At 44.2% G+C, this 57,671-nt stretch carries 52 protein-coding genes and 2 pseudogenes (1 of these 54 running past the window's edge); 10 read left to right on the plus strand and 44 right to left on the minus strand.

All coding sequences use genetic code 11. The features are described from left to right. Nucleotides 1-1,274 precede the first annotated feature (1,274 nt). The 17 genes and pseudogenes from rplT to C233_RS0111750 form a co-directional block, all read right to left on the minus strand. Nucleotides 1,275-1,625: a 50S ribosomal protein L20 gene (rplT, locus tag C233_RS0111675; protein WP_007214085.1), complete on the minus strand. Its 351-nt coding sequence runs from the start codon at nt 1,623-1,625 to the stop codon at nt 1,275-1,277. 101 nt (nt 1,626-1,726) lie between these two features. After that, nucleotides 1,727-1,924, minus strand: coding sequence for a 50S ribosomal protein L35 (rpmI, locus tag C233_RS0111680; protein WP_018667769.1), 198 nt, complete (start codon nt 1,922-1,924; stop codon nt 1,727-1,729). 65 nt (nt 1,925-1,989) lie between these two features. Then, nucleotides 1,990-2,592 carry a translation initiation factor IF-3 gene (gene infC, locus C233_RS0111685; RefSeq protein WP_018667770.1) on the minus strand — a complete coding sequence of 201 codons (603 nt, stop codon included), beginning with the start codon at nt 2,590-2,592 and terminating at the stop codon, nt 1,990-1,992. A 118-nt stretch (nt 2,593-2,710) separates the two neighbouring features. Then, nucleotides 2,711-4,651 (minus strand): threonine--tRNA ligase, encoded by a 1,941-nt coding sequence (gene thrS / locus C233_RS0111690; RefSeq protein WP_018667771.1) that lies wholly within the window; start codon nt 4,649-4,651, stop codon nt 2,711-2,713. Nucleotides 4,652-4,730: 79 nt separating this feature from the next. Next, nucleotides 4,731-6,776 carry a tetratricopeptide repeat protein gene (locus C233_RS0111695; RefSeq protein WP_018667772.1) on the minus strand — a complete coding sequence of 682 codons (2,046 nt, stop codon included), beginning with the start codon at nt 6,774-6,776 and terminating at the stop codon, nt 4,731-4,733. A 117-nt stretch (nt 6,777-6,893) separates the two neighbouring features. After that, nucleotides 6,894-7,448 (minus strand): peptide deformylase, encoded by a 555-nt coding sequence (def, locus tag C233_RS0111700; RefSeq protein ID WP_018667773.1) that lies wholly within the window; start codon nt 7,446-7,448, stop codon nt 6,894-6,896. A 42-nt stretch (nt 7,449-7,490) separates the two neighbouring features. Continuing rightward, on the minus strand, nt 7,491-7,916 hold the full coding sequence (gene ruvX, locus C233_RS0111705) for a Holliday junction resolvase RuvX (protein ID WP_018667774.1): 426 nt from the start codon (nt 7,914-7,916) through the stop codon (nt 7,491-7,493). 144 nt (nt 7,917-8,060) lie between these two features. Further along, complete coding sequence (locus C233_RS0111710; RefSeq protein WP_026314843.1) at nt 8,061-9,026, minus strand: PCMD domain-containing protein; 966 nt, start codon at nt 9,024-9,026, stop codon at nt 8,061-8,063. Between the two features lie 22 nt (nt 9,027-9,048). Continuing rightward, nucleotides 9,049-10,155 (minus strand): cholesterol-responsive sulfotransferase, encoded by a 1,107-nt coding sequence (locus tag C233_RS0111715; protein WP_018667776.1) that lies wholly within the window; start codon nt 10,153-10,155, stop codon nt 9,049-9,051. A 111-nt stretch (nt 10,156-10,266) separates the two neighbouring features. Beyond that, entirely contained in the window at nt 10,267-11,727 is a 1,461-nt protein-coding gene (cysN, locus tag C233_RS0111720) for a sulfate adenylyltransferase subunit CysN (protein WP_018667777.1), read from the minus strand. Between the two features lie 31 nt (nt 11,728-11,758). Then, nucleotides 11,759-12,670, minus strand: coding sequence for a sulfate adenylyltransferase subunit CysD (gene cysD / locus C233_RS0111725; RefSeq protein WP_018667778.1), 912 nt, complete (start codon nt 12,668-12,670; stop codon nt 11,759-11,761). A 6-nt stretch (nt 12,671-12,676) separates the two neighbouring features. Next, the gene (gene cysC / locus C233_RS0111730) at nt 12,677-13,243 is read right to left on the minus strand and encodes an adenylyl-sulfate kinase (protein ID WP_018667779.1); all 567 of its coding nucleotides are present in this window, start codon (nt 13,241-13,243) and stop codon (nt 12,677-12,679) included. Nucleotides 13,244-13,328: 85 nt separating this feature from the next. Further along, nucleotides 13,329-13,637 (minus strand): annotated as a pseudogene (locus tag C233_RS23645) (four helix bundle protein). Between the two features lie 111 nt (nt 13,638-13,748). Then, entirely contained in the window at nt 13,749-15,302 is a 1,554-nt protein-coding gene (locus C233_RS0111735; RefSeq protein ID WP_018667780.1) for an SLC13 family permease, read from the minus strand. A gap of 12 nt (nt 15,303-15,314) precedes the next feature. Further along, complete coding sequence (gene cysQ / locus C233_RS0111740) at nt 15,315-16,142, minus strand: 3'(2'),5'-bisphosphate nucleotidase CysQ (protein ID WP_018667781.1); 828 nt, start codon at nt 16,140-16,142, stop codon at nt 15,315-15,317. Between the two features lie 244 nt (nt 16,143-16,386). After that, nucleotides 16,387-16,890: an SPOR domain-containing protein gene (locus C233_RS0111745; RefSeq protein WP_018667782.1), complete on the minus strand. Its 504-nt coding sequence runs from the start codon at nt 16,888-16,890 to the stop codon at nt 16,387-16,389. A gap of 47 nt (nt 16,891-16,937) precedes the next feature. Next, entirely contained in the window at nt 16,938-17,390 is a 453-nt protein-coding gene (locus tag C233_RS0111750; protein ID WP_018667783.1) for a lipocalin-like domain-containing protein, read from the minus strand. 202 nt (nt 17,391-17,592) lie between these two features. Here C233_RS0111750 and C233_RS0111755 point away from each other — a divergent pair, with 202 nt between their 5' ends. Genes C233_RS0111755 through C233_RS0111765 form a run of 3 tightly spaced genes read left to right on the plus strand, consistent with a single transcriptional unit; the run spans nt 17,593 to nt 18,461 of the window. Continuing rightward, nucleotides 17,593-17,802 (plus strand): YtxH domain-containing protein, encoded by a 210-nt coding sequence (locus C233_RS0111755; protein WP_018667784.1) that lies wholly within the window; start codon nt 17,593-17,595, stop codon nt 17,800-17,802. A gap of 29 nt (nt 17,803-17,831) precedes the next feature. Beyond that, complete coding sequence (locus C233_RS0111760; RefSeq protein ID WP_018667785.1) at nt 17,832-18,194, plus strand: phage holin family protein; 363 nt, start codon at nt 17,832-17,834, stop codon at nt 18,192-18,194. Nucleotides 18,195-18,200: 6 nt separating this feature from the next. Then, nucleotides 18,201-18,461, plus strand: a complete 261-nt coding sequence (locus tag C233_RS0111765; protein WP_018667786.1) for a hypothetical protein — start codon at nt 18,201-18,203, stop codon at nt 18,459-18,461. A 289-nt stretch (nt 18,462-18,750) separates the two neighbouring features. On the opposite strand, the gene C233_RS24135 is transcribed toward C233_RS0111765, so the two are convergent. The 23 genes and pseudogenes from C233_RS24135 to C233_RS0111880 form a co-directional block, all read right to left on the minus strand. Next, nucleotides 18,751-18,852, minus strand: coding sequence for a smalltalk protein (locus C233_RS24135; protein ID WP_373278737.1), 102 nt, complete (start codon nt 18,850-18,852; stop codon nt 18,751-18,753). Between the two features lie 46 nt (nt 18,853-18,898). Continuing rightward, entirely contained in the window at nt 18,899-19,387 is a 489-nt protein-coding gene (locus tag C233_RS0111775; RefSeq protein ID WP_018667787.1) for an HU family DNA-binding protein, read from the minus strand. 177 nt (nt 19,388-19,564) lie between these two features. Further along, nucleotides 19,565-20,457: pseudogene (locus C233_RS23655) on the minus strand (AAA family ATPase); the annotation flags it as partial. Nucleotides 20,458-20,570: 113 nt separating this feature from the next. After that, nucleotides 20,571-20,792: a hypothetical protein gene (locus C233_RS0111785; RefSeq protein ID WP_018667789.1), complete on the minus strand. Its 222-nt coding sequence runs from the start codon at nt 20,790-20,792 to the stop codon at nt 20,571-20,573. 18 nt (nt 20,793-20,810) lie between these two features. Further along, nucleotides 20,811-21,569: a glycosyltransferase family 2 protein gene (locus C233_RS0111790; RefSeq protein WP_018667790.1), complete on the minus strand. Its 759-nt coding sequence runs from the start codon at nt 21,567-21,569 to the stop codon at nt 20,811-20,813. A 25-nt stretch (nt 21,570-21,594) separates the two neighbouring features. Next, nucleotides 21,595-22,701, minus strand: coding sequence for a UDP-galactopyranose mutase (gene glf, locus C233_RS0111795; RefSeq protein ID WP_018667791.1), 1,107 nt, complete (start codon nt 22,699-22,701; stop codon nt 21,595-21,597). Then, the gene (locus C233_RS0111800) at nt 22,688-23,854 is read right to left on the minus strand and encodes an O-antigen ligase family protein (RefSeq protein ID WP_018667792.1); all 1,167 of its coding nucleotides are present in this window, start codon (nt 23,852-23,854) and stop codon (nt 22,688-22,690) included. Before C233_RS0111800 ends, glf begins: the two co-directional genes overlap by 14 nt. Before the next feature lie 22 nt (nt 23,855-23,876). Beyond that, entirely contained in the window at nt 23,877-24,869 is a 993-nt protein-coding gene (locus C233_RS0111805; protein ID WP_018667793.1) for a glycosyltransferase family 52, read from the minus strand. Nucleotides 24,870-24,877: 8 nt separating this feature from the next. Then, nucleotides 24,878-26,407: a lipopolysaccharide biosynthesis protein gene (locus tag C233_RS22680; RefSeq protein WP_018667794.1), complete on the minus strand. Its 1,530-nt coding sequence runs from the start codon at nt 26,405-26,407 to the stop codon at nt 24,878-24,880. Next, nucleotides 26,407-27,564, minus strand: a complete 1,158-nt coding sequence (locus C233_RS23255; protein WP_082247923.1) for a glycosyltransferase — start codon at nt 27,562-27,564, stop codon at nt 26,407-26,409. The genes C233_RS22680 and C233_RS23255 overlap by 1 nt, the downstream gene beginning before the upstream one ends. A 5-nt stretch (nt 27,565-27,569) precedes the next feature. Continuing rightward, nucleotides 27,570-28,679 carry an N-acetyl sugar amidotransferase gene (locus tag C233_RS0111820; RefSeq protein ID WP_025068765.1) on the minus strand — a complete coding sequence of 370 codons (1,110 nt, stop codon included), beginning with the start codon at nt 28,677-28,679 and terminating at the stop codon, nt 27,570-27,572. A gap of 33 nt (nt 28,680-28,712) precedes the next feature. Beyond that, the gene (locus tag C233_RS0111825) at nt 28,713-29,765 is read right to left on the minus strand and encodes a nucleotidyltransferase family protein (protein ID WP_018667797.1); all 1,053 of its coding nucleotides are present in this window, start codon (nt 29,763-29,765) and stop codon (nt 28,713-28,715) included. A 6-nt stretch (nt 29,766-29,771) separates the two neighbouring features. Continuing rightward, nucleotides 29,772-30,509, minus strand: coding sequence for an SDR family oxidoreductase (locus tag C233_RS0111830; RefSeq protein ID WP_018667798.1), 738 nt, complete (start codon nt 30,507-30,509; stop codon nt 29,772-29,774). Continuing rightward, nucleotides 30,506-31,417, minus strand: coding sequence for a Gfo/Idh/MocA family protein (locus C233_RS0111835; RefSeq protein ID WP_018667799.1), 912 nt, complete (start codon nt 31,415-31,417; stop codon nt 30,506-30,508). The genes C233_RS0111830 and C233_RS0111835 overlap by 4 nt, the downstream gene beginning before the upstream one ends. Beyond that, nucleotides 31,414-32,136, minus strand: a complete 723-nt coding sequence (locus tag C233_RS0111840) for an acylneuraminate cytidylyltransferase family protein (protein ID WP_018667800.1) — start codon at nt 32,134-32,136, stop codon at nt 31,414-31,416. The genes C233_RS0111835 and C233_RS0111840 overlap by 4 nt, the downstream gene beginning before the upstream one ends. 2 nt (nt 32,137-32,138) lie before the next feature. Beyond that, complete coding sequence (gene neuC, locus C233_RS0111845) at nt 32,139-33,296, minus strand: UDP-N-acetylglucosamine 2-epimerase (RefSeq protein WP_018667801.1); 1,158 nt, start codon at nt 33,294-33,296, stop codon at nt 32,139-32,141. Then, a complete protein-coding gene (gene neuB, locus C233_RS0111850; protein WP_018667802.1) occupies nt 33,293-34,303 on the minus strand; it encodes an N-acetylneuraminate synthase in 1,011 nt (336 codons plus the stop codon). Before neuB ends, neuC begins: the two co-directional genes overlap by 4 nt. 11 nt (nt 34,304-34,314) lie before the next feature. Beyond that, a complete protein-coding gene (locus C233_RS0111855; protein ID WP_018667803.1) occupies nt 34,315-34,932 on the minus strand; it encodes a NeuD/PglB/VioB family sugar acetyltransferase in 618 nt (205 codons plus the stop codon). Further along, nucleotides 34,929-36,077, minus strand: coding sequence for a LegC family aminotransferase (locus tag C233_RS0111860; RefSeq protein ID WP_018667804.1), 1,149 nt, complete (start codon nt 36,075-36,077; stop codon nt 34,929-34,931). The genes C233_RS0111855 and C233_RS0111860 overlap by 4 nt, the downstream gene beginning before the upstream one ends. An 8-nt stretch (nt 36,078-36,085) precedes the next feature. Next, complete coding sequence (locus tag C233_RS0111865) at nt 36,086-37,294, minus strand: UDP-N-acetylglucosamine 4,6-dehydratase (protein WP_018667805.1); 1,209 nt, start codon at nt 37,292-37,294, stop codon at nt 36,086-36,088. 31 nt (nt 37,295-37,325) lie between these two features. Next, on the minus strand, nt 37,326-37,961 hold the full coding sequence (locus C233_RS0111870) for a sugar transferase (RefSeq protein WP_018667806.1): 636 nt from the start codon (nt 37,959-37,961) through the stop codon (nt 37,326-37,328). Nucleotides 37,962-38,054: 93 nt separating this feature from the next. Next, on the minus strand, nt 38,055-38,516 hold the full coding sequence (locus tag C233_RS0111875; RefSeq protein WP_018667807.1) for a UpxZ family transcription anti-terminator antagonist: 462 nt from the start codon (nt 38,514-38,516) through the stop codon (nt 38,055-38,057). Between the two features lie 55 nt (nt 38,517-38,571). Continuing rightward, a complete protein-coding gene (locus tag C233_RS0111880) occupies nt 38,572-39,144 on the minus strand; it encodes a UpxY family transcription antiterminator (protein ID WP_018667808.1) in 573 nt (190 codons plus the stop codon). Nucleotides 39,145-40,370: 1,226 nt separating this feature from the next. On the opposite strand from C233_RS0111880, the gene C233_RS0111890 reads away from it, so the two are divergent. Then, a complete protein-coding gene (locus C233_RS0111890; protein WP_018667810.1) occupies nt 40,371-40,721 on the plus strand; it encodes an SH3 beta-barrel fold-containing protein in 351 nt (116 codons plus the stop codon). A gap of 29 nt (nt 40,722-40,750) precedes the next feature. Beyond that, on the plus strand, nt 40,751-41,551 hold the full coding sequence (locus tag C233_RS0111895) for a DUF4373 domain-containing protein (RefSeq protein WP_018667811.1): 801 nt from the start codon (nt 40,751-40,753) through the stop codon (nt 41,549-41,551). 134 nt (nt 41,552-41,685) lie between these two features. On the opposite strand, the gene C233_RS0111900 is transcribed toward C233_RS0111895, so the two are convergent. After that, the gene (locus C233_RS0111900; protein ID WP_018667812.1) at nt 41,686-42,660 is read right to left on the minus strand and encodes a type I phosphomannose isomerase catalytic subunit; all 975 of its coding nucleotides are present in this window, start codon (nt 42,658-42,660) and stop codon (nt 41,686-41,688) included. Between the two features lie 200 nt (nt 42,661-42,860). On the opposite strand from C233_RS0111900, the gene C233_RS0111905 reads away from it, so the two are divergent. From C233_RS0111905 to galK, 3 genes are read left to right on the plus strand one after another with little or no spacing between them, the layout of a single operon-like run. Then, nucleotides 42,861-43,958 (plus strand): aldose epimerase family protein, encoded by a 1,098-nt coding sequence (locus tag C233_RS0111905; protein ID WP_025068763.1) that lies wholly within the window; start codon nt 42,861-42,863, stop codon nt 43,956-43,958. A gap of 47 nt (nt 43,959-44,005) precedes the next feature. Beyond that, the gene (locus C233_RS0111910) at nt 44,006-45,316 is read left to right on the plus strand and encodes an MFS transporter (RefSeq protein ID WP_018667814.1); all 1,311 of its coding nucleotides are present in this window, start codon (nt 44,006-44,008) and stop codon (nt 45,314-45,316) included. A gap of 49 nt (nt 45,317-45,365) precedes the next feature. Next, a complete protein-coding gene (gene galK / locus C233_RS0111915; protein WP_018667815.1) occupies nt 45,366-46,520 on the plus strand; it encodes a galactokinase in 1,155 nt (384 codons plus the stop codon). Between the two features lie 152 nt (nt 46,521-46,672). Here the strand turns inward: galK and C233_RS0111920 are convergent, their stop codons facing one another. The 3 genes from C233_RS0111920 to C233_RS0111930 are packed head-to-tail and all read right to left on the minus strand — an operon-like array spanning nt 46,673 to nt 51,164. Beyond that, the gene (locus C233_RS0111920; protein ID WP_018667816.1) at nt 46,673-47,653 is read right to left on the minus strand and encodes a glycoside hydrolase family 43 protein; all 981 of its coding nucleotides are present in this window, start codon (nt 47,651-47,653) and stop codon (nt 46,673-46,675) included. 6 nt (nt 47,654-47,659) lie between these two features. Further along, nucleotides 47,660-49,651 carry an alpha-L-arabinofuranosidase C-terminal domain-containing protein gene (locus C233_RS0111925; RefSeq protein ID WP_018667817.1) on the minus strand — a complete coding sequence of 664 codons (1,992 nt, stop codon included), beginning with the start codon at nt 49,649-49,651 and terminating at the stop codon, nt 47,660-47,662. Nucleotides 49,652-49,676: 25 nt separating this feature from the next. After that, a complete protein-coding gene (locus tag C233_RS0111930; protein ID WP_018667818.1) occupies nt 49,677-51,164 on the minus strand; it encodes an arabinan endo-1,5-alpha-L-arabinosidase in 1,488 nt (495 codons plus the stop codon). A gap of 178 nt (nt 51,165-51,342) precedes the next feature. Between C233_RS0111930 and C233_RS0111935 the strand changes: the two genes are divergently transcribed. Together C233_RS0111935 and C233_RS0111940 are read left to right on the plus strand one after the other, a co-directional pair. Beyond that, nucleotides 51,343-55,611 carry a hybrid sensor histidine kinase/response regulator transcription factor gene (locus tag C233_RS0111935; RefSeq protein ID WP_018667819.1) on the plus strand — a complete coding sequence of 1,423 codons (4,269 nt, stop codon included), beginning with the start codon at nt 51,343-51,345 and terminating at the stop codon, nt 55,609-55,611. A 437-nt stretch (nt 55,612-56,048) separates the two neighbouring features. Beyond that, nucleotides 56,049-57,671, plus strand: the 5' portion of a protein-coding gene (locus C233_RS0111940; RefSeq protein WP_026314845.1) for a SusC/RagA family TonB-linked outer membrane protein. 1,572 nt of this gene lie beyond the right edge of the window; only the first 1,623 of its 3,195 coding nucleotides appear in the window; the start codon lies at nt 56,049-56,051; the stop codon falls past the right edge of the window.

Genomic DNA, 57,671 nt, shown 5'->3' on the forward strand with positions numbered 1-57,671 from the left:
GGTCATCAGACTTCTTCCAGAACTTCATGTCCTACCGGATAGAATTACGTGAGAAAGCACAGAAAAATGACAATAATAATGGCATATGAAGTGGTTATGCTCTATCAGCTTCATATGCCATCTTGTTTTTTTAGGGACATTTACTGAATATCCCTAAATATCATAGACCGGCAATCTTAATACTGTACAGGCAACGGTAAACAGGAGCGTATATCAAATCACCACAGGATTACACGGATTTTCACAGATTATTATGGATAAATAACCGACAAGACCTGATAATGGATAGTCGGAATTCCAATCTGTGTGGACTCGTGTAATTCTGTATCAATTCATGCAGTTCTATACCAATTCGTGCAGCTCTATACCAATCCGTGCAATTCTATACCAATCTGTGCAGTTCTATACCAATCCGTGCAGTTCTATACCAATCCGTACAATTTTGTATCAATCCGTGTAATTCTGTGGTGAAAACTGGTATAGCCGACACTTACCCACGCCTTCCCCCTAACCCTCACAACAGAAATACAAGGACAAACCTCACATTACAGCATGATTTTCCTCCTTATACAGCAGGTAAAATCCCCTTTTCCTGCAAGTATTTCTTCGGCCTGCAGTTGCGGGCTGCACGGTTGGCATATGGGGGCTGTACAGCCCGCAACTGCGAACCGCACAGCCTGTAACTGCAAAACGAGGTTTTATCCGCAGCTTTACTGCATTATACAACGCATTCGGAAAGAAACCGAACATTGTAATGAGAAGAAAAGGAAAGGGAAAAAAGAAAGAAGAACGGTAGTCAACCAAGATTACCGTTCCCCTTTTATAGAAAGCCGCACCGATGATGTGATGAAACTCCGTATGACATGATTTGAGTGCCCGTCCTCTTTGTAATCCACCGACTCAAGAGTTACCCCGAAGGGCGTGGCCCGCCATTAAGAACTGAAGCTTGTCTCGGTATTTCATTAAAATTGATGAGTTTCCCGATCCAATCAATGCGGCTATTTTTTCTACCTCAAAGGTAGCAAGTTTCTACGAAAGAAACAAGAAAAATCAGAAAATTGTTTGCTCTCCCCCTACGTTTTCACACTTGCTCACTATTTCCGAAAACAAAAGGAGGTTGCATCAAAACTCTTTCTTACCATAGTTTACACGTATTTTCACTGATTATCTATCTCGATAATCAATTATTAGTTCAATCTGTGAAACTCGTGTAATCCTAACGGTGAGTCTTGGTACAACCTCCTTGCGGGTTGGGTTATTTCTTTACCCCAGCTTTATGCAGCTTTTGCTTTTGCAACAATAGCCTTGAAAGCTTCCGGGTGATTCATCGCTAAATCAGCCAATACCTTGCGGTTGATTTCGATACCTGCTTTGTGCAGCGCGCCCATCAGTTTAGAATAAGACATACCTTCCAGACGTGCAGCAGCGTTGATACGTTGAATCCACAAAGCGCGGAAGTTTCTTTTCTTGTTCTTACGGTCGCGGAACGCATAAGTCAGACCTTTTTCCCACGTATTCTTGGCAACGGTCCAAACGTTCTTTCTTGCACCAAAGTAACCTCTGGTCAATTTCAAAATTTTCTTTCTTCTTGCTCTAGAAGCAACATGATTTACTGATCTTGGCATAGTTTTACTTGTTTTTGAATGTTAGCGCCGGTGCTTCACGCAGCGGACTTAAAGCTAATGCATCCGGTTAATAACTTTAATAATACTTCGTACGCTTTTGATTACTTCATAGCTAAGAGTTCCTTAACCTGGCTCACATTCGTTACATCAACGAGTGTAGAGTAACACAGATTTCTCTTTTGCTTCTTGGTTTTCTTAGTCAGGATGTGACTGTGAAAAGCGTGCTTTCTCTTGATTTTACCTGTTCCGGTAAGAGTAAATCTCTTTTTAGAACCGGAGTTAGTCTTCATCTTTGGCATCTTACTTATTTTTAAATTATTTAATTATATGGCAACGCACTATACCTACGGCGTTACTCATTTCTTCAATCTTCGCTTTTTCCTTCAGCCGGAGCAACCTTCGAAGTCTCCGCAGGCTTCGGTGCGACAGGCTTCTTGGGGGCAGCGCTTTTCTTGGGAGAGAGCTGGATAGTCATCCGCTTTCCTTCCAGTACCGGCATCTGGTCTACTTTCGCATAGTCTTCCAAATCATTGGCAAAACGCAGCAGTAACACTTCGCCCTGCTCCTTGAACAGGATAGAACGGCCTTTAAAGAATACGTACGCCTTTACCTTGTCGCCGTCTTCCAAAAAGCCTTTGGCATGTTTTAGCTTGAAGTTATAGTCATGGTCGTCTGTCTGAGGTCCGAAACGTATCTCCTTTACATTGACCTTAACCTGCTTTGCCTTTTGTTCCTTCTGACGCTTCTTTAACTGATAAAGAAATTTAGAGTAATCAATAATACGACAAACAGGGGGTTGTGCATTCGGAGAAATCTCCACGAGATCCGCTTCCATTTCCTCAGCCATTTTCAAAGCCTGAGCTATCGGATATACTTTAGGTTCCACTTCGTCGCCCACAATGCGGACTTCTTTGGCACGGATTTGCTCATTAATCCGGTGTTGCCCTTTTAAGTTGTCATTCTTCATTAAATAACGTTTACTTCCAGTTTGTTTCTTGTTTATTACTACCAAATTATTTTTTTGTTAAGTAAAAGCTGTCTTTAGAACATGTATGTATGCTATGCTTCTACAATTGAGCGCAAAGTTACCATTTATTTATCATATTTTGAACTTCTTCGTTCACTTTTTTAGCAAAATCTTCAAATTTCATGGTTCCCTGGTCGCCTTCACCTTGCTTGCGGACAGAAACCTCCTTGTTTTCGGCTTCCTTCTCGCCTACAATCAGCATGTACGGGATACGCTTCATCTCGTTATCGCGAATCTTGCGTCCTATTTTTTCGTTACGCTCGTCTACAACGGCACGCACATCGTATCTCTTCAGATAGTCCTTGACCTCCTGGGCGTACTCATTGAACTTTTCGCTGATAGGCAGGATAGCTACCTGGTCTGGCGTAAGCCACAATGGGAATTTACCGGCGGTATGCTCGATAAGCACAGCCACGAAACGCTCCATAGAACCGAACGGCGCACGGTGAATCATTACCGGGCGGTGCTTCTGGTTGTCGGCTCCCGTATATTCAAGCTGGAAACGTTCGGGCAGGTTGTAATCTACCTGGATAGTGCCCAACTGCCAACGGCGGCCGATAGCGTCTTTCACCATGAAGTCCAGCTTGGGACCGTAGAAAGCGGCTTCGCCGTATTCCACCTTCGCCTTCAGCCCCTTCTCCTCGCAGGCTTCGATAATAGCCTGCTCAGCCTTCTCCCAGTTCTCGTCGCTACCGATGTACTTCTCGCGGTTCACCTTGTCGCGCAAAGAAATCTGCGCCTCGAAGTTCTCGAAGTTCATAGACTGGAATACAATCGAGATGATGTCCATTACACGCAGGAATTCGTCCTTCACCTGGTCCGGACGGCAGAATATATGCGCATCGTCCTGTGTAAAGCTACGTACGCGGGTCAGTCCGTGTAACTCGCCGCTCTGTTCGTAACGGCAAACCGTACCGAACTCGGCAAGGCGCAAAGGCAAATCTTTGTAAGAGCGGGGCGAGTTCTTGTAAATCATACAGTGGTGCGGGCAGTTCATCGGCTTAAGGAAGTACTCCTCGCCTTCTTCCGGCGTATGGATAGGCTGGAAAGAATCTTTGCCGTACTTGGCATAGTGCCCCGAAGTGATATACAGCAGCTTATTGCCGATAGGCGGGCACATTACCTCCTGGTAGTCGTAACGCGACTGGATGCGGCGCAAGAACTCTTGCAAGCGGATGCGTACCGCAGCCCCTTTGGGCAGCCACATCGGAAGCCCCTTGCCTACGGTATCGGAGAACATGAACAAATCCATTTCCTTGCCGATTTTGCGGTGGTCGCGTTTCTTGGCCTCCTCCAGCAGGACAAGGTATTCATCCAGCATCTTTTTCTTGGGGAAGGTAATGCCGTAGATACGGGTCATCATCTTACGGTCTTCCTGTCCGCGCCAGTAAGCGCCGGCAACGGAAGTCAGCTTAATGGCCTTGATAGGCGCGGTAGTCATTAAGTGGGGACCACGGCACAAATCGGTAAACGCACCTTGCGTATAGGTGGTGATGTGGCCGTCTTCCAGCTCGGAAATCAGCTCGCACTTATAAGTTTCGCCGCGGTCGCCGAACATCTTCAGCGCGTCCGTCTTGGAGATACTCTCCCGGACAACCGCTTCTTTCCTGGCTGCCAGTTCCGCCATTTTCTTTTCGATAACGGGCAGGTCGGCTTCCTTGATAGTAGCCTCGCCCGGGTCTACATCGTAGTAGAAACCGTTCTCGATAGCCGGGCCGATACCGAACTGGATGCCCGGATACAGCTCCTGCAAAGCTTCCGCCAGCAAGTGGGCGCTGGTATGCCAGAAGGCATGCTTGCCCTGCTCGTCTTCCCATTTATAGAGAACCACCTCGGCGTCTTTATCGATAGGACGCCCCAAATCATAAATTTCTCCATTCACGCCGCATGCCAGCACATCTTGTGCCAGGCGCGAACTAATGCTTTCTGCTATTTGCAGCCCCGTTACTCCTTCGCTGTATTCGCGGACGGAGCCGTCTGGAAATGTTATCTTTATCATAATGCTATGTATAATTCAATTTTGAGAACGCAAAAATAGCTAATTCTTTATTGATATTCTATTTTTTAGCAAAAAAATGTTATTGCCGCGTATTCGTAAACCGCTTGATAATGTTGTAGGCCGAAACGATACCCAGCTCGCCGGCTTTGCTCAAGTCCGAGATACCCTGTTTGTTGTTACCCAGGAAGATGTTCGTCAAACCGCGGTTGAAGTACGCCTCGGCAAAGTCGGGGTTCAGCTCGATTGCCTTGTCGTAATCGGCCAGCGCCGCCCGGTAGTCTTTCAGCATGGACAGCACATTGCCGCGGTTATAATAACCGTAAACAAAATCGGGAGCCAACCGGATAACATGGTCCAGGTCGTTCTTCACGATGTTGTAATCCACGGCCGTTACTTCCGCCTTCTTCACTTCCTGCGTGCCCGAAACGGCTCCCTCGTTCATACCGGCCTCCGCCTTCTTATATTCCAATTGCTTACAGCGCACCAGGGCACGCATGAAGTAGGCCGGGAAAAAGGTATCGTCCAGCAGAATGCTCTGCGTAAAGTCGTCTATGGAACTTGCGAAGTCCTGCACCAGATAGAAGTCCAACCCGCGCATAAACCGCTTCTTGGCATTCCTGTCGTCTGCTACGATGTCCGACGTATGGGCATCTATCAGGGCAAAGTGGAAACTTACCTGCTCCTCCGTCAGCGGAGACTCCATATTGGTGATGCGCAACGGCTTGGGGAAAAGTTTCGAATGGTTCAGCTCGTCGATGTATCTATGATAGTGCACCATGCGCTTCACATCGCTCAGTTTCTCGTAATAGGTCAGCGCATACATGGGCTCGAGCTTGATAGTCACGTTCCGGTCTTGCACCCGCCCGCGATAAGCGCTCTTGTAACGTTGGTCGGCTTCCGAGTCGTCCGCAATCACGATTTTGCGGTAATTCTCCATATTCTTGTCGGACTTCTTACGGGTTTTGCTGTTGTCCTGTCCGGAACCGTCGCCCGTATTGTCCGCCACATCCTTGTCGTTGCCGCCCGTCGTTGCGCCGTTGCGCCTGTCAATCTGCATCTTCATCACCTTGAACTCGTCCTGCTCGGTGCCCTTACGGTCGCCAATCTTTTTACGGGCTTCGGCGCGATGATAGTACCCTGCCATGAAGTTGGGATATTCGTCTATCACTTTGGAATAGTCGCTGATAGCACCACGGTAATCGCCTGTCTGTGCACGCAGCAGACCGCGGTTGAAGGTTGCCATCATATTGTCGGGCTCTATTTGTAACACGAAGTCGAAATCTTCTATCGCACGGTTATCATCGCCCACCTGCGCGCGCAGCAAACCGCGGTTGTAGTGTCCGAGGAAATTGTTGGGGTCGATATCCAGCGCCAAGTCATAGTCGCTCATGGCTCCCCTGAGGTTGTTCTGGTGAAAACGCGCCAGGGCGCGGTTGATGTAGTTGCCCGCATTCCGCGCGCTCAGGTGTATCGCCTGGTCTAAGTCGCTCTCGGCAGCTTTGTAATCGGCCTGCTGCAAACGGACAATGGCACGCGCCGCCCAGCCGTCCGGGTCGTAGCGGTCCATGCCGATAGCCGTGTCGAAGTCTTTCAGCGCCTGTATCGTATCGTTCTGTTTCAGGTTGACCTCCCCACGCATCAAGTATGCCCGCGTGTACCGGGGAGCTATCGTCAGCAGCTTGCCCAGGTCTTTCTTGGCAGACTCGAAATCTTCCTTCTGCATGTGGCAGAGGGAGAGGTTATGCCAGAGCACGACATTCTCCGGGTCGTATTTTAAGGCAGTCCTGTAATCTTCGATTGCCCCGTCGAACTTATCCTGGCGGATACGTGCCAGACCTCTTATCTGATAAGCGCCCACCACGAAGGGGTTGCGCTGGATAGCCAAATCGCAGTCCGCCTCCGCTCCCTGGAAATCGTCCAGGTTGATTTTAGCCAGCGCCCGGAAGAAATAAGGCTCGTATAAATAAGGTTTCGCATTGATTACCTGATTGAAGTATTGGATAGAAAGCACGTAGTCCTCGAAATACAACGCGTTCCTGGCAATAGTCATTACCCGCTCCGTATTGATTTGCGCATATAACAACGTGGGCAATAACAGAATTGCCAGTAATATCTTTTTTATCATCTTGTTTTATAAATGCTTGTAAACAAAACAAAAGTAGCGTTTATTCATTTATATATCAGGATATGCAGAATACTTTTTATATTTTTTGAGCCTTTTATACCTTATTATATGGTTTCCTTATTTAATGGTCTTTACCTTATAAGTACAGTGCGCTTTCCCTTTCAGCATGGCATTCAGTTTTCCCTTTATCATCTGCTTGCGCAGGGGCGACAAATGGTCGATGAACATCTTGCCGTCCAGGTGGTCGAACTCATGCTGCATGACGCGCGCCAAGTATCCTTCTACAATCTCATCGTGTTCCACCAAATCCTCGTCCAGGTACTTCACACGTATCCTGCTGCCTCTCTTTACGGTTTCGTGGATACCGGGCAGACTCAGGCAACCTTCTTCCATGGCAACTTCCTCGCCCGACACTTCCAGGATATGGGCGTTGATGTATGCCTTGCGGAAATCCTTGTATTCGGGAAAGTCGTCCGACAGCACATCCAGGTCGATAGTAACCACCCGAATCGGCAACCCGATTTGCGGCGCCGCAAGCCCTACTCCGTCGGCATGGCTCATTGTTTCGAACATATTCCGAATCAGCTCTTTCAGGTTCGGATAATCAGGGGCGATATCCTCTGCCACTTTTCTCAATACGGGTTGCCCGTACACATAAACAGGTAAAATCATTTTTTATTATGAATTATCAATTATGAATTATTTTCCATACATTTATAAAGAGGAGAAACGCCTGTTCTCCAAATAGGTTTGCAGAATGATAGTCGCACTGATTTCGTCCACCAACGCCTTGTTCTGCCTGTCTTTCTTCTTCAATCCGGCTTCCAGCATGGTGCGGTGCGCCAGTACCGAAGTAAAACGCTCGTCCACATACTCCACCGGCATGTCCGGCAGCCTCTTCTTCAGGGAACGCACAAACGGTTCGATACGTTTCATGTTCTCGGAAGGCTCGTTGTTCATCTGCTTCGGCAGCCCGATAAGAATCCTCTCCACCGGCTCCTTTGCCACGTAATCCGTGATGAAGGCGAGCAGCTCGTGCGTAGGCACAGTGGTAAGCCCGTTGGCAATCATCTGCAACGTATCGCTGACGGCTATACCCGTGCGCTTCTTACCGTAATCGACAGCTATTATTCTACTCATAATGGGCTACAAAATTACGATTAATATTTGAACTCTTTTTCATACGTATCAAAAAAGATTTTGCCTGCGGTGAAAATCCCATTCGATACATATCGAGCGTTTTTTCACCGCAGGCAAACTTTACAGCTACCGGCAGATACCGAATCAGTACACCAGCCTCACATTGTCCACATAGAACGAATTACCCGGAGAGCCCACATACGCCCCGCCGTGGCTGGAGGTAAACTGCAACTGGATATGGGTGGGAATATCGTCCTCCGTACCCCATGCCACCTCCTTGATAGGCACGCTTTCGCCCTTGCTGTTCACGGCGTAGCGTTCCTGCACCTGCAAGCGCATCATATGCGCCTTATACTCCGGATTGCCCGTTATATCGCCGTACATAATGGAATAGGTGGCATTATTGCGCCAACCGTCCGTAGTGGTGTAGTAACGCACCACCACCGTGCCTACACGCTTGGCGTAGATATTGCCGTCCTCATCTTCCCAGCGCTTCTGCAAAAAGAGATTCATTTCGGGAAAGTCTTTCCCTTCCACATCGGTTATCCTGCTGAAACCGGTGGCGCGGATACGCTTCTCGCGGTCGGACATCTTCACCTTATAGTCGAACTGGACGGCAACGGGTTTCTTGGTGAACGGAATACCAGAGTTCAGTATCTTCTGCGGATTTTTCGTTCCCTTGATAGGCTCGTGCACATCGCCGAGGAATATGGAACCGGCGGCCAGTACCGTTATATCCACGATGCCCAGCACCTTCACGCTCTCCATACGGGTATCCATACGGGCGCAAAAGCCGTCGTCCCTTTTCTCCGGGAACACCGAGGTATTGGTCTTGGTAATGCCCGCCACACGCGCCATTACATTAGAAGTAGCCCAGGGAGAGCCGCCCATGTTCTTGTACGGCTTGTTCTCGCGGATAGTGGCCGTAGGGCCGATAGCATACACATTCTTGGTAGCGCCGCCGATAATTCCCGATTCTTTAATCTGGCGGTCAATCCACTGATTCATATCTCCAAAAGGAATCATCTCGACCTTATGCTGCGCCGATACTGCTACGCTACAAAGTATCACAGACAGCAAACTCAACATACGAAGCTTTTCACGAATCATCTTTCTATTCTCCTGCAATCAATTAAAGTTCATAATTCCACTGTTCCAGTGCAAAGCCCCAGTTGTCCTGAACCAGTTGCACCGTACGGTCGTCATATTTATATTTATTCTTCTTATAGCCTTTCTTGCCGCCTACGTACCGTTCAATGACAGCATGCGCTTCTGCAAAACCGGGTATGGACAATGCGTCGTAAATATGCTCCGTCATTCCCATTGCATCGGCTTCGAAGTCCTCGAACTTCACCTCGATGAGGTTGCCCGCCGGAATACTCGCCTTGTCCGCTTCGTACTTATGATACAGCTTGGCATAAACGGACAGGATGTTCTGTTCCAGCTCGGCAGGCGTGATATCCTGAAGCTTCAACGGCTGGATAGTGTTCGTAAAGAAACTGCGCGTACTCTCGAACACCGTATAAGGATTACGCATCAGGTAGATGAACTTGGCATTGGGGAACATCTTCACCAGCTCCTTCACACGCCCGGTATGGGGCGGGTTCTTGCTGAGGAACTGCGTTCCGTGCGTATTCCACAAGGATATCCGGATAAGCTTGGTAAACGTTTCCTCGAATACCTTCAGCTCCTCGCCGCTTATGCCGTCGAACAGCAGGTATTTATCCGCATACTCCTGCTGGTGCTTGGGCAGGAACCAGAAATTGTAATACGTATACGGCATCATATTAGCCAACGCAAACTCCTCCTCCTGCGGCAAGTCCACCGCCAGCTCCATATTGTCCGTAGGACGTTTGTCGGGCATCAGCCAGCTCATATTCTTCTTGAAGAAAGGCTGCCCCCACATCATCAGATGCGGAAATACGGTCTGGTAAGTGGTATTGTAGCCGAAGTGCTTGTCACAAGAGAACACATTATGCACGAAAGTTGTTCCGCTGCGCCAGTGGCCGAGGATAAATACCGGGTCGTGCTCCAACGGCTTGCCGGCCAACAGCTTCTCGTAGCGTTTGTCCTGCAAAGGGGACAGCGTGGAAAGCATGCGGCACACGGCCTTCGTCAGCCGGTATTTGCCTTTGTATGCAGCATCTATTCCGCGTCCTTTCGTAATGGCGTTAAACGTTTTCCAGTCCGCACCGACAAGTGTATTTATCGGAAGTTTGTTAAATTCTAATAAGCCCATTCTTATTCAGTTGAAAGTTGAAGGGCGAAAGTCGAAAGCCGGGAAATAATCTTTCTCTTTCGCGGCAATACGGCAACTATCGTCCAACCCTTATTGGTTAATGTTTAATTTTCATTTCTTAATTATCACTGCTATCCCCTGGCGTTCCAGCTCTTTCACGGCCTCCGCTATCGCCTCATAATGCTCGGGAGCGATGCCAAGCTTCGGCAAATCCAACACCGGGAGGTCTTCGGAAAGGTGCATATCCTTATCTTCCACCCGGTCTATAATCATACCTACGGCACTGGTGTTGTTGGTTATCGGGTCTATCAGGATGAAAGCGCCGGTAGCTTTGTTAGTCCGGTAAGGGTCGAAAAACAGCTCTTTGGCAGTAGTCAGCACCACACGGGCAATCTGATTCAACTGCATCGGCAGCGTTTCTTTCGTAAGCCGGCCGTTTTCAACGGAAAGTTCTTCCATGGTATTGACATCCACCTTGTATTTGATACTGTCGATACGCGTACGGCTCAGATTGGTAGTCTGCTTGATGAAGAAAGACTTGTTCGCATCCATAGGCTCCTCGTCCATCCACACCAACATCGCTTCGAAATTACGCTCCGTCATCGGCAGGTTGCCGGGATGCACCAGCATCTCTCCGCGCGAGACATCGATTTCGTCCTCCAGCGTCAGTGTTACGGACTGGGGCGGGAAAGCATAGTCCAGCTCTCCGTCGTAGGTCACGATACTCTTGATACGCGATTTCTTTCCGGAGGGCAGCGCCATTACCTCATCTCCCCTGCGGACGATACCCGAAGCCACCTTACCGCAGAAACCGCGGAAATTGAGGTTCGGGCGCAGCACGTACTGTACCGGAAAGCGGAAGTCCTGCAAGTTATGGTCGTTGTCGATAGGCACTGTTTCAAGGAAGTCGAGCAAGGAAACGCCCTTGTACCAGGGGGTACGGCAGGACTTCTCCACTACGTTGTCGCCGTCGAGCGCTGAAAGCGGGATACAAGTCACGTCGGGAATGCCCAGCGGAGCGATAAACGCCTTGTACTCGCCCACGATTTCATTGAAACGTTCTTCGGAGAAATCCACCAAATCCATTTTATTAACGGCAAGCACGATATGCTTGATACCCAGCAAGGATACGAGGAAGGTATGGCGGCGCGTCTGCGTAATGACACCCGTGCGGGCATCCACTAGGATGATTGCCAGGTTAGCAGTGGAACCGCCGGTAATCATGTTGCGGGTATATTGTTCGTGTCCCGGAGTGTCGGCAATGATGAACTTACGGTTGTTCGTGGAGAAATAACGGTAGGCCACGTCGATAGTGATGCCCTGCTCCCGCTCTGCCTTCAAGCCGTCCAGCAGCAGCGCGTAGTCTATGTGGTCGCCGGCATTTCCCATACGCTTGCTGTCGCGCTCCAACGCATCCAACTGGTCTTCGTACAATTTCTTGCTATCGAACAGCAGGCGTCCGATAAGCGTGGACTTTCCGTCGTCTACCGAACCGGCAGTGAGGAAACGAAGCAAATCCTTCTGTTCGTCCTTGTCGAGGAAAGCCTTTATATCAAGTCTTGAATCGTTCATTTTTCAATTTTCAGTTTTAATTCTTTATTTCTTAGAAGTATCCCTCGCGTTTCTTCTGCTCCATGCTCGCCTCCTGGTCGAAATCGATGACGCGGGTAGTACGCTCGCTCTTGGTAGTAGTCATCATCTCTTCCACAATCTTCTCGATAGTATCGGCACTGCTCTCTACGGCGCCGGTCAGCGGCCAGCAGCCCAGCGTACGGAAACGCACCATACGCATTTCAATCTTTTCGCGGTACTGTTCCGGCAAGCGGTCGTCATCCGCCATAATCAGGTTGCCGTCGATTTCCACGCAAGGACGCTCTTTGGCAAAATACAAAGGCACGATAGGAATATTCTCCAGGCGGATGTATTGCCAGATATCCAGCTCCGTCCAGTTGCTCAGCGGAAACACGCGGATGCTTTCCCCCTTATGGACACGGGCATTGTATATGTCCCACAGCTCCGGACGCTGGTTCTTAGGGTCCCATTGGTGAAACTTGTCGCGGAAAGAGAAGATACGCTCCTTAGCGCGCGATTTCTCCTCGTCACGGCGGGCGCCGCCGAAAGCAGCATCGAACTTATACTTATCCAGCGCATGCAGCAGCGCCTGTGTCTTCATCAGGTCGGTATGCACCTTGCTGCCATGCGTAAAAGGCCCCACCCCTGCCTGGAAAGCTTCCATATTGCTCTCCACAATCAGGTTCCAGCCATATTTCCTGGCATACTCGTCACGGAATTGAATCATCTCTCTGAACTTCCATTTAGAGTCTATATGCATCAATGGGAAAGGCACTTTGCCCGGAGCAAAAGCTTTCTCCGCCAAACGTACCATAACCGAAGAATCCTTGCCGATGCTATACAACATCACCGGATTCTCAAATTCCGCAGCCACCTCACGGATAATATGAATGGACTCTGCTTCGAGTTCTTTCAAATGGCTCAGTTTATATTCTTCTTTCATTATATATTAGTTCTTCTGAATTCTCGGTAAAATCAATTCCAGTAACTTATCGACAGATTCTTCCAGGCTCAACGCAGAGGTATCCAGCACCAATGCAGGATGAGCGGGCGCCTCGAAAGGTGCGGAAATGCCCGTGAAGTTCTTAATCTCGCCCCGGCGCGCCTTCGCATACAGGCCTTTCACATCCCTGCGCTCGCACTCCTCAATGGGCGTACTGACGTACACTTCCAGGAAATCATCCCTTCCGATGATATTCGCCGCCATTTCGCGGATGTCGTTGCTGGGGCTGATAAAAGCGGCAATCGTTATGACGCCCGTATCTACGAAAAGCTTGGATACCTCGGCTATCCGGCGGATATTCTCTATACGGTCGGCTTCCGTAAATCCCAGGTTATTATTGATACCGCTACGGATGTTGTCTCCGTCCAGGATGCGGCAGAGCAAACCGCGCTTATGCAACTCGCGCTCCAAAGCGATAGCTATCGTACTCTTACCCGAACCGCTCAGCCCGGTAAACCAAATCATTACGCTATGCTGCTTCAAGAGTTCTTCTTTGTCGTGCCTGCACAGCATTCTGTCGAAAATGGGGTATATATTATTAGTAGAAAGTCGAGAGTCGAGAGTTGAAACTTCTCCCTCCTCTTCCTTCCGTTGTCGTTCATTTTTCTGCATCATACATTGAAACCTTTGTTGTTTTTATTACACTCACTGTCAACTTTATTAGTTCACAGCAATCATTATATATAGAGTTATACTCTTCTTCCGATATATTTAGTTTCATACAAAAGTATTATCCAATATTCTGTTTCATTAGCCTCCTTCAAAGCTATGCTGACTTTACTCACAAAATCAGCCGTTGATTGAGCATGTCCTGCTTCTTTCACAAAGCCCCTACCGCCGTACCACTACGCAACATTTGTTTAGACAGTGGTACGTATTCTTTTCTCTCGCATAAGACTTTATACATATTTACAATTCTAACAGCAAACCTAAAACCTTATCTCTCGTCACACTTTGCCCCATATCTTACCTCCCCAAAACTTCCGACTCTCAACCTCCAGCTCTCCACTTTCAACTCTCAAAACGGCCAGATTAATGGTATCAAGAAAATGGAGATTAAAAAAGTGATGATATTCAGCGGAAGTCCGATACGGACAAAATCAGTGAACTTATAATTGCCGATACCTTGTACTATCAAGTTGGTCTGATAACCGATAGGCGTCGAGAAACTGGCCGATGCAGCCATGCAAATCACTACAAAGAAAGGCATCGGGCTTACCCCCAACTGCGACGAAATGGAAAGAGCCAACGGGAAGGCAAGCGCAGCGGCGGCGTTATTCGTTATCAGTTCCGTAAACAGGTTCGTGATGATAAACACGGCAGCCAGTAACACATGAGGACCGTAATGTTCCGTCAGACCAATGATGTACTTAGCCACAGCATCCGCCACACCGGAATTTACCATAGCCTTGCTGATAGCAAAAGCACAGGCAATCGTTATCAGGATATCCCATGATATATATTTGGTGTATTTGCGGGCAGGGAAAATCTTCGTCCATGCCATTATAATCGTCGTAACGGACACGAAGAAGAACATATCCAACTTAATATTAGGAAAAGCCTCTTTCACGGCAGGCAGCTCACCCACCGTAGCTCCGGTAATTATCAGAATCAGCAAGGCGAGTGCAAACCAGCGTTTACCTTTGCTCGCCACAGGCTCCGTATCCTTGCCGTTGGCAAGCATCACGAATACGGAAGATTCACCCCAGGTCTGCACAAAGGAGTCGTCGGCCATTATAACCAGCGTATCGCCCTCCCGGAAATATTCTTCCTCCAAATCCTGCGTATAACTCTGGCCGTTGCGCTTTATCTCCTTTACCTCAGCACCGTAATGGCGTTTGAAATTGAACTCTTTCAACTTCTTGTTGATACCCGGGAAACGGGCTCCCAAAACGGCTTCCACCCGGTGCAAATCGCCGTGTTCTTCCGGTTCGTCGTCCGGCTTCACGGCATCCTTGCGCACATCCGGCAACAGCTTGGAAGAAAACAGGAACAAATAGACGATGCCGGTTACCGCAATGAAAATCCCCACCTTGCCGAGCTCGAACATGGTAAATCCTTCATAGCCGGCTTCCAGTATCATACCATGCACTACCAAGTTCGTGGAAGTACCTATCAATGTACAGATACCGCCCAAAATCGTCACATACGAAAGAGGTATCAGGAATTTCGTGGCAGGAAGCCTTACCGACTCCGCCCAGCGCTTTATAATCGGAGCGAAAATTACAACGACGGGAGTATTGTTGAGAAAAGCGGAAATAAAGGAAATGGTCGGCAACATCCGGAACTGTGCCTTGAAAACGGTAGTCTTACCCTGAGGAAGCAGTCTCTTGATAAGCTGCCCCAACGCTCCCGACTGCCGGATACCCTCACTCACCAGAAAGAGCATGGCAACCGTAATCATCCCCTTATTGCTAAACCCCTCCAACATTTCCTTCGGCGTCAGGATGCCTGCACAAAGAAATAACACCACGACCGAAAAAAGCACCATCCCCGGACGCATCTTATCCAGAATCAAGGCTATCACCATGCCCAATAGTGCCAAAAGCACAAATATGATTTCAAACGTCATATGTCCGAGTCGTTATTTTATATCTTCTTCATGCCTGGGCTCTGCTATAAACCAGGGATTCAACAAGTCTTCTTTATTATAGCGCAAGGGCTCTTCCTTTCCCGCCTGGTACACTTCCATACCGGCAGCGCGTGCAATGGCATGCCCCGCCGCCGTATCCCACTCCATTGTCGGGGCAAAACGGGGATATACATCCGCCTTGCCTTCCGCCACCAGACATATCTTGATAGAGCTCCCGCTGGAAATCAATTCCACATCCGAATGGCAACGTCTCATCTTTTCAATGTAATCCTCTGTCTCGGGAGAGAGATGCGAACGGGACGCCACAATCACGAACTTATCGTGTTCACCCTTAACCGGCAAATGAACCGCCTCTGCCATGAGCTCCTCCAACCGCTTGTCGCCGCGAGCCGTAAAGCCGGAGAGCTTATAAGCGCCCAAGTTCTCTCCGGCAAAGTAGAGCTCTTCCTTCACCGGAAGGTATATAACGCCCATTACCGGAACGGAATTATGTACCAAAGCAATATTGACGGTAAACTCGCCGTTCCGCTTTATAAACTCTTTCGTACCGTCCAAGGGGTCTACAATCCATAAAGTAGTCCATGCACGCCGTTCTGTGTAAGGCAGGTGTTTTCCTTCTTCGCTCAATAGCGGGTAAGGCGTGTTCCGGAGATATTCAGCAATAGTCTCATGCGCTTTTCTGTCAGCAATCGTCAGGGGAGAGTTATCCGCTTTCTTTTCTATCTGGAAGTCCGATGCCGGGTCGTTATAAATCGAAAGAATAGCTTTGCCGGCACACAGTGCTGCGTCAATTGCATCGAGTATATATTGTCGTTCCATACTATATCAAATATATGAGGTGCAAAATTAAAAACTTTTTTACCGCCAAAAGTTTTTAATTATGTTTTATAACTTCTTTTAAACGAAAAAGAGATAATTATAAGTACTTTTCACAATATTAAAAAACTGCGTTTTTACAATCATTTCCAACGGATTATAAGAAGGGCAGTAACTTCCCAGTTACTGCCCTATCGTGAAAGGAGGAAAATACCCCTTTCTTATGAATTACCAAAAAGAATTCAAATTAATTAATGCGGTACAAAAGCCAGGCTCCCTGGAAATCCTGACGGTTGGGATATTTTGCCTTGAAAGCGTCGCGAGCCTCGGCAGCAGAGTTCCTGTCTGCATAAGTGCTTACAATCACACGATACATGGCAGCGTCCGCATTAAATGCGATGACAGCATTGTAACCTTCCTTATCCAGGAAGTTTTTCAGGTTCTCCGCATTGGCTTTCACACCGAAGCTGCCGCATACGACACTGTAATCTTTCAGTCCGTCAACACCCGATACGACCGTCACCTTTTCCTCACGTACCGTACCTACCGGAGCGCTTTCCACAACCTTAGCTTCTACCGGAGCACTAACTACAGGAGCCACCTCTTCTACCGGTGCGGTAGTCTGCGGTTCGGCCAGTTCCTGCTGCTTAGCCTTTTCATATGCTTTCTTGTAAGCGCTTTCACTCGATTTACAAGAAGAGAATGCCAGTACAACACATACTCCCATTCCCAACACTGCTAATTTCTTCATCTTTTTCTTTTATTTTTTGTTAGTAACTATATCTGTCCTCTATTCGCTCAATACTTACGAAAAACATATTTAGTGCCTTTGTAGTCCAGCCGCATCTTCTTGCCGGTCAACTCCTCGACTTTGAATGTCCTTTCGCCGGTATCTCCCCAGCCGAAGAACTTTTTATAACTTGCCGAATTTACCAGCTCCTCGTGCGCCGCTTCGTTTCCGGCACTGTTGTCCGGCCACAAAGTTATAGAAATTTCATCATCTTTCAACTTGTAATAGCCATAAAAACCTTCATAGCTTCCGCTTTCATTCATGCAATATGCCAAAAAGCTACCCTTCTGAAAACCATAAAAAATACTGTCTACCTTCTGCACTTTACCATCGGGATACTGATATTCGCGCAACTGCCATTTTCCTACCCAATCGGAACCGCCGTCATTCATACAAGACGCCAGTCCCACCGCTATACACGTCAAAAGTAATAGTATTGTCCCGTTCAGCAATTTTTTCATATATCTCTTTTTTATTTAGGGAACAAAAGTACTCCGAACCACTTATGTTACACCTCCCAACGCCGTTAAATATAATTAAAATGTATATTTTGTCACTTTTCATGGCACATATTTCCAAAAAACAAGAATTAATGAACAAACATTGAAAATATTTTGTTAGCTTTGTCATAGTAGACCTAATTAATAAGAAAGGAGTATCATTATGAAAGGATTAAATGTTTTAGCAGCTTTTTTAGGTGGCGCGGCAGTAGGTGCAGCCATCGGTATTTTGTTTGCCCCGGAAAAAGGCGAGGATACGCGTCATAAGATTGCGGAAATTCTCCGTAAGAAAGGCATCCGTCTCAACCGTAATGAAATGGAAGACCTCGTCGACGAGATTGCCGCAGAAATCAAAGGCGAAGCAAACGAATAACCCAAACCGCATTTCAAAACAAAGCCACTATGTTTGCAGACGACAACAGCATCGAGAATATCCGGCAGTTATTCTCCGATTTCAAGAAATATCTGGAACTACAGAAGAAATACACTCAACTGGAAGTTGCGGAAAAGCTGACTATATTGCTTTCTACGCTTATACTCGTATTGCTGGTCGTCATTCTCGGCATGGTGGCTTTGTTTTATCTCTCCTTTACCCTGGCCTATATATTAGACCCCATAGTAGGCGGATTAATGGTGAGCTTCGCCATGATAAGCTGTCTCCACATCTTACTGATTATACTGCTCGTCATATTCCGCAAGAAAATCATTATCAATCCAATGACTAAATTCATTGCAGGACTATTCATCGATAACAACAAGAACTAAAATATCATGAATATGAATGATACTCCCAAGACAGAGATTCTTACATTAGAGGAGCTTCGACAACAGAAAGCCGAAGCATTGGAAGAACTCCGCGCCCAAAAACAGGCTATGGCCGACACCGCCCGGAACCTGTTCGCCCCTATTGCCCCTGCTGCAAACAAGGGGACGGCTATCATGCGTGCATTCAATACGGGCATGGCGGTATTCGACGGAGTTATGCTTGGAATGAAACTGATGAGAAAAGTCAGAAAGATATTCAAGCGTTGAAAATCAACCTGCCTATAAAATACAAATAGAGGTGTCAAAACCCAACTTTAGAGAAAATGAACTTTTAAATTGAAACCGGACACACCTCATTGGAAATAAAAAAAGCCGTATCGACTCAACTTTGAAGTGCACCCCAAAAGTTAGACACAAAACTTTTGGGGTGCACTTCATTTTGAGTAACGATACGGCTCTTTTACGTCGTACATTTGTTTACCAGTTACATATAGTAACTTTTCAGAGTGTTCATCTTAGTTTTGACACCCTCGTGTTTTCATTATCAGACCGGCTTTTATATAGCCATTACTTGCCCTCCAATCACACCTGCAATAGCACTTGCCACTGCAATAATCACTTTCAGAATCTTATCCCAAACAGACACTCTTATACTCATAACTTTTGTTTTTTTAATCTAACACATTCATCATAAACCCTTAATCTCATCCCAGCGGATTTTCTTCATCTCCACCATTCGAACCGCCACCGTTACCGCCGGAATTACCGTCGTCCGTAACCGTCCCGTTCCATTTTTCAAACTCTACGCCCTGCAACAGTGCACGGGTAGTGCCCATTGCTGCCGGCCGGGTATATTCCGGAGTAAACTGGCAGCGTAACGCCGTCACCTGATTCGGATTTACATCTTCCGCTTTCTCCGTACCCTTACCGCGTGTACGGGCTTTCATCGTAAACGTGCCCAATCCGCTCAAGCGTACCGTACGGCTATTCAGCAGATGCATCCGCATCGTCGACATCAGGTTACGAATCACATTCTGCACATCACCCGGCGTCAATGATGATTTCTCGGCAATACTTTCCGCCAATGACTGCGTATCCACTGTCTTTCCCACTTTCTTCAAACTCAGGTGCCATGTCTTCACACCCGCCTTCGTCGCAAGCTGCGACTGTCTCGCATAATAAAATAGAGGCATAATCTTTCTCCTTTACATTTTAAATTGAACTTTCGTTTTAATTCTCGTTTCGTTGGCCAACGATGCAAAGGTGGGGATATCAGTGGGGATAAACAAGGGAAACAAGCCCGACAAAGCTGTTTTCTGAGGATGATTTGTAATACGTTTATTTTCTGCCAGTTATATATATTCCCGATTTTAAGTTCCAGCTACCACATAACGTTCTATATTACGTGTCACCTTACTAAAGTTCACTCCTATCTTCATCAGTTTCCTGCCGTCTAACCGATAAGGAATCAGATATCCCTTTTCCCCAATCTGATGCAAGGCATCCTCGGCACTACCATTCAGTTTGAACTCAAAAACGAAAATACGCTCTTTCGTCTTTACAACCGCATCCGCGCGACCGCGGGAACTACGGATTTCCGTTTCTATAAACTGACCCATAAGAGCAAAGACAACATAGAAAATGGCTTGATAGTGGCGCTCCGTATCATCGCTCAACTCATAAGGAATGCCTGCAAAAAACACCTTTAGGCGTTCCATGAAAGCATCCACATCGCCGCCACGAAGTTCACGGGTGAACTTGGCGATATGAGTACAAAATTATTTGCCAACTCCTCTTTTGTTATGCCACACAAAGTATTATAATCATAATCCATACTGATATCATTCAACTGATTCGAGTCACTGAACACACTGACCTATGCAAACTCTGTGCCCCCGTTAGAAAGACGAAACGGAAATAACAGTCGCTGATTTTCAACACACTATAAAAAGCCTTCAGTATACATTTTACTCATCCCAAAGCGCATCGTCCCAAAGCGACCGAAGCAAGGGCTTATCATATTCGTCTATCAGCAACTTGCTTACCACTCTGAATATATACCTGCTCTATTATATAAGCAAAGCGCTCTTCAGAACTACGATTATGTTTCTCACTCCCATTTTTGCTCCCATTTCCCCAAATACTAATTAAGCATTGTGCTCAAATCATCGGCTGTTTCACATTTTTTCGCACTCAAGTCCAAATGCAATATCGGATATTCTTTCCACTCGGTTTCCTGCTTTGCAATAGCGAACCCTTCAAATTATACAGTTTTTCATTCACAAGTTCCGATATAATCAGTAAAAACAGCCGAAATCACTTTAAAAAAGTAATTCCGGCTGCGCCTAAAACAAAGTAACCGCTGTTACCTGTCGTTTATTCTACTTTCTTTTTACGAACTATCAATGGAGCTCCGAGTGCTTCACGCTCTATTACTTCAAGAAAACCGCTCTGCTCCAATTCGAACAAGGTGGGGTATACGCGTAATTTGTCAGCATTAGAATTCTTCAAAATAGAATCAACCTCAATAGTATCAGAAAAAGAATTTATATAATCTATTATCTTCTGAGTGTTAATAACTTTGTAATTTTGCCCCATATCTGTTTTAACTTTCCATCATTTATAAAATTTCATTATCCCTAATCCTCCCCAATACATTGTATACAAGATACTCCTTAATAAGCCTAATTTTTGATAACGATAATAAAACAAGAATTGTGCTTTTATAAGTTTCTTTTTCTTACCAGTAGTAGAAGATGCCATTACTCGATAACTTGCCAAAACTTCTTGATTACCATACGATTTTCCTGCCAGCTTTACAATATCCAGCCAATAAGCATAATCATCCCTAATACTCCTCAGTTCTTCTTTCAGATAGATTTTACCATATATGGAAGTATCATACAAACCTGTCAAACAGGCAATGTGATTAGTCATTTGCATCTGTTTGTAAGTAACTAACTTTTTTGCCTTATACGGACGCAATATTTCCTCCGACTTCTCATTTATTCTTTTGTAAGAAGAATGCACGACTATTGCATTTTCCTTTTTCATCAGAGCTAATTGGCTTTCCAAAAATGAGGGTTCCCACAAATCATCCGCATCCAATAGAGCAATGTATTGCCCTCTTGCATTCCTTATACCATTATTTCTGGCAGAAGCAGAACCACCGTTAGCCTGCCGTAACAGTATGATACGCTTATCACGTTTGACATATTCGCTAACAATGTGAACACTATCATCTTTAGAACCATCATCCACTATTATCATTTCCCAGTCTGTGTATGTTTGTCTTAATACAGATTCAATTGTTGCGCGCACATATTTAGCCCCATTATAGACAGGGGTAATAATAGAAACTAACCCTTTTTCCATAGATTTCTTCTTTTTTCACCAATAATTATTTCAATAAAGTATCAACCAAACGTAAAGCACTTTCTATAACCTGATGCATATCATAATACTTATACTCAGCCAGCCGACCGCCAAATAACACTCTCTCCTGAGCATCGGCCAACGCTTTATATTTCGTATACAAAGAACTGTTACGTTCATCATTCACCGGATAATAAGGCTCATCGCCCGGCTTCCATTCCTTGGAGTATTCTTTGGATATTACTGTATCAGGCTGGTTACCAAACTCAAAGTGCTTATGCTCAATGATACGGGTATACAGAGTTTCTGCATCAGTATAATTCACCACTGCATTACCTTGATAATTAGAAACTCCTTCCAGAACTTCAGTCTCAAAATTCACCGTCCGGTATTCCAAATGTCCGAAGCAATAATCAAAATAACGGTCTATCTCACCTGTATAAATTATCTTGTCTGCTAAAGAATCTAAATATTCTTTGTACTCAAAATAATCCGTATCAAGCTTCACTTCGATTCCTTCAAGTAACTTCTCTACCAACTTGGTATATCCACCCACAGGGATTCCTTGATACTTATCGTTGAAATAGTTATTATCAAAAGTAAAACGCACCGGAAGACGGCGAATTATAAAGGCCGGTAATTCCGTAGCTTTCCTGCCCCATTGTTTTTCCGTATAGTCTTTTATAAGCGTGTAATAAATATCTTTTCCTATCAAAGAAATAGCCTGCTCTTCCAAATTTCGAGGATGAGTAATCCCCGACTCTTTTCGCTGTTCTTCTATTTTAGCCGCCGCTTGTTCCGGTGTAACCATCCCCCACATCTGGTAAAATGTATTCATATTGAAAGGAAGATTATAAAGTTTCCCTTTATAATTGGCTATAGGGGAATTTGTATAACGATTAAATTCGACAAAAGAATTTACGAAATCCCATATCTGCTTGTTGCTGGTATGAAATATATGGGCACCATATTTGTGTACATTGATACCATTCACCGATTCCGTATAGATATTACCACCGATATGAGAACGCTTGTCTACAACCATGAGTCGCTTACCATGGCGGAAAAGAACATGGGCAACTGTGGCACCGAAAAGACCGGAACCTACAATAAGAAAATCATTTTTCAACATATAATACCGATTTATTTTTGTTCGAAAACATTTGCCCCAAAAGAAGAACAATAACTGTTAAAGCAGTTGGAAATCCTGTATCTACATAAGGTTGGAACATAGCAGTAATCAAAAGAAATAAAAATAGGACCCTACCGTTCTGCTCCATATTAATATATATCAATATTAGAAATATTAGAAAAAAAAATGTGGTCACCATTCCATAGCTAGCCAATGCTTGCAATATTAAGTTGTGAGCCGGAGATCCCTCAGGATAATGAGATGAAAAATATAAAACATCTTTCCCTTTTCCTAATAATGGATTATCAAGAAACACATTCCAAAATCCCCAATATAATTCCTCACGAGCATTTGAATCTAAATCCTTTCTCATCGTATAGTCTGCCAAAACATCAATCAACAAAAAATAGACTAAAATTCCTATTAGGCACACTATACCCAAATACACAAGCCACAACCTCTTAGATGAGTATTTTTTATACGCAAGAGATACTAACAGACAAAGAAGAACTGTCCTACTCTCTGACATACCTAATCCTATTAGCATCAATATATATAAAGGGTATTTATATAAGGTACGCCATTTAACAAATGTCAATAAAATAAATGCAATTCCCGTATATACTCCATAAAAATTCCGATGCAACGCAAACCCTGAAAATGTTCCACCCGAGGCTGCATAAAACAGCATTTTGACAGACACAGGAGCTAAAAAAAAATAAAAAATAGGAACTATTGCCCAAATAAGAAATAAAATTAATGTGATATTTCTTATTTGATTTGAAAATGTATATGTTGGTAAAATACATACCAGAACTATATAAACTCCCAAAGCCATGAATCCTTCTGGTAACTTAAAAGAGAAATCACTTTGGAACATTGACAATGTAAAAGAGGACATAGTAAGGAAACAGAAAAGCAATAACCATTTTCCATCAAATTTTGTATTCAACAATATAATTACTATTGAAAGTCCAAAATTTATTAAAATAGCAGCATATCCTGTAATCTTAAAATAAACATCAACATCTGATATATATTGCCAAATAAAACTACCCTGCCAAGCAGGTAAAAGCACTAACAAAAGATTAGCAATGATTAATAAAGCAAATAAATTAGAAGTTAGTCGTTTTTTTAAAGGTATTGAAAGCATTAATGAGTAAATAAATATTATACTAAATATGATATTTCTTTAAATATTCAATTCCTAATATTGTTTTTTCCACATTCTCTCCTAATGAATATATTGCAGTGGAATTAATAGTTATAGCAGAGCGTATATGAACTTTTGATGTCAACAATAATAATTCAAAAGGAATATGAGAAGGAATAATTTTTATATTTGGAAAGAAATTTTGGTAACAGGTCTTTTCTCTTGGATGGGGTTTCAGACATATCTTTTTATTAATATTTCCGTCTAAGTATAAAATATCTTTATACATTTTTATTTTCTCCTCTTCTGACATCCAATGTTCCTCTGAAAAACATTGAGTCAGTAATAGTAAATCATACTCTTCCTCTACTATAAAAATTTGAGATGAACTCAATAATTCCTTTATTTTATTTTTCGATTCAATGGGTAATCCTTCCCAAACTTTAACAATCGAAAATACACTAATTTTATCCTTATTATATGGTGGAATACTCTGCATTCCCGTTAAATATATACGCAAAATTTTAGGATGAAATCCCATAGGCATATTTACCACACCTTTAAGTAAATTAAAAAACAAAAAAAGATACCATCGAAAATAATGTTCTTCTCTGAATTTCACCAATTTCTCCACATCTGTATAATTTCCGATACCGTCCTCCAATAATGTATAACCTGACGATTTTGCTATTACATATCTAGAAAAAATCAAATGATCCTGACCAAATGAAGATTTTGAGTATAAATTAAAACGTTTATATACAATAGGTAACAAAATCCAACCCCGCAATATATTTGATAAATTATAAAAAAAATTCCCCTGTCGTTTTTTTATCTCAAAAGAATTATTTTTAAATTGTTTCTTTATCAGCTTAGGTATGCCACTCCCAAAAATAAAAAACGTCTTCTCTATCTGATTAGGAAACAGTATCAAATATAGAAATAGAGTATATACTGTATCAACTTGACATACATAACAAAATTTACCACATTCTCCTTTTATATATTGTTCCATACTTCTATTTAAAAAAAGATTCTACATATCCTTTGCACCATGTTCCTCATATTTTCATCAATTTGCCATAAAATGAAAGAATAAACACATAAAACAAATACAGATATAAGTAATGTATTAAATATAAATCCTAATAAATCTCTATTATCAAATAATACATTCATATTATATAATACTGTGGGAATAAAGAAAATAGGAATCAATATCAATACATACCTAAATACATTTATCCAGTATTTTTTTATCGAACATTTAAATCCATTTTTAAAAAGAAAATAAGGTTTCCATAATACAATTATAAATGTAAGAGATATAACTGACCCTAACACAACTCCGCCAATCCCTAAAAAAAATCCCAATATTATTGCAACAACAATATTTATAATAGCTTCAGCCATAGGTGCCCAAACATCTTTATACAAAACGAATCCACCAATAAAATAATTAATAGGCAAGCGAACTATACTAACATACATTATATAAAGCATTAACCAAAAAATCCAATCATCTAGAAAAAAGCCATCTCCTAACCACAAATGAATAAACGGTTCTACCTGATAATAACTTGTGGTACAAACAACCCCACCTATAATAAAAAACAACGAATTAAATTGTAAAAAAATTGAAAGAGTTTTATCTTGATCACCTTCTGCTATCAAATTTCCAAAACTGGCGGTAATTCCCCTTAGGCATATATTTAATACACTAACACAACGAACCATTATCATTGTATAATTAGTATAAATAGTCACAGTTGCAAGTGAAGAAAACGCATATATCAATATATTACTACTTTGATTTTGAACAAAAGCTGCTATATTATGAGGAATAACCTGTTTTATTGTAATAAATAGCCTATTATACTCCTTACGTATTTTCTTTCCATGTTTGAAACTTGTTTGCAACCATGGATATCTCTTAGATACTGTTCGATTTATAATAAGCCCATAAGTCAAACCAAAAAATAATTCTATAATTAGCCAAAAGATATATCCATATCCCAAATATTTTAAAATAACTATTTGAAATATAAACTTAAGGACCTGTGCGGTGTAAGTATAAGAAGTTACAATGTACTCACTTTGATCAGCAACAAGTAGTGTTTGTTTATAGCTAATAAAATAACCTATTAAACTTACTATCAAGTATGTATAATATCCACCTACAATATAGGAATAAGGTAATCCTGTATCTTTAAAAAAGTAAGGTAAAAAAAAAGAAACAATAATACCTACAACAAGAATACTCAAACCTATTATCCGATATAAAAAACCGAATATTGATATAATATCTTGTATTTTTTGTCGATCTTTTACAAATAATGGTTCATAAAGAGCACCTGCTATAGCCGATGTCAATCCTAATTCCGCTAAATTTAAAAAACCTAAAATATTAAGTAATGTAGAACTTAATCCGACAATATCTATACCTAAATATTCTATGAAAACACTTCTTGATATAAAATTTAATAATATTGAAATGATTAAAGAAACAGATGATATTTTTAGATTTTTCAGGCTCTGCTTGGTTCGTGACATTACAACAGACTTTTATATAAATTAAGCCATTTTTCACCAATAATATTCATAGAAAAACGTCTTGTACTTTTTATTGCATTCAAAGCTATTTGTTCTCGATACTCTTTATCATTTATCAATGTCTGTATTTCATTTGCCATTGCATTAATATCTCCATTTTTCACAATAAATCCATTATAACCACTGTTTATTATATCGTATAAAGAAGAAAACGTATCCATAACAATAGGTACACATCCTTTTTGTTGAGCCTCTAAAATCGTCATTCCCCATCCCTCAACAACAGATGTCATTAAAAATATAGAAGCTGCCTCATAATACTTCTCAGGAGATTGCCAACCTTCAAAAAAAACTCGCTGCAATTTCCATTTTTGAACCATTTTCTTATATAGAGTTTCATCAATTCCTGTACCAACTATTTGCAAATTCCAGTCTGGATTAGCTTTCGCCACTTTATTCCAACATTCTAATATTAAACTTATTCGTTTATGTCCTTCTTCCAACCTCGAAACAACTAATATAGTATTTTTTTTCCTTTGTATATCCGCATCTGAAACTTCTGTAGGAAAAGATAAAGGGTTACCTATTGCCACCATCTTAATTTTATCAACTTTATAAAATCTCTGAAAGGGCTGAAAAAAGGAGTCCGACAATAATACAAATTTATCTGCTAAAAAATAGGCTTGGCGATTTCGCCTATATGAAACACTATTAAGTATATATTTCCATATAGGATATAATACTAATTTTATAATAGCTTTCAGCTTTACTTTGAAACTCGCAGGATACAACAAATGGGATTTAATCCCTGTTCGTAATATATCCAATGTGTAGTTGGGCTGATTATGCAATTCTGTAACAATTTTGCAAGAAGTTCCTTGTACAGCTTTCCATGCCAATGAGGCCAATATTTCTCCTTCAGGTACACATAAGATATCAATCTTATATGTAACTATACAAGCATTTAAATTTTCAGCAGTTAATTTTTTAACGGACAACTCTATTATACGATTGTCTATAGGAGATAAATGATGAAAAGATGAATATACCGTAATATCAGGCTGTGCTGCCAAGAAATTTTCTCTTAATATTATTGTTCGAGAGGCTCCTGCATCATCGATATGAATATCACGTCGATATATAAATAATAAATTCATCTTGATTATTTTAATACCCAACGATATGTTTTTTCATCCTTATAAAATAAATCTGTATTATACAGTTTGTCAACAATATCCCAGAATTCCGTTTCTGTATAACCTAAAAATTCACAGAAATCTCTTACGCATAAGGGATCAAGAGTATGATCATGTTCTTTAACCAATTTAAAGGCTTCTTCTCGTGTTATCATACCATATCGAACCATACGTGCTGCGTAGTCCGTAGCTGAAGCATGACCAAATTTTGGATATTTCATCCATGAGTGTACCAAATATGCGCGACTATCAATCTGATCCATTTGTTCTATATGATGAGTTCTATTCCATTCGTGAGTTAAATCATGAAAACCATAACGTTTAGCTATCTCATAGTTCTTAAAACTATTCCATTGAATAAAATAACTGATATAAATAGGATCCAAATACTCCATTTCTTGTAGTGTAGGTGGCTCAAAAAAGTTCAAATCTTTTTCACTAATGCCAGTAGCGTCAACAATTTCTTGTGTATCAATACCACCACCAACACCATTTGTTATTTGCCCTTTAGCAGAATAAGTTTCTACTTTATCCGTCCCTATCCCTCCGTATTCCCAACTTACATTTTCACCATAAACAAGTAAAGGAATATTAAACTTCACGGCCATATGAAGAGGATATGTATAAATATATCTGTCAACAAAATAAGTAGGCTTACCATATTTCTCAAAAGTATAACGCATAACCTTCTTTTGAGCCTGTATATTAGGTTTCATAGAAATCAAGTCACATCCAAAAGCTGCACAAATATTTTTAATATTGTGTTTCCCCGCCTCTGTCATAGGCATATTATCCTCGACTGAAACCAACAAAGGATTCATCTTCATAATAACTTTCATCAGATATACTTGGTAATGACTATCTTTCCCACCACTTACCGCTATCATACAATCATAACCATTCGGACCATTCATACCACGATACTTATTACAAAGTAACTCAAATTCTTTCCAACGCTCCTCCCAGTTTACCAATTTTCTATGTTCATAACTTTGACAAGCAGAACAAACACCATTTTCATTAAATGTGATACCCGGTCTTGTATCAGGCATCACACATTTAGTACAATATTTCATATTTCTTACTGTTAAAACAATTTATATTTTGATTTAAAAACCCTTTATATGTTTTACTATCTCTTTAGCACGTGCCAACTCATCGTGTTGACCAATATCAATCCACAAACCAGATATGGGATAACGAATAACTTTATGCCGAGTAGCTATTAACTTATCCATAAAATCTGTAGCGTTAAAAAGAATATTTTCAGGAATAAGGCTGAGACATTCTTTTTTTATCAAGTAAATCCCAGCATTAGCATAATAACTGTAAGTAGGTTTCTCCAATACCCCTTTTATATCGCGACCTTCAAGGTTAAAAACCCCATAAGGTACTTTAACTACATAAGGAACAGAAGCAACGCTCATATCAGCATCATGCTGGCAAAAGTGAAGATAAAAGTCTTCATAATCAATATTTGTAAAAAGATCGGAATTCATTACCAACACAGAATCATTATAGAAAACTTGTACAAACTTGATACTACCAATGGTTCCAAGATATTTAGGCTCACGTACCGTAGCAATCTTCACTCCTTCCCGTTCTTCCTGAAAATGCTGTTCAATCTGTTCTCCTAAATAATTGATTGTAACCGAAATATGATTTATTCCATAAGTAAGTAAACGATCAACATTATAATCAATGATACATTTGTCCCCCACTTTAATAAGTGGTTTAGGGATTTTCTCAGTCAAAGGACGAAGCCGTTCTCCTTTTCCACCAGCCATAAGTACAGCATCAATAGGAAGTTTAGTACGATATTTCTCTAAATTGATAATCTCGCATACACGGTCCTCAGCATCAAGAATAGGCACTAATCGCATCCTCATTTCACGTTGACGATGCAAATTGGCGACATCATCATTCTCTCCCTTACGAAGAAAATTGAAATTACGATGCATCCCTTTAAATATTTTATCATCGACATTCAGCCCTTTTATCAAAGCTCTACGTATATCACCATCCGTGATAGTACCACACATACGATTTTGTTCATCCACAGCAAAGAGTACTAAAGGGGCATTTTTTATATCATTAATACGTTTGAGTGCATCAAGAAGTGTTTGCTGTTGGGAGATTATATGTACATTATTACTATCCATTACTATTCAAATTGCTGTCCAACCACCGTCGACCATTAAATTATGCCCCGTAATAAATGAAGACTCATCAGATAGCAGAAAAGATACTGCCGGAGCTATTTCTTCAGGACGCCCCATTCTTTTTAAAGGTGATTTTTCACAATAGCGTTCTATAAAAGAAGGATGCTGTTTATCTATGATACCACCCGGCGATACAACATTCACGCGCACTCCATACCTCCCATAATATGATGCCAAATAACGGGAAAAGTTAATAATTCCTCCTTTTATGGCTGTATAAGCCGCAGGAGAAGTACCGCCATATCCTTCATAAATAGTAAAGTCATTACCAACGACTCCATAGATAGAACCCAAATTAACAACGGAACCAAAGCCTTGTTCCTTCATGATTTCAAGAACTTTTTGGCAGATAAAGAAACAAGTATTAAGTTGCATATCTACATTTTTTTGCCATGATTCCAAAGGAACATTCTCAAAAAAAACTCCCCAATCTTTTGTTCGTGGATAACCACTATTGGCAACACCATCTATTCTGCCATATTTTTCTTTTACAGCATAAATCATTGTCTCAATTTCAGGAAAGACGGTCATATCCAGTTTATATTCTCCTTTATCCCAATCGGTTTCAGTGGAAATGTCCGCATTAATGCAGATACCACCTTTTTTTCGTACATCTTTGACAATTTCACGACCAATCAAACCACAACCACCAATAACGATAACAACTTTATTTTCCAATATCATGATTCCAAACAAATTTTTAAGACATTATATGCATCTTCGGCAGTGTTAAAGCCAAAATCACCCGACCTTAACATTTTTAAAAAGTCATACATTTGATCATTGTATGTATCTGAAATACGTTGACTATACTCATCAATAACTTGTCCTTGTCCATCAGTTATCGTTCCATGCAATAAATCTGCTGTAAAAGTATTTTCTGAAGTTACAATCTCGCAAGTCCGTTTGCTATCTCTACGATAATAATTAAGTGTAATATTTACATTGAAATTTCTATATTCCAACAAATAGTTGGCATAATCATAAGCATGGATACCCAAGGATGATTTATGCGTAAACACTTTATGAACTTTGTTCGGCTTACCAAAAAACCAATAGATATAATCAAGTTCGTGAATCAAATCAATGTGTACACCTCCCCCCATTTCAGGTATGGCACTATAACAAGTGCGATAATCTATGCCAGGACGCCAGTCCGGCAAATAAGAACCACAATAAACGTTGACTTCATTAACAATACTATTTTCTATCCGTTTATGAAGTGAACGCAATACTTCCAGAAACCGCAAATTGCAGGCAACATAAGTTGGTATTTGTTTTTTGCATAACTTTTCTACCAGATGTCTACCTTCCAAACTATCAAACAATGGCTTTTCAATAAATAACGGAATATTGAGTGCCTGAAGTTTTTCAATCGTAGAACGGTGCATAGAAGTCGGATTGGAGATAATCACGAAATCATAAGATAGTTTCAATGCCTCATCCCACTGATAAAAATCGGTAACATCTTCATAAGGAAATGATTTTATATCAGAACGTAGAGCATAAATTTCCACATCAGGTACATATCGGCGCAAAGCTGCAATATGTTTCCGACCAATAGAGCCTAAACCTATTATCAGTACTTTCATAACATGAAATCCAGTTTTCTGTTACTCAAGAGATAAGTCATTATTTCAAAATCAATCGGATGATCCATGTCAAAACATGTATGAGGCATTACATATATCAAGGATTTATCCGTTATAGCTCCTCTGTAACCTTCATCAAAGAAACGACGTCTATAGAAATAGAACGAAGCATTTAAATCATAACATTTGGGAGCGGACTGGCGTGTAAAGACATTGTTTTTTGGTTTTACTACCTGTGCATAATATCCATTTGGCTTTTGCTCCACCATATTAAAATAGGGACTTCGTCCAGCCTCACTGACAGAAAACAAATTGATTGCATGTTCATCTTTCCGGATAAGTTCAAAAGCATCTGTCAGATCCTGCAATGTCCGTAATGGAGAGGTTACATCCAAATCAAGCACATAATCATAAGTACAGTTGTTTTTCTTTTCGGAATGCAATACAATATCCTTTATTGCATCGATTTTTCCGACCGTATCGTTAGCCAAATAATCGGGACGTTTATAATCAGAATAGAGACCACATGACTGGGATACTTGCATAATTTCATCTGAATCGGTCGAAAGCGCAATCTCTACATTTTTAAAATGCTCTTTAAACTTATGTGCCACCTTAATAGTGTAACCAATCAACGGAATTCCATTGATCAATTTAATGTTTTTACCTGGAATCCCCTTGGAACCGCCACGTGCACAGATAGTAACTAAAATATTCATTACTATTCAATATTATAAAATGATTTTTGAATCAAACTACTTAATGGATAATTTTTTATTACATTCAATATGTTTTTTATAGTATTTTCTTTGTCATACGGATTCTTACAATTTCTTGCTACTATTTTCTGTTCTTCAGACAATACTTTCCTCAAACCTTCAACAATATCTTTCTGAGCGGTTCCGCAATGGATTATGCTTTCTGCAGTAATTCGTCCTTTCTGTCTGTTACCAATATCCAGTGTCGGAATTCCAAAACTAGGAACTTCGATTATACCACTTGAAGAGTTTCCAATAACAGCGTCCACGTATTTCAAAGCAGAAAGATAACGCTTCAAACCCAATGACGGAATGGATATACATCTATCCGAATGTTGGGATACATATTCATGAACCATTTGAATAATGATACGACCGTCTGTATCACTGTTCGGAAGAGTAAATATGACTTTATAATTAGAATATTCATCTAGTGCATCTAATAAATTTTGACATTGGGATGCTGCGGTATGGTTTTCAAGAGTAACCGGATGATAAGTCACTATAAGGACCTTGTTACCCAAAGTGAAATGCAAACTTTCTTCCAGCTCGCGTTTGGAAAGGAGCGGTACACGTTTTATATTTTCAACTCCTATAGCACCTACATAAAACACACGTTCCGGCTGTTCACCTAACTGAATGACCCGTTGGCGATAAGCCTCTGTACTGGTAAAATGCAAGTGACTCATTTTGGTAATAGCATGCCGGATACAGTCATCATATGCACCCTCAGTTATCTCACCACCATGCAAATGGACCACCGGAATTTTGAAAAACAAAGCAGCTGTAACAGCTGCTAGTATTTCATAACGGTCACCTAACACAACAATCAAATCCGGTTGCAAATCTTCGTATGCATCTGCAAAGCCAATAGTAGCAAGTCCTGCTGATTTGGTCGTAGCATTCGACGTATCACCAGACAATAACATCTGCAGCTTTTTGTCTATCCGAAAGCCATCCCGTTCTATTTCTTTATAAGTCAGTCCGAATTCGGGTGAAAGATGCATGTTGGTGGCTATTATCTGCAGCTGTAAGCTTGCATTTTCTTGAATGGCTTTCATCAGTCCACTCAACAGACCATACTCAGCCCGGCTACCCGTTACCACACAAATTTTTCTCATAACTCAATCATCTCCTCTTCTTGATAATCACGGTTGGCATATGTACCTACAACTTCTTCCCAACGCATAGGTGAAACACCGTTTCCTGGACGTTTCACCGTCAAATTCTTTTCAGTCAGCAACTCCCCTTTTCGAATATGACAAGCTGCCACAATACTTTTACGGGCAATCTCAATGTTCTTTTGTTCAGAAGTAGAAACGACCTTATGTCCGTCTCCCAAAGCTTGTTCAACGTTACGAATGGCTCTCACCATAGCATATAACTCCTGAGGCTCGAGAGAAGCTTTATGATCCGGCCCTTCCATATTCCTATCAAGTGTAAAATGCTTTTCTATCACGGTAGCACCAAGTGCTACTGCTGCAATAGGTACTTCGATTCCCTCTGTATGGTCAGAATATCCAATATTGACTCCAAATTCTCTCTCTATTTCAAGCATAGCCCTCAAATTGACATCCTTCATGGGAGTAGGGTATTCTGTATTGCAATGGAGGACTGTGATTTGTTCTTTCTTCACTCCATTATCAAACAAGACGTGAAGAGCTGCTGCTATATCTGATAACTCACACATGCCAGTCGATAAAATAACATGCTCTTTATACTGAGCTATTTTTTTTAAATAGGGATAATTGGTTATTTCACCTGAAGGAACTTTCCATAGTCCCAAATTCAAGGAATGAAGATAATCGATACTATCCATATCAAAAGCTGTAGAGAAAAAACGGATGTTTTTCTTACGACAGTAAGCTATCAGTTCTTCGTGCTGGTCAGTACCTAGTTCTAGATGTTTCAGCATAGCATACTGGCTGTCACCGACCTTACCGATGTTGCGTTGTTGGTATTCAGCTTGTTTTGCCAATCGAGAAACCAGCTTCTCAGCTTTGAATGTCTGAAATTTGATTATGTCAACACCTGCTGCTGCAGCTTCATCAATCAGTTTTTTAGCCAATTCAAGTGAGCCATTATGATTGACCCCTGCTTCTGCTATGATTAATACGCCTGTTTTCATTTCTTAATCTTCTATATAACCGGATTTCCTGAGTACACTCCCGGTTTGATAACGCTTTTTCGTACCAAGCTTCCCGCTCCCACTACAACATCATCACATAAACTGACCCCATTGGTCAATACTGATTGACTGCCGATAAAACAACTGTTACCTATCTTGCAGTCACCATTCACCATCGCTCCCGTAGAAATATGACATTGATTGCCCACATAGACTCCATGCTCAATATTGCAAAAGGTATTGATAATCACATTTTCTCCAACTATTGCACCCGCATTGACAAAAGCGTGATGCATAACAACCGTTCCCGCTCCCAGGCAGGCATGACAGGATACATAAGCTGTAGCGGCAATCAAAGTCGCCAATGTGCCTCCTGCTTCACATACCCGATTGAATAATTTGATACGCAAAGAAGGATTCTTAATGAACCCGACTGTTATTACAAATTCACAGGTCTGCAAATAATCGGTTATTTGATCATCAGTCCCTATTATAGGATAACCAAGTACCTTTTCTCCTACCGCTTCAGGCATGTCAAGTATACCACAAATTGCACGCCCTGCACTTTCTGCCACTTCAATGACTGACTGACAATGACCGCCACCGCCAATAAGAATTAACGGTTTCATACTTTCAGCCTTACACTACTCGGTATATTTACAATTCTGTCAGCCAGCCACTCCGTATTCTTCAGCCCATCCGTTTCGCAATGCTTGAACATCTCCAAGCGGCTCATCAGTTCCCATACCGGACGAGTCATAACACCATGGTCATTAGTATATTCCAGAAAATCCTGCTGTGCAACCTTGTCTTTCAACATCACCACATTCAGCCAATAGTTAGAACGGCAGTTCTCTGGTTCGGTAAAGAATGTAATGTTCGAGATATTTTTGAAAAAATCTGCATAGATTTGGGCTGTTTCCCGCTTGTTTTCTATATAACAGTCAAGGTTCTCTAACTGAGCACATCCTAATGCCGCATTGATATTCGGCATGCGATAGTTATAGCCTATATGATCATGCACGAAAGCCCAACGATGAGAAACTTTAGCCTGTGTTGTCAAGTGTTTGGCCAGTTTGCCTAATTCCTCATCTTGAACCAACAGCATACCGCCACCACCGGTCGTAATGGTTTTATTGCCATTGAAACTGATGACACCAACCGTACCAAAGGTTCCGGTATGTTTTCCTTTGTACAGACTTCCGATACTTTCAGCAGCATCTTCTACCAGTTCAAGATGCCACTCATTACAAATCTGAACCAATTCATCCATTTTTACTGGATGTCCGAAAGTATGCATAGGCACACAAGCCTTTACACGACGCCCAGTATTTTTATTATAGCACACTCCTTTTTTTAATTCCGCATTTTTCTCCAACCAGTTTTTTACAGCCTTCGGTGACAGCCCCAACGTTTCCATATCCACATCAATAAATACCAAATGAGCACCGATATAACTAATTGCATTACATGTGGCAATAAAAGTCAGTGCCTGTGTCAGTACTTCGTCATCACGTTCAACTCCAACTAATAACATGGCCATGTGAAGTGCATTAGTACCACTTACACAAACAACAGCTTTACGGGCACCGGTATAAGTTGCAATCTCTTCCTCAAAGCGGTCAACAAACTTGCCAACACTAGAAACGAAAGTAGTGTCAATACATTCATTCAGATATTTCTTTTCATTTCCGATGAAAAGCGGGGCATGCAAAGGTACTGTTTCTGATGTCCCGAACAGTTGGTGGACAAAATCGGTTACTTGACTATACATGATAATGATTACATTTTTTGATCTAAATTTTTACCTTTCTCTTCGTGTTCAAAATTGGGGATAAACCGCCTGATAGCGCAAATGACTTCTTCTTTAGTAAACGATGGCTTATTGAAAATTTCCTCCATCTCAATGAAGAAATGCTCAATTTCTTCCATCGGGCGTTTTTTCACTTCTTCAATCACGCCCAAACTTTTGAAACGGTTCATATCCAGCTTTTCACCGGATACATAAAATTCCTCGTATGCCTTTTCGCCCGTAGTATCACTTCTAAAGTAAACAACCGGGTATTCTTTACTTTCAAACGGCATTTCCTGTGCAAATTTCTTAGCGTCTTCATCTGTAGAAAATTGTTTTTTATCACAACCAAGCATCTTTACATACTCATCACAAATGGCTGAAAATGTCAACATTTGTTTCTCTCCAAGTTTTGGAAAAAAGATTTCCCCACTCTTGCCCAAAATGCAAGCCAACATACAAATTTGTCCGCTTTCTTCGGGTGACACAAAATAGCGTTTCACATCATCTGGAGCAGCCAAAGGCTGTTTACGCATGACACGATGAATCCAACCATCAGGTAAAGAGCCGTTTGAAAAAGCCACATTAGCAAAACGGGCTGTTGTAACTTTAAACTTGGAAGTATATGCCATAATCATGTCTTCCATGATACGTTTGCTGGCCCCCATAATGTTAACTGGATTGGCTGCTTTATCGGTAGATACGCAAAAAAAATGTTTGGGGGGATAAACGGTCAGTAAATCAAGTAAGCGCTTTGCCTTGATATCATTGTTTTCAATTAAAGCTTGAATAGAATATTTGTCCTTCTCGCTGCGGACATGTTTGTGTGCTGAGAAATTGGCAAAGATATCAAATCCCTTTTCTTCCCTAAAAATGCGTTCAAAAATTGGATCGGCAAAATTCAATGTGTAAGTACGGTATTCATCGGGAACGTACACCCCATACGTAGAACGGAGATCACGAGTAAGCTCTGCCAAGCCATTTTCATTTAGGTCAATGACAATCAACTTGGAAGGTCTGAACTGTAATATTGCTTTAATAAAGGAAGAACCTATTGAACCAGCACCTCCCACCACACAGACGCTTTTGTTCTCAATCTCTTTTTGCAAAGTTTTTTTATTTACTTCAATATCTTCGGCAAACATACTTCTCTGTCTGTTTATTACATGATCTGCAATAAACTGTTCCAAATTTATCATAATTCAATTTTTATAATATGCTTTAGTATTTCTAGAATTTCTTCCCAAACACAATATTCATAAACGTCATAAACAGTATCTTAGTGTCGAATCCCCACGAACGATGCTCCAGATAAAACAAATCGTAACGCAAGCGCCGCAACATCTTCTCTAAAGTGTCGGTATAACCGTTGTAAAGCGTGGCGTATGAGGTAACACCCGGACGAATCTGGAACAGGTAACGGTAACGGGGGTCTTTAGCCATAATCTGGTCTATAAAGAACTGGCGTTCGGGGCGGGGACCGATGAAAGCCATATCGCCGCAGAATACGTTCCAAAGCTGGGGAAGCTCATCCAGGTGATGGTCACGAAGGAATTTACCGACTTTCGTCATACGCGGGTCTTCGGCACCGGCATAAAGGGCGGGGCCATACTTCTCCGCATCCAGTTTCATGCTGCGGAACTTATAAATATTAAAAGGACGGCCGAACCTGCCGATACGCTCCTGTTTGAAAATTGCGGGACCGCCGTCTTCGCGTTTCACAGCAATATAACAAACCAAGAATAAAGGAGAAAAAACGATAAGCGCGCAAAGGGCAAGAAAACAATCGCCGATACGCTTCACATTGCGCTCGAAAGCATTCATTCCGTCGGGGATGAAATGGTCATCTTTCTCTATTGGTTCCATAAAATAAAAGTCTTAGTTTAGATAGTCGAATAGTTTAGGTCGGTGAATAAGCAATAATAAGATAAAGACATCGTTTCGGTCTTGGAAGCCATGCTATTCTATCACTTCATAAGGATACTGGTTCTCCTCGAAGTTCTTCAGTTCATCGATTATATCCACCTGCTCCAAGGTCAGCGAAGACCTGTCCCAAGTGTCGATGATGCTGTGCGCCTCCCGTGCCAACTCCTCATCATAAGCTTCGCTATAGCAATAGACAAGAAGCTGGACCTTGAGCAACGATGCGGGAAGTTTGGGAAGCACTTCCCAACTCCTGTCCAATACCTTCTGGATATATTGCTGCTTGTGGCCGTTATCGTAAATAGTAGCGGCAAAAGCAGCTAAAAGGCCAAGACAAAGTTCAGCTTCGGACTCCACAGTTTTGCCGCGAGTGCCATAAAGCTCCAAGGCCTGCTCGTAAACGTCACGATTCAAACGTGTAAACTCGTCCACATAAATGGGACTCCCGTCAAGCCCGTAGGTGAGAAGACGATGGGCTAAGGAAAATAATGAATCCATTGAAGTCAATTGAGTTATGAATTATATGTTTATGAATTATTTACAAGGAAAAAGATTATTCCACAGGCTCCACCAGGGAAGGAGGAATAAAAGTAGTGGCAACCGCCATGACACCCTCAATATTGACCACCACCCGGCGGTCATGGCGGATACGAACAAATTCTCCGATTACACCCTCGAAAACACCACCGGTAATACGTACCTTCTGCCCTTTGACGAGATGCAACTCGGCAGGCTCTACATAAAGAATGGCTTCGTCGCAACTGCCTGCTACAAGAATAAAACTGCGCATTTGCGCTTCGGGAATGACAACCGGACGGCAATGCTCACGATTCATAATGAAACGTATGGGCATAGACGATTCGAGCCTGTCTTTCAAAGTATCTATACGCTTGCGGGTAGAGTGGACAAAAACGAGATTATGAATGGCCGGAAGCAACTTACGGACACGTTTACCCGATTTTATGATATATTCATAGCGCATCGGGATGAAATTCTCGATTTTCTCGGCATCCAAAATTGCTTTCAGAGCCAGTTCACGGCTATAAGAGACGCGGATAGCAAACCAACATTCGTCCGATTGACTATTGGCAACAGGCGATTGGCAAGCTGGGGTGCATTGCTGCATCTCAGGAGATGTATTTTCTGATAAACGAGGCATTGATTCTGTGATAATCGCAAGATTGGAAATAATCGACTCCTTGTGAAAAGGGTGTTCTTTAGGGACACCGGAGTAGCGTAGTACCTACCGGTCAAGTTATGTAATGCAGTTATTTCCAATAGTTTAGTTAGCATCCATATTGTTTTAGAACTTCCTACCGTCGCGGAAAAAGAAGTAGAAAAACAGTTATGTTAGTTATCAGCCTATAAAGGGCTGGAAACGAATAAACTAAAAGAAAAAATTATCTTTTAGACGTTCGTTTAAAAGACACCCGTTTCGTATGCCTTCCAAAAGAGAGAATTCATACGAATAGCAGAATAATAGTGATATTTTCTTAGTGAAGGTAATATGTTGTATCAAAGCTGATTAGATATAGAAAAGTAGTCGAGTGAAAAGATTTTTATTAAACATTTTGCCCGTTTCATAAATACATCGTATCTTTGTGCACATTAAACGAACGTCTAAAAAACATCCCTCCCCCGTCAAATACAGCAGACACATCTCCCGATGCCGCATTTCTCCCCCACCCGCCTGCAAAAAATACATACCCTCATTTATTTGTGCATCTCATCGATAAAAACTAATTTCGGCGCTCATATTTTTTTTCATCATTAATTATCGAAGGGCATAAAATAAAAAATAAAATGAAAAGAGATACATTCCTCAACAGCATAAAAAAAACAAGAATAAGAGTAAACCGATTAGTAAACCGACATCAAATCAAGACATTAGGAAAAAGCGGGGAGCTAAACCCGGAGCCCCCATTACGGGTATAAAAGAACACCGGGAAATCATTGAAAAAGTTATCCTGAAAATGTACCTGCAAGGGTATCTGAACGTACCTCCCACATCCGGAATAACCACTTTGGCGAGGTTCCTTTTCGAGAAAGGATTATTCCTGACAAGAGAAGATACTCCCCTGGCAATCAACACTATCAGAGGAGAACTCACCGATTTGCTAAAGGACATGAAGTGTGTAAATCCCAGGAGAAAACATAATAAAAAATAAGTAAAAACCGCCCGCAATTAATGATGAACAAGCTATTATGAAAGGAGCTATCTTTGCCTGACAATTAGCAAGGATTGAGCCACAACTGTAAAGATGCCGTTTTTTCCCAGGAAGAACGGCATCTTTCTTTTTTCCGCCACTCGAACCCCGCTGAACACAAATCTGTATTAACCTACAAAATTAAATGATTATGAACAAAAAAAAGCCGGCTTCACTTCACGAGGCAACCCTGAACCTATGGAAAATCCGTATCATCCTGGAAAAGAACTATACGGAAAACTGCGCCGCATGGATGGCCGGACGCATCGAAAGCCTCATAGATTACATGCAATACGGACAGGCGCTCATAGCCTACCACAAACAGGACGGGACATTCAAACTTGTCAGAGCAACACTGATACCCTATCAAAAAGCATTCGAAAAAGAATACGACATTACAAGAATCGCAGGTACGGTTATATACTGGGACATCGAATTGCAGGAATGGAGAACCTTCCAGCTCGAAAACTTCCTCGAATGGCGGCCGATATGCTGAAAAATTACTAACTATTAAAAGGAGAAACTATGGCAATGAATTACGGGGGAATCATGTATTTCCCGCTGAATGTGAATTTCTTTGACGACGCACCGATAGAACTCGTAGAGGCCAAATGCGGATTGGCAGGGATTACCGCTGTGATGAAACTATTGTGCAAGATGTACAAAGAGAAAGGATATTACCTGTTGTGGGACAAAGAGCAGTGCACGCTCTTTGCCCATAAAACGGGCATTGAAGAAAAAAGCATGGAGAAGATTATCTACATTCTCATAGAAAAAGGATTTTTCGACCGTAAATGCTATGAAGAACAGTACGTACTGACCTCCGTAAGCATCCAAAAAGTATGGCTCGAAGCTACCAAACGAAGGAAAAGAGACTTGAACACCCTACCCTATATGCTGGAAAGCTGCATACGGGATGAAATGAATTGCATATCCGACAAAGAGAATTGCATGCCCGGCAAGGAAAATTGTATGCAGCCTGCATACATTCCGCCCGAAAAAGCAGACAATCCGGTACAAAGTAAAGTAAAGCAAATAAAAGCAGTAACAGAAGAAGGAAGTACCGGAGGGAATTCTCGTCCGTCCGTACCGGAGTACGCCTACAATAAGCAGACGCACAATTATGACGGGCTGATTTTTACCCTGCAACAGATGAAAATCACCAATCCCGATGAAATCGACGCCATTCTGCGCCTGTCCGACTACGGCAGGCTGAAAGGATACGTATGGCAGGTGATACACTCTACCCGTTGGAGCGAAATTATTGCCAAAGGCAAATACCTCATTGCAGTACTGGTAAAGGAGAAGAAAAAGGCGGGAAGTTAATGCCGGGGACGAACAGAGAGCTTACAAAAAATGAAGTCAATATCATAACTCCATGATGTTGACTTCATTGTGATAACGATATTAACTGGCTGTGTATTATGCAGTTAACATTATCGGGACGGCAATATTAACTCTTATACGTAAGTCTCGAGCAACTTTACCCTTTCACCTTCCGGCACGATTGTCACCTCCTGGGTAACGGCAGGCAGCAGAACCGTTTCGCCGGCATGCAGTGTCACTTCATTCCGGTTCTCGTCCGTAAGGCGGCAAGCGCCCTCCACGCAAATAAAGATTACAAACGAATCCAGTTCGGAATAGTCGCAGGTAATTTCCTCCGTCATGTCATACAGGGAAGTCGTGAAATAAGGGCTCGCCACCACTTCGACCGGTTCATTCTGAACATGTTCGTAGCTCGTACGGAAATCATCCTGCACGTCGGCAAAGTTTATGGCATCCATAGCCTGACCGGTGTGCAGCTCGCGCAACTTGCCGTCCTTGTCCTTACGATTGTAGTCGAAGATACGGTAAGTAATATCGGACGTTTGTTGAATTTCCGCGACAAACGCACCGGCACCGATACCGTGTACACGACCGGCAGGCACATAGAACACATCTCCCGGCTCGATGTCGCACGTCTGGAGGACTTCGGCGAACGTTCCGTCATGCACCCTGTCCTTATATTCTTTCGGCGTTATCTGCTCGGCAAAGCCGGAAATCAATTTCGCACCTTCATCCGCGGCGATAACATACCACATCTCATTCTTTCCGAAACTGTTATGACGTTTCTTGGCAAGCCCGTCGTCCGGATGCACCTGGATAGACAAGTCCAGCCGGGCATCGATAAACTTTATCAGCAACGGAAACTTATTTCCGAACCGGGCATAGTTTGCCTCACCCACCAATTCGTCCCTGTATTTACGCACCATTTCGGGCAGGGTGTACCCCTTGTCCACGCCATTGGCAACTACAGATTCACTACCTTCCACTGCTGAAACTTCCCAACTCTCGCCTACATTCGGCAGAGTTTCATTCAAATGTTTGAACGGGATAATCTTGTCACCACCCCAAAGTGTCTGTTTCAGGATGGGCTCAAATTTTAGAGGATACATTCGTTGTTTTAATTAGTACAATTCGATACTGTTATAATACTTTTTCAGATTAACGCGACAAACATACAAAAAATATCAATTTGTCTTCCATTTGTTAAACGCTAAACTTTCATAAAATGTTCTCCACATTTCCCTGCAATTACTTGGGGGAACAAAAGAATTTCTTTTTATTTGCAAGAAAATTAATTAATACCATGAATATGATAGACACTACTCCGACAGAAAATAATCTGTCCGGCCTGGACAGGAAAGATTTTCAAAAGAATATAAACAGCAAAAAGACAGATTTATATATCCTCAAAAACGCCCGGGGCATGGAAGTTGCCGTAACCAATTACGGCTGTGCAATCCTCTCGATTATGGTTCCCGACAAGCACGGGAAATATGCCAATGTCATTTTAGGGCACGACAGCATAGAGCATGTAATCGACAGTCCCGAACCGTTCCTAAGTACTACGATAGGCCGTTACGGTAACCGGATTGCCAACGGCAAATTCACTTTATACGGCGAGGAACACCGGCTGGCGGTCAACAACGGCCCCAACTCGCTGCACGGCGGTCCGACGGGTTTCCATACCCGTGTATGGGATGCAACCCAACCTAATGAATCGACCGTCATATTCAACTATACGTCCGCCGACGGCGAAGAGGGCTTCCCCGGTACTTTGGAAGTAGAAATGACCTACCGTTTGGAAGACGAGACGAACGCCCTGGTTATAGAATACCGGGCTACAACCGATAAAGCTACTGTCGTCAACCTGACCAATCACGGCTTCTTCAACCTCGCCGGCATCTCCAATCCTACACCTACCGTTCTGAACAATATCATAACTATCAATGCCGATTTTTATGTCCCTATCGACGAAGTGTCTATCCCTACGGGAGAGATTTTGAAAGTAGAAGGTACGCCGATGGATTTCCGTACCCCTCATACTATCGGAGAGCGTATCGATGACAAATTCCAACAATTGATAAACGGCGCCGGATACGACCATTGCTATGTGCTGAACAAGACGGAAAGCGGTGAACTGAGCCTTGCCGCCACCTGTACGGAGCCTGTCAGCGGACGCACCATGGAAGTATATACCACAGAAAACGGCGTACAGCTCTATACCGGAAACTGGCTGGGCGGATTTACCGGTTCCCACGGCGCCACCTTCCCGGCAAGAAGTGCCGTATGCTTCGAGGCGCAATGCTTCCCCGACACCCCTAACAAGGCACATTTCCCGTCGGCAGTATTACTCCCCGGCGACGAGTACCAGCAAATTACCATATACAAGTTCGGCATACAGGAATAAGATGAAACAACTAACCTAATTATAAACTTATTAAACCCTTCAAAACCATGACACAACAAAAACAGAACGGTAAACTCATCGCAATCATTACGATGATTTTCCTTTTTGGTATGATTTCCTTTGTTACCAACCTCGCCGCTCCCATGGGGATTGTCCTCAAAAACCAGTTCTCCGTATCCAACGCGCTGGGAATGCTGGGCAATTTCGGTAACTTCATCGCCTATGCGGTAATGGGAATACCGAGCGGTATCTTATTACAAAAAGTAGGATATAAAAAGACAGCACTCATTGCAGTGGCTATCGGCTTCATAGGTGTAGGCATCCAGTTCCTGTCCGGACATTCCAGCCCCGAAATGGCATTCGCCGTATATCTGGTAGGCGCATTCATCGCCGGTTTCTCCATGTGCCTGCTCAACACGGTCGTTAACCCGATGCTGAACAAGCTGGGCGGCGAAGGAAACAAAGGCAACCAGCTTATCCAAATCGGCGGTTCCTTCAACTCCGTAATGGCAACTATCACCCCGATGTTCGTAGGTATCCTCATTGCAGGTTCTATCGAAAAAGCCACCATATCCCAGATATTCCCCGTAATGTACACGGCAATGGCAGTATTCGCACTCGCATTCTTCGTACTGTTATTCGTTCCGATACCGGAACCCAATACCGCTACGGCCACAGAGCCTATCGGCAAACTGATGTCCGGCGCCTTGAAGTTCCGCCATTTCATCCTGGGAGCTATCGCTATTTTCGTATATGTGGGCATCGAAGTAGGCGTACCGGGTACATTGAACCTGTTCCTTACCGACCCGGTAGAAAAGGGCGGTGCAGGCATCGCATCCACCATATCGGGCTTCGTAGTAGGTACTTACTGGTTCCTGATGCTGGTAGGCCGTCTGGCAGGTGCATCGCTGGGCGCTAAAATATCCAGCAAGGCAATGCTTACGTTCACTTCCGCCCTGGGGTTGATTCTGGTATTCCTCGCAATCTTCTCCTCCACGGACTCATTAGTAAACCTGCCGGTACTCCAGCAAAGCGCTACCGGCGGTCTGTCCTTCGGACTCGCAGAAGTTCCTATCAACGCCATGTACCTGGTATTGGTGGGGTTGTGTACATCCATTATGTGGGGTGGTATCTTCAACCTGGCGGTAGAAGGATTGGGTAAATACCTGGCAGCCGCTTCTGGCTTGTTCATGGTACTGGTTTGCGGCGGCGGCATCCTGCCCGTTATCCAGGGACTGGTTGCAGACATGGCAGGCTTCATGGCAAGCTACTGGGTAATCATCGCAGCCCTTGCCTACCTGCTGTTCTACGGCCTGATAGGTTGCAAGAATGTAAATAAGGATATCAAAGTAGATTGACAGACAACGATATAGGTAATTAGATTTATTCACCTTAAAAAACAATATCATGGATATAGAATACGTAAGAAGCCGTTTCATCAAGCATTTTGACGGAACAACAGGAGCAGTTTATGCTTCTCCGGGGCGCATCAACCTAATCGGTGAACATACCGACTACAACGGTGGTTTTGTATTCCCCGGAGCAATCGACAAAGGCATGATTGCAGAAGTGAAACCGAATGGCACAAACACGATCAAAGCTTATTCAATCGACTTGAAAGATTACGTGGAATTCGGTCTGAACGAAGAAGATGCTCCCCGCGCCAGTTGGGCAAGATACATTTTCGGCGTATGCCGCGAAATGATTAAGCGCGGCGTAGAAGTGAAAGGTTTCAATACCGCTTTTGCAGGCGATGTGCCCCTGGGCGCAGGTATGTCCTCCTCCGCCGCATTGGAAAGCACTTATACGTATGCATTGAACGATTTGTTCGGCGACAATAAAATCGACAAATTCGAACTGGCTAAGGTGGGACAGGCTACGGAACATAATTACTGCGGTGTAAACTGCGGTATCATGGACCAGTTTGCTTCCGTATTCGGTAAAAAGGGCAGCCTTATCCGTTTGGATTGCCGCTCGCTGGAATATCAGTATTTCCCGTTCGAGCCGAAAGGTTACCGCCTGGTATTGGTAGACTCCGTTGTGAAACACGAGCTTGCTTCCTCCGCATACAACAAGCGCCGCCAAAGCTGCGAAGCCGCCGTTACCGCTATCCAGAAGAAGCACCCGCATGTGGAATTCCTGCGCGACTGCAACATGGAAATGCTCGAAGAGGCCAAAGCCGACATCAGTGCGGAAGACTTTATGCGTGCGGAATATGTGATTGAAGAAATCCAGCGCGTACTCGACGTTTGCGATGCACTGGAAAAAGGCGACTACGAAACGGTAGGTCAGAAGATGTACGAAACGCATCACGGCATGAGCAAGCTGTATGAAGTAAGCTGCGAAGAACTCGACTTCCTTAACGACCTGGCTTTCGATTGCGGCGTAACGGGTTCGCGCGTAATGGGCGGCGGATTCGGCGGCTGTACAATCAATCTCGTTAAAGAGGAACTGTACGGCACATTCATCGAGAAAGCCAAAGAAGAATTCAAAAAGAAATTCAACAGAAGCCCGAAGATTTACGATGTCGTAATCAGCGACGGCGCACGCAGATTGGAATAAATCGAAAAAGCGATAAAATGATAAAATGATAGGGTGATAAAGCGGTTTTCCGCAATATCACCCTATTTTTTGTACTTTAGGCAGCCCTGTTACCTTATTGCGATAGTACTTTACCGCCTCCTTACCCTACCGCCCCACCATTATTTCATAACTTAATATATCCCTTCCGTCGTCATCCGTACACGTTTCATCGTCCCGTCTTCATTATAGTACAGACGCTCTATACAGATTGAACGCCGGAAACTGCCACCATTGGGGTTAATGCTGCCGTTATGATATATAAAATACCAATTTCCCTTGAACTCGATAATGGCCTGATGATTCGTGTTGCAGTTACCGGCCAACTCGTTTAAAATACCCTTGTACTCCCACGGGCCTGTAATGCTGCGGCTCATGGCATAGCATATCTTCTCGGGAAATTCGGATGCATAGGAAAGGTAATACCAGTCTCCTCTTTTATGAATCCAGGGAGCTTCCGTAAAACGGGGCAGGTCTACGGGAATAATCGGCCCGTCCAGCTCTATCATATTCCTTTTCAGCTTGGCAAAGTAACACTGGCTGTTGCCCCAGTACAGATATGCCTGCCCGTCATCGTCGATAAAGACGGTAGGGTCGATATCGTCCCAATAGCTCTTGCTGCGCTCCGTCGTCATGTCATTGGTAATAAGGGCAGACCCGTGGGCATCCTTAAACGGACCTACGGGCGAATCGGACACCGCCACGCCGATAGATTTGCCGGGAACGGTCTTGTGCTCCACCGTTACATACCAATAGAATTTGCCGTCGCGTTCTATCACCTGGCTTGCCCAAGCCTCGCCTTTCGCCCACGAAAAATCTTCGGCTTTCAAGGGCACGGGATGCTCCGTCCAGGTTTTCAGGTCGGAGGACGAGAATACACACCATTCTTTCAAATCATAGTGTTCCGCCGGCGGAGGACATTCGTCGTGGCCGCCGTAGATATATAGTTTTCCGTTATGCACCATTGCTGCCGGGTCGCCTACGAACTTATACTTCACTATCGGATTTCCCGTAGCAATAAAAGTGGTGTCGCCTTGTGCCGACAGTCCCTGCGGAACTGCCAGCATCAAGGAAACGGCTCCCAAAACAAGCCGGTGGAATCTGTTTGCTTTCATATTAATCTATGATTTCTTCTGCTTTTTCAATATGTACACTGCAAATGAGGAAGGCTCCAAATCCACGTCCAGCGTTTGCCCGTCAATACGCAATGCAGTTTCCTGCGGAACAATTGCTTCCGGATTTTCAATCGTATTATCCTTATCCATGTCTGCGGAAGAAAGTTTGATGCAACGTCCCTCCGACAAGGTTTCTTTCTTCTTCAACCCGTCGAATTTCAACGACAAAGACTGTACTTTGCCGGAAGTATTGGCTATCTTCACGATGATTTCATCCGTATTCTTGTCGTACACGGCACTTGCAAACAGCCCGTTCTGACCCTCAGCACCCGTTACGGGCTTTTTATCCATAGTCAGGGAGAGCACATTCGTCCCCTTATGCGTTGCAAAAAGCTGCTGTACATAATAGCTTACCGTACGCACGGAATTCAGGTTATCGAACCATATCATGTCCGGACGCCACTGCCAGCCCTCTACATGGGCGAACAACGGTGCATAAGTAGCCATGTGCACAATATCCGCATTCCGTTCCAGCCCGGTCATAAAAGCGGCTTCGAGCAGCGAGGCATGGAAGTGGTTCCACTTCTTGCCCTTGCCATGGCACGCATATTCTCCGGCAAAAACCTTAGGCCCTTTGCGGTCGTAATTATCGTAACGCGCCCCCTGGCTGAGGAACCACGTTTCCGGACGATAGAAATGCTCGTCTACCAAATCCGCTTTCAATCTTTTCATCTCCGGCCAGAGGTAATCGAACTGTTCCCCTTCCGAATCGGGGCCGGAACTACCCACAATCTTGATTTCGGGATGTGCCTTGCGGATAGCCTTGACAAACGGTTCCAGGCGCTCGGGATACTCCTTGCCCCACTGCTCGTTGCCTATACCGATGAATTTCAGGTTGAACGGAGCGGGATGCCCCATATCGGCACGCACTTTTCCCCACGGGGTATCGGCAGCGCCATTGGCAAATTCTATCAAATCGAGTGCATCCTGGATATAACTGTCCAGGTTGCAGAGGGGCACATGCGCATCCGCATCCGTATTCTGGAACTGACAGGCCAAGCCGCAACTCAATACCGGCAAAGGCTCTGCACCGATTTCCTCCGAAAGCTGGAAGAACTCATAAAATCCCAGGCCGTAACTTTGGTAATAGTCGGGAAAGAAACGGTGCGGAAAGGTATATTGCCACCGGTTTTCGTTGAGCGGACGGTTTTCCACCGCACCGACGGATTTCTTCCAGTCGTAGCGCGATGCAAGGTCAGTGCCTTCCACGATACACCCGCCGGGAAAACGGAACACACCCGGCTTTATATCTGCCAACGCCTGAGCCAAGTCCTTGCGAAGCCCGTTTTCGTGTCCTTTCCACGTATCGACCGGGAAAAGAGAAACATGTTCCAAATCTACCGTCTGCGGAGAAGCCAGGAAGATGCGGAGAACGGCTTTCGGGTGGGTTACCCCCGGTTTCAGTATCACCCGGTATTTCTTCCACTCCTTCGAGTCGATTGTCAAATCGGCAGTGGCGAAAGCCTGCTGTTCGCCCATGGATTTTGTATCGGCCAGCTCTACACGGATTTTACCCGCTGCTCCCCCCTCCGGCACACGTGCCCACACGGAAAAGCGATACTCCTCTCCTTTCTTTACGCCGATTCCGAAAAAGCCTTCATTATCCAATCCTGTCTGCTTATGCGGATGCCCGGCATACGACAAGCGCACGTAATGCGGGTTTCTTTCAAAAGGGCCGTCGTCCTTCAAGGCTACCTTGCCGAATGTTTTCCACCCCATAAAGTGTTGCGGAAACTCGAACGAGCGGTTCTTCACGAGTTCGGCATACAAACCGCCGTCGGCAGCATAATTGATGTCTTCGAAAAACAAGCCGTACATGGTAGGCTGGATTTCCGCCCCCGGTTTTCCGGCTTGTATCACCAGTTCATTTGTTTGCGCATGAAGTGCCGAACCTGCTGCAAGGGCCAGCACAGCCACTAATTCTTTGTAACTTTTCATGGTATAAAACTATATTATGATTAAATCAGTTTATCCTTTTGCCCCATACAGACCTGCCGCGGCTGTCGAGTCCCGTAAAGAGAACAGTTTCCTGTTCGTTCTCCCAGTCATGTCCGGCAAATACAATCAGGTTATCTATAACTTCGCCTTCCAGAGTCAGGGACAGCAGTTGCTTCGCTTCCGAAAGTTCCCAACTGCCTTTATTTCCACCCAAACGCCCGTTCCGCTCCAAAGACAGCAGATGCGACACGTTCCATTCCTCCTCTTTGAGCCGGCCTTCGCCCCACAAGATTTGTCCTGCCTGCAAGCGGCGTTCGTACACCGGTTCCTGCACCCGTATAATTTCCCACTCGCCTGCCATATCCGCCGCCGAGAACTTACGGGGAGTACTGCCCGTATAACGTTCGGGCGATACCACCGGCCAGCCGTCGGCCGTAAAGAATACCTGCCGTAAATGGAGGTTCATCATCTGGTTATCGGGCGACAGCCGTCCCTGATGAACCATGAAGTATTGCCCCTCGTCCGAGGTGAAAACACCGCAATGTGCCGTACCTGCCCAGCCCGGATGATTATTGAAGCGGTACGGCGCCGTCAGGACAGGGTAGTTATTGGTAGTGTCCTTCAGCTCCACGCCGAAAAAGTCGGTAAACGGTCCTTCCGCCTTATCCGAACGCCCTACCCTCACATTATAGGTAGTCATCAGCGGGTCGTAGGAAACGAACAGGTAATATTGCTTTAAATCGGGATTATAGATGATTTCGGGAGCCTCCAGGTTATCTTTCCGGTAATTGGCACGACGGGCGATAAGATGCCCCTTATCCCCTTCCCTTACGGGAAGCCCGGTTGCAGGGTTCAACTCCACGCAGTACAACCCGCCGAAAAACGAGCCGTAATGCATCCACCACTTACCGGTAACGGAATCTACGGCAATGCTCGGGTCGATAGCGTTCATCACCGAGGAATTGTCCGTCTTGACGACGCATCCCCGCTGTGTCCAGGGACCCTCGGGCGATGCGGATTCCGCCATACCGATGTAGGACGTCTTACGGCCAAAAGCCGATACGCAATAATACAGCCTGTATTTATCGCCCGAAGGTATTATATAAGGAGCCCAGATGTTGGTCGCTCCCTCTCCGCCTGCATGGGAACGTACCCACTGTACGGCCACCTGCGGTATTTCGGGGAAAGCCCAGCCTACAAATTCCCAGTTCACAAGGTCTTTGGAACGGCGGACTTGTATATATCCCAACGGGACATTCTTTTCTTCCGCCTCCTTGCGGTTCTCGCCCCAAATGGCATCGGTGGAATACATATAATAATAGTCGCCCAGCTTACGGCACGACGGGTCGTGTACGTTATAAGTTCCCCACGAACGGTAATCTCCCATGGACGATACGGCAGAATAATCATCCTGCCAGGGATTGGGCATAGCCACGGGAGTAAAAGCCGGAGGATTGCAAGCGGCAAACAGCACTCCCATGGAACAGACAGTCATGTACAGCAATTTTTTCATACTATCGACAAATAATTAAATTATATTGCAAATGTACGCCACGTCCGAACCCGGAGAGGTGGATATATGAACTTTTAAGGAGGACAATTTGCCAACCGGGGCAAAAAGAGCCCGGACTTTTATTGTCGTCGCAAGTAATCTATTAACTTTGCTTTCACTAATACCAAATGATAAAACAATGTATAAGTTTTTCCACCTTATTATATTATATATCGCTTTGGCAAGCCCGGTTTTCCTGTGGGCGCAGGAGTCCTTTACCGACCGCTACAACACTATCTGCATAACAATGGACGAAGGGCTTCCCAACAACTTTGTCGATGACATATATAAGGACCGCCAGGGTTTCCTCTGGATTTCCATGTCGGGCGGCGGACTTTCCAGGTACGACGGCTACGAATTCATCAACTTCAATCCGGTTACCCCGCATTGCCGGCTCAAAAGCAACTTCATACGCAAAGTCCACGAGGACAACTTCCGGCGGCTTTGGGTCGTATCGGAAGGGGGTACGGATATTATCGACCTGGCAACCATGCAGTCCGTACTGCCGCACGACCCCCGGAAAAAGCTGGATACGCTCGTGGGGCAACCGGCATTCATGGTTACGCAAGATGCCAACGGGTGCATCTGGCTGTATTGCGGCAACAGCCTGCACCGCATCGCTTTCCGCACCAATGGAGATATAGAAAGCATTCATTCGCTGGAGGTTCCCAACCCTTACCGGTACGACATCATCTTCAAGGACGTGGAAAACGAGGGAAAAGTATGGATAGGCATCAACGGCCGACTATGCAAGGTAGGCATGACCGCACAAGGCGAACTAAAAGAGGAGCCGGTTGCAGACTGCCTGAGCTTTGCGCCGGATTTATATTTTACAGACTTCATAGCCAAAGAGAACGAGGTATGGATTACCACTGACAAGGGGTTGTACCGATATAACAAGAACGAGAATATAGTGAAGCAATACGTACACGTCCCCGGCAATCCGCATTCCCTTTCGCAGAATTTCCTGAGCTGTCTTGCCGTAACCAATGACAAGCAGTTACTGGTTGCCAGCCTGAAAGGTATCAATGTGTACAACCCCATAAAAGATAATTTCGAGCGTATAAGCGACCAGGTGTCCAACACCGGCAGCAAGCTGCTGAACAGTAATTTCGTTAACTGCATCACCGTAGAGGGGAAACATATCTGGGTAGGAACCGAAAGCGGCGGCATCAATAAAATGACTGCCAAACGCCTGTCCATACAGAATTACCAGTACGACAGCAAGAACCTCCGGACAATCTCACACAATCCGGTGAACGCTATTTACGAAGACCATAGCGGCAACCTTTGGGTAGGTACGGTGGAAGGCGGGCTGAATAAGAAAGCGGCAGGCAGCGACAGCTTCATCCATTATACGCACGAAAGCGGCGCACTTACCCACAACTCGGTAAGTGCCATTACCGCCGACGGGCAAGGAAGATTATGGATTGGCACGTGGGGCGGCGGTATCAACCTTATCGACCCGCAAAATCCGCAGCACAGCATAGAGGCAATCACTGCCGAGAACAAGGACAACTATCCCATAGACTTTATCGGAGCACTGGCATACGACTCTATAAACAACGGCATGTGGATTGGAGCAAACCAGGGATTATTTTTCTACGACCTGGAGCATAGGCAGCTCCGTTCTCCGTTCGCCAACCGTGCAGCCGAAGACATACGCGGCTGCATCGGCTCTATCATAGACAAGGACGGGCAGTTATGGATAGGCTGCCTGGACGGTGTCTATATCATCGACCTGCACTCCCGCCCCGCCTCATCGCCCGACGGAGTTTTCCAGTACCGTCATCTGAAATACAAGCTGGATAACCCGTCCTCCGGACTGATAGAAAAGATATGTTGCTTTTACGAAGCCCAGGACGGTACGCTATGGTTGGGAAGCAACGGCTACGGCATTTACAAACGTATACAAAACGAACGCGGAGAAGAGCGGTTTATCTGCTATAACTCCCTTCACGGGTTACCCAACAACAGCATCCGCAGTATCCTGGAAGACGACAAAGGATGTATCTGGATAGCAAGCAACAACGGGCTGTCGCGCTTTCAGCCTACGGAAAACCGTTTTATCAACTACAGCCGGCAGGACGGGCTTGCCGATACCCGGTTTTACTGGAATGCCTCTTACCGCTCCCGGCACAGTAAGCTCTACCTCGGTACGGTATCCGGCCTGGTTGCCATAGACTGCAACCTGCCTACCGTGCCGGTACAACCCTCGAAAGTCCGCTTCACCCGTCTGAAAGTGGGAAACGAGGAGGTATTTCCCGGCAGCGAGTACCTGCCGCTCGATATTGCCGTGAGCAAGAAAATCCGCATCCACGAACGCGAAAAGTCTTTCTCCGTAGAATTCTCCGCACTCAATTTCGAGTCCGACAATACCGCCACTTACAGCTATCGTCTGCTTGGTTTCGACAACCGTTGGGCACATGTATCCGGCAACCGGCGTTTCGCCACCTATACCAACCTGTCTCCGGGCGACTACACGCTTCAGGTCAAGTACACGCCCTACGACCAGGCCGAGGAAGGGGAAGAGAATATCACGGAACTCCAGATTACAATCCGGCCTTATTTTTATAAAACGGTATGGTTCATGCTGATTACAGTCTTGCTTGCCGCACTCGCCATATGGCAGTTCTACCAGTGGCGCGTACGAAAGCTGAAAGAGCAAAAGGAAAAACTGCACCAGAAGGTGGAGCAGCGTACCCATGAACTGAAAAAGCAGAAGCAACTGTTAGAAGAACAGACCGAAGAGCTGTCCCGGCAAAACCGGATGCTGAAACAACAGAACGAGAAGATTACCCGGCAGAAAGCGCAACTTACCAGGATGACGCGCAAGATACAGGAACTGACGCTGGACAAAATAGCGTTCTTCACCAATATCACACACGAATTCCGTACCCCTATAACGCTGATTATAGGTCCGATAGAGCGTGCGTTGAAGCTAAGCTACAACCCGCAGGTTATCGAGCAACTGCACTTCGTGGAGCGCAACTCCAAATACCTGTTATCGCTCGTCAACCAGCTTATGGACTTCCGCAAAGTGGAGTCGGGCAAACTGGAAATAGTAAAAACGCGGAACGACTTCCGGAAGTTCGCCGACGAGCTGGTAGTTCCTTTCGAAGTCTTTGCCAAAGAAAGGAATATCACACTGAAACGTTATTACCGGATGTCCTCGCCGGAAATAGCCTACGATGAAGAAGCCATGCATAAGGTGCTGACAAATCTGTTGAGCAACGCTATCAAGTTTACGCCCAACGGCGGAAACGTTTCTTTATTCATCGCCCTGTTGCCTCCCGCCGACAACCGCAAAGCCACTCTTTATATTTGCGTAAGCGACACCGGCAGCGGTATTCCCGATGAGGATACGGGCAAGATTTTCAACCGGTTCTACCAATCGCAAGGGCAGGCCAAATATCCCATGTACGGACAGGCGGGGAGCGGTATCGGGCTTTACCTGTGCAAGCGCATCGTACAAATGCATGGCGGTGAAATCAAGGCGCAGAACAACCATACGCAGGGTTGCTCGCTGCGTATTCTCCTGCCTTTGACTCAAGAGGACAACACCGTGGAAACGGCAACCGGCAACAGTCCGCAGCTTACAGCCGCCGATACGGAGCAAACATCCGGCGCTACCGGCAAAGGCTTATCCATTCTGGTGGTAGAGGACAATGCGGACATGCGGGGGTACATCCGCTCCATTCTGCGCGACAAATACAATGTGCTCGAAGCCGCCCACGGAGCGGAAGCCCTGGGCATATTGAACTCGCATGCCGTAGATTTTATCATCAGCGACCTGATGATGCCCGTAATGGACGGCATCGAGCTGTCCCGCCGGGTAAAAGAGAATTTCGCCATTTCCCACATTCCTTTCCTCATGCTCACCGCCAAGACATCGCAAGAGTCGCGCCTGGAAAGTTACCGCATGGGAGTGGACGAATACCTGCTGAAACCTTTCGATGAGACATTGCTGCTTACCCGGATAGAGAATATCCTGGAGAACCGTAGGCGTTATCAAAAGAAATTCGCCATGGCAATGGACGTGGATGCACTGAATATGGAAGAAGAATCGGGCGACAAGAAGTTCCTCAACCGTATAATGGAAGTTATCAAGGCAAACTACAAGAACTCCTATTTCGAGGTCAGCGATTTCTGCGAAGCGGCGGGCGTAAGCAAAAGCCTGCTGAACAAGAAACTGCAGAGCCTCGTCGGACAGTCTGCCGGACAGTTCATACGGAACTACCGCCTGAACATAGCCCGCGAAATGTTACTGAAAAACCGGGAGAACAAAAGCATGAACATCGCGGAAATCGCTTACGAGGTAGGCTTCAACGACCCTAAATACTTTACCAGGTGTTTCACCAAATACTTCAATACGACACCGAGCGCACTGCTCAATGAGGAAGAATAGTTTCGCCGCGGAGGGAATGCCTCTTACTCCGGTGTGTAAACGACGTAACATACCGGAGTAAAAACATGATTCCGCGCAATAAACTGTACTTTTTACACTTAAAATTCGTTTATCCACCTCTAAAATACATTCGTCCACCCTCATTTACGGCATATGCCCTACTTTTGTCATGCAATCGGTACTCAATCCTTCGGGAAAAACCGGGCATTTAAAGTTTAATTTTAATCTTAATATTATGAAGAATGACAAAAGAACAGCTATCGCACCGTACATGGCATCGGCTAAATTCAACCTTCCCCTATTGATTCCATTATATTTATGAAGTATGTAGCCTGACTGCTTCCGGTAACCGGTATCGGATTGTAAGCCGATTCGATGCTATAATATAGTTAACAGTAATCTAATCTATTAATTAAACAACCTTAATACTTTTAAAAATGAGGAAACATTTATTTTTTTCCGTAATGCTCAGTCTATGTGCCTTTGGCGGCATGGCAGTGTATCCTATACCTGCAATGGCTACCGTGGCACAATCTCCGACTATCAAGGTACGTGGTCAAGTTGTCGACGAACAGGGTGAACCCATGGTAGGGGCTACCGTCAAGATTAAAGGCGGACAAGGCGGAACCATTACCGACCTGGATGGAAACTTCCAACTGGAGGTTTCCGGAAACGCTACCCTCCTGATAAGCTATGTAGGTTTTAAGGAGCGTGAAGTGGCTGTCCGCAACCGTGCTATCATTGAAACCATTCGGTTGCAAGCCGACGAGCAGATGCTCGACCAAGTAGTTGTTGTCGGTTACGGTACACAGAAGAAATCCGACTTAACCGGTTCCGTTGCCGTTGTGGATGCGGAAGCCTTAAAACAGACATCCAACTCCAACATCTCCACCATGCTCGAAGGTAAGGTTTCCGGCGTACAAATCACCTCCGACGGACAGCCCGGCGCCGACCCGACTGTCCGTATCCGCGGTGTCGGGTCTTTTGGAGACACCTCTCCCCTTTATGTTATCGACGGTGTTCCTATGGGAACTTCTATCCGCGACTTCTCCTCAAACGATATCGAAACTATCCAGGTACTGAAGGACGCTTCGGCCGCCGCCATTTACGGTTCGCGTGCTGCCAACGGCGTGATTATCATCACCACCAAACGCGGCCAGAAAGACCAGCCGCTGAAGGTGGATTACAACGGCTACTTCGGTGTGGATTATATTCCCAAAGGTGTTTATGATGTAATGGATGCCGACCAGTACAGCCAGTACATCGGCCAGGCATGTGCAAATTCCAACACTCCGCTGCCGTCGGGATACAAGCTCGACAGCGAAACCGGGAAATACCATTTCCAAGATGCCACCAACACCGACTGGTTCGAGGAAGTATTTAAAACGGGTATCCGTCAAAACCATAATGTGAACCTCTCCGGAGGCGGCGCCAACAATACCTATAATATATCATTAGACTACTTCAACCAAAAAGGAACTCTCGAAGGCGCCGGTCCTAACTACGAACGTTACACTGCACGCGTAAACAACACCATGGACACCAAGTTCATAAAGTTCCATACCAGCCTCGTCTACTCTCATTCCGACCAGGACAATATGGGCTTGTCGAATGCTTCCGAATACGTTCAGGGTTTGTACGGCGACGTAACCAATGTGTTGCGCGGAACCTTGCTGATGCAGCCCACTATCAAGGCATACGATTCTTCTACATGGGTACTCGATAACCTGGTGGGAATTGCCAACAACTTTAATTACGACGCCTACGGCTATGGTGTATACTACGATACCGTACATGGCGATATTTCCGCCTCCAACCCGTTGCTGGTAAATAACCTGCTGCAACGTAACACCCGTGTAGACCGTTTCGTAGGAACGGGGTCGGCAGATGTAGATATCTTCAAGATGCTCGGTTTCGACAGTAAAAACCACAAGCTCAACTATAAGATAAACCTCTCTTACAGCAAGACCTTCTGCAAGGACTTTACCTGGATTCCCGCATGGGTACAGAGTAACCGCGTCTATCTGTCCAAGAGCAATGAGCGGCTGACAAAAGGTTCC

Source organism: Bacteroides gallinarum DSM 18171 = JCM 13658, from assembly GCF_000374365.1.
Classification (GTDB): domain Bacteria; phylum Bacteroidota; class Bacteroidia; order Bacteroidales; family Bacteroidaceae; genus Bacteroides; species Bacteroides gallinarum.

What these genes read in the sequence shown, in the direction of transcription:
- rplT (WP_007214085.1), bottom strand. Translation starts at nt 1,625, where the DNA reads ATGCCAAGATCAGTAAATCATGTTGCTTCTAGAGCAAGAAGAAAGAAA.
- rpmI (WP_018667769.1), bottom strand. Translation starts at nt 1,924, where the DNA reads ATGCCAAAGATGAAGACTAACTCCGGTTCTAAAAAGAGATTTACTCTT.
- infC (WP_018667770.1), bottom strand. Translation starts at nt 2,592, where the DNA reads ATGAAGAATGACAACTTAAAAGGGCAACACCGGATTAATGAGCAAATC.
- thrS (WP_018667771.1), bottom strand. Translation starts at nt 4,651, where the DNA reads ATGATAAAGATAACATTTCCAGACGGCTCCGTCCGCGAATACAGCGAA.
- C233_RS0111695 (WP_018667772.1), bottom strand. Translation starts at nt 6,776, where the DNA reads ATGATAAAAAAGATATTACTGGCAATTCTGTTATTGCCCACGTTGTTA.
- def (WP_018667773.1), bottom strand. Translation starts at nt 7,448, where the DNA reads ATGATTTTACCTGTTTATGTGTACGGGCAACCCGTATTGAGAAAAGTG.
- ruvX (WP_018667774.1), bottom strand. Translation starts at nt 7,916, where the DNA reads ATGAGTAGAATAATAGCTGTCGATTACGGTAAGAAGCGCACGGGTATA.
- C233_RS0111710 (WP_026314843.1), bottom strand. Translation starts at nt 9,026, where the DNA reads ATGATTCGTGAAAAGCTTCGTATGTTGAGTTTGCTGTCTGTGATACTT.
- C233_RS0111715 (WP_018667776.1), bottom strand. Translation starts at nt 10,155, where the DNA reads ATGGGCTTATTAGAATTTAACAAACTTCCGATAAATACACTTGTCGGT.
- cysN (WP_018667777.1), bottom strand. Translation starts at nt 11,727, where the DNA reads ATGAACGATTCAAGACTTGATATAAAGGCTTTCCTCGACAAGGACGAA.
- cysD (WP_018667778.1), bottom strand. Translation starts at nt 12,670, where the DNA reads ATGAAAGAAGAATATAAACTGAGCCATTTGAAAGAACTCGAAGCAGAG.
- cysC (WP_018667779.1), bottom strand. Translation starts at nt 13,243, where the DNA reads ATGCTGTGCAGGCACGACAAAGAAGAACTCTTGAAGCAGCATAGCGTA.
- C233_RS0111735 (WP_018667780.1), bottom strand. Translation starts at nt 15,302, where the DNA reads ATGACGTTTGAAATCATATTTGTGCTTTTGGCACTATTGGGCATGGTG.
- cysQ (WP_018667781.1), bottom strand. Translation starts at nt 16,142, where the DNA reads ATGGAACGACAATATATACTCGATGCAATTGACGCAGCACTGTGTGCC.
- C233_RS0111745 (WP_018667782.1), bottom strand. Translation starts at nt 16,890, where the DNA reads ATGAAGAAATTAGCAGTGTTGGGAATGGGAGTATGTGTTGTACTGGCA.
- C233_RS0111750 (WP_018667783.1), bottom strand. Translation starts at nt 17,390, where the DNA reads ATGAAAAAATTGCTGAACGGGACAATACTATTACTTTTGACGTGTATA.
- C233_RS0111755 (WP_018667784.1), top strand. Translation starts at nt 17,593, where the DNA reads ATGAAAGGATTAAATGTTTTAGCAGCTTTTTTAGGTGGCGCGGCAGTA.
- C233_RS0111760 (WP_018667785.1), top strand. Translation starts at nt 17,832, where the DNA reads ATGTTTGCAGACGACAACAGCATCGAGAATATCCGGCAGTTATTCTCC.
- C233_RS0111765 (WP_018667786.1), top strand. Translation starts at nt 18,201, where the DNA reads ATGAATATGAATGATACTCCCAAGACAGAGATTCTTACATTAGAGGAG.
- C233_RS24135 (WP_373278737.1), bottom strand. Translation starts at nt 18,852, where the DNA reads ATGAGTATAAGAGTGTCTGTTTGGGATAAGATTCTGAAAGTGATTATT.
- C233_RS0111775 (WP_018667787.1), bottom strand. Translation starts at nt 19,387, where the DNA reads ATGCCTCTATTTTATTATGCGAGACAGTCGCAGCTTGCGACGAAGGCG.
- C233_RS0111785 (WP_018667789.1), bottom strand. Translation starts at nt 20,792, where the DNA reads ATGGGGCAAAATTACAAAGTTATTAACACTCAGAAGATAATAGATTAT.
- C233_RS0111790 (WP_018667790.1), bottom strand. Translation starts at nt 21,569, where the DNA reads ATGGAAAAAGGGTTAGTTTCTATTATTACCCCTGTCTATAATGGGGCT.
- glf (WP_018667791.1), bottom strand. Translation starts at nt 22,701, where the DNA reads ATGTTGAAAAATGATTTTCTTATTGTAGGTTCCGGTCTTTTCGGTGCC.
- C233_RS0111800 (WP_018667792.1), bottom strand. Translation starts at nt 23,854, where the DNA reads ATGCTTTCAATACCTTTAAAAAAACGACTAACTTCTAATTTATTTGCT.
- C233_RS0111805 (WP_018667793.1), bottom strand. Translation starts at nt 24,869, where the DNA reads ATGGAACAATATATAAAAGGAGAATGTGGTAAATTTTGTTATGTATGT.
- C233_RS22680 (WP_018667794.1), bottom strand. Translation starts at nt 26,407, where the DNA reads ATGTCACGAACCAAGCAGAGCCTGAAAAATCTAAAAATATCATCTGTT.
- C233_RS23255 (WP_082247923.1), bottom strand. Translation starts at nt 27,564, where the DNA reads ATGAATTTATTATTTATATATCGACGTGATATTCATATCGATGATGCA.
- C233_RS0111820 (WP_025068765.1), bottom strand. Translation starts at nt 28,679, where the DNA reads ATGAAATATTGTACTAAATGTGTGATGCCTGATACAAGACCGGGTATC.
- C233_RS0111825 (WP_018667797.1), bottom strand. Translation starts at nt 29,765, where the DNA reads ATGGATAGTAATAATGTACATATAATCTCCCAACAGCAAACACTTCTT.
- C233_RS0111830 (WP_018667798.1), bottom strand. Translation starts at nt 30,509, where the DNA reads ATGATATTGGAAAATAAAGTTGTTATCGTTATTGGTGGTTGTGGTTTG.
- C233_RS0111835 (WP_018667799.1), bottom strand. Translation starts at nt 31,417, where the DNA reads ATGAAAGTACTGATAATAGGTTTAGGCTCTATTGGTCGGAAACATATT.
- C233_RS0111840 (WP_018667800.1), bottom strand. Translation starts at nt 32,136, where the DNA reads ATGAATATTTTAGTTACTATCTGTGCACGTGGCGGTTCCAAGGGGATT.
- neuC (WP_018667801.1), bottom strand. Translation starts at nt 33,296, where the DNA reads ATGAGAAAAATTTGTGTGGTAACGGGTAGCCGGGCTGAGTATGGTCTG.
- neuB (WP_018667802.1), bottom strand. Translation starts at nt 34,303, where the DNA reads ATGAAAACAGGCGTATTAATCATAGCAGAAGCAGGGGTCAATCATAAT.
- C233_RS0111855 (WP_018667803.1), bottom strand. Translation starts at nt 34,932, where the DNA reads ATGAAACCGTTAATTCTTATTGGCGGTGGCGGTCATTGTCAGTCAGTC.
- C233_RS0111860 (WP_018667804.1), bottom strand. Translation starts at nt 36,077, where the DNA reads ATGTATAGTCAAGTAACCGATTTTGTCCACCAACTGTTCGGGACATCA.
- C233_RS0111865 (WP_018667805.1), bottom strand. Translation starts at nt 37,294, where the DNA reads ATGATAAATTTGGAACAGTTTATTGCAGATCATGTAATAAACAGACAG.
- C233_RS0111870 (WP_018667806.1), bottom strand. Translation starts at nt 37,961, where the DNA reads ATGGAACCAATAGAGAAAGATGACCATTTCATCCCCGACGGAATGAAT.
- C233_RS0111875 (WP_018667807.1), bottom strand. Translation starts at nt 38,516, where the DNA reads ATGGATTCATTATTTTCCTTAGCCCATCGTCTTCTCACCTACGGGCTT.
- C233_RS0111880 (WP_018667808.1), bottom strand. Translation starts at nt 39,144, where the DNA reads ATGCAGCAATGCACCCCAGCTTGCCAATCGCCTGTTGCCAATAGTCAA.
- C233_RS0111890 (WP_018667810.1), top strand. Translation starts at nt 40,371, where the DNA reads ATGATTATGAACAAAAAAAAGCCGGCTTCACTTCACGAGGCAACCCTG.
- C233_RS0111895 (WP_018667811.1), top strand. Translation starts at nt 40,751, where the DNA reads ATGGCAATGAATTACGGGGGAATCATGTATTTCCCGCTGAATGTGAAT.
- C233_RS0111900 (WP_018667812.1), bottom strand. Translation starts at nt 42,660, where the DNA reads ATGTATCCTCTAAAATTTGAGCCCATCCTGAAACAGACACTTTGGGGT.
- C233_RS0111905 (WP_025068763.1), top strand. Translation starts at nt 42,861, where the DNA reads ATGATAGACACTACTCCGACAGAAAATAATCTGTCCGGCCTGGACAGG.
- C233_RS0111910 (WP_018667814.1), top strand. Translation starts at nt 44,006, where the DNA reads ATGACACAACAAAAACAGAACGGTAAACTCATCGCAATCATTACGATG.
- galK (WP_018667815.1), top strand. Translation starts at nt 45,366, where the DNA reads ATGGATATAGAATACGTAAGAAGCCGTTTCATCAAGCATTTTGACGGA.
- C233_RS0111920 (WP_018667816.1), bottom strand. Translation starts at nt 47,653, where the DNA reads ATGAAAGCAAACAGATTCCACCGGCTTGTTTTGGGAGCCGTTTCCTTG.
- C233_RS0111925 (WP_018667817.1), bottom strand. Translation starts at nt 49,651, where the DNA reads ATGAAAAGTTACAAAGAATTAGTGGCTGTGCTGGCCCTTGCAGCAGGT.
- C233_RS0111930 (WP_018667818.1), bottom strand. Translation starts at nt 51,164, where the DNA reads ATGAAAAAATTGCTGTACATGACTGTCTGTTCCATGGGAGTGCTGTTT.
- C233_RS0111935 (WP_018667819.1), top strand. Translation starts at nt 51,343, where the DNA reads ATGTATAAGTTTTTCCACCTTATTATATTATATATCGCTTTGGCAAGC.